Here is a 54,339-nt window from a genome sequence, read left to right as displayed (position 1 = left end):
GGCGGTGGCGGACGCGCTGGCGGCCGTCCGCCTGTCCGACCGGGCCCACGACCCGGTCCAGTCGCTGTCCGGGGGGCAGCAGCAGCGGGTGCTCATCGCCCGCGCGCTGGCCGGGGAGCCCGACACGTACGTGATGGACGAGCCCACCGCGGGCGTCGACGCCGAGACCCAGCGGTTGCTCGCCGACACGCTGGCCGGGCTGGTGCTCGGCGGCAAGACGGTGGTGCTCGTGGCGCACGAGCTGGGCCCGCTGGAGCCGATCATCACCCGCGGCGTGCTGATCCGCGAGGGCCGCGTCGCCCACGACGGCCGTCCGCCGCGTCCCGAGGGCGAATGCGCCCGGCCGGGGCACGAGCACCAGCACCCGCACGCCGCGGAACCCGTCGCGGGACCGCTCACCGGGTGGCAGGGGGAACCAAGGTGATCTTCGAACTTCTGCAGGAGCAGCTCTTCCAGCTCGCCCTCGTCGCGGCGCTGCTGGTGGGCCTCTGCGCCCCGGCCGTGGGCACGTTCATCGTGCAGCGCCGGTTGGCACTCCTGGGCGACGGCGTCGGGCACGTGGCGCTGACCGGCGTGGCGCTGGGCTTCCTGACCGGCACCGCGCCCGTACTGACCGCCGTGATCGTCTCGATCGCCGGGGCCGTGGCCATCGAGCTGGTCAGGGCGCGCGGCCGGACGAGCGGCGACGTGGCGCTCGCGCTGCTGTTCTACGGGGGCATCGCGGGCGGAGTCATGCTCATGGGCATCGCGCCCGGCGGGAGCACCGCCAAGCTCAACTCCTACCTGTTCGGCGCCATCGCCAGCGTCACGGTCGAGGACATCTGGGTCATCGCCGCGCTGGCCGCCGCCGTGCTCGCGGTCGTCGCGGTGTTCGGCAGGGAGCTGTTCGTGCTCTGCCAGGACGAGGAGATGGCCAGGGCCAGCGGCCTGCCGGTGCGCTTCCTGAGCCTGCTCATCGCGGTCACGGCCGCGCTCACCGTGGTCATCGCCATGCGGGTGGTCGGCCTGCTGCTGGTCAGCGCGCTCATGGTGATCCCGGTGGCGACCAGCCAGCAGCTCACGCGCGGGTTCCGTACGACGATGGGGCTGGCCATGGTGTTCGGGGTGCTCGCCTCCGTGGGCGGGCTGCTGGCCTCCACCTACTCGGCGAAGGTGCCTCCGGGCGCCGCGATCGTCCTTCTTGCGCTCGCCGGCTTCGTCCTGGCCCTCGGTGTCGGTAGATTCGTACGGCGAGGCCGTACCCAGGAGACGACATCGAGCGAGCGACCAACGCTGCGCGTCGAGGAGGTCGCATGACGACAAGGCGCGATGCCGTGCACGACACCCTGCGCAAGAGCGAGGGTTTCCGCAGCGCGCAGGACGTCTATGCCGAGATGCGCCTGCACGGCGCGAAGATCGGGCTGACCACCGTCTACCGGGCCTTGCAGGCGCTGGCCGACGGCGGCAAGGTCGACGTGCTGCGCACCGACGACGGCGAGTCCGTCTACCGGGCGTGCGCGACCGACACCCATCACCACCACCTGGTGTGCCGCCGCTGCGGGCGCACCGCGGAGGTCGCCGGGCCGGCCGTCGAGCGGTGGGCGGAGATGGTGGGGAGCGAGCACGGGTTCACGGAGATCACGCATACGGTCGAGGTCTTCGGGACCTGCGCGTCCTGCTCGGGCCCGGCCAAGACGCGCTGAGCCGCTCCTGTCCCGCTCCGTCTCCGGCCGGGGCGGGTCCGGGTGGCGCGGGGGCGTGGCGGGAGCCGTACAGGACACCCAGGACGATCACCGCGCACCCGGCGAGCTGCAGCGGCGACGGCCGCTCCCCCAGCGCCAGCGCGGAGATCGCCACCGTCGTCATGGGCTGCACCAGCAGCAGGAGCGCGGTCAGCGCGGCGGGCTGGCGCGGCAGCGAGTACGTGATCAGCGACCACCCCAGCACCTGCGGCCCCAGCGCGAGCAGCACCAGCCACCCGTGCCCCGGCCAGGCCGGCACGAGGTCGACGCCCCCGAACCACGGGCCGAGCAGTGCGATCACCAGCGTGGCCACGACCGTGGCGTGCGCCAACGGCCCCGCCGCCCGATCGGACCCGGCCTTCATCAGCAGCAGGAACGCGGCGTAGGAGACGGAGGTCGCCACCCCCGCGAGCACGCCCATCGGCGGATCGCTCCCGTAGGCGGCGCTGTCGAACATCCCAGAGATCAGCACGACCCCGGCGAAGACGACGGGCGTGCCGATCATCAGGCGCGAGGACGGCCGCTCCCCGAACACCCACCAGGCGGCGAACGCCACGATGAACACCTGCAGATTGCCCAGCACGGCTGCCAGCCCGGCGCCCACGTAGCCGATCGCGTGGTGCCAGAACAGCAGGTCGAGCGCGAAGACGACGCCCGCGGCCCAGGCGGCCACGAGCGCCCGGCGCGGCAGCGGGCCCAGCCTGCGCCGCTCCAGCCAGGCCAGCAGCAGCATCGGCGGGACGGCGTACGCGCAGCGGAACAACGCCGAGGTCGCCGGCGATACACCGGCAAGCCGCACCAACGGAGCGGAGGTGGAGATGACGAGCGCACCGACGATCGCGATCAGCACGAAACGGCGATGTGCACTCACGGAAACCCCTCGAACCCCCCACAGGAGATACGCTGCGACCACGCTAGAACCCGGCGCGGACAGGAGTCAACATGCCGTTTGGCCATGACATGGTGCATGCTTTGGCCACCGTTGTCGAGTTGATCAACACCTCGCCGTCCACCGGCGGCGACGAGGGTCTCGCCGACCTGGCCGAGTTGCAGGCGTTCGTGGAATCCCGGGAGATCAGCGGCATCGACCGGCTCACGGCCCGCGACCTGGGCCAGGTGCGCATGGTGCGCGAGGCCTTCCACCGCGTCTTCACCGCGTCCGACCAGCCGGCGGCTGCCGTACGCATACTCAACGCCCTGCTCGCGGAGACGCGCATCACGCCCCGCCTGACGGAGCACGACGGGCACCCGCTCCACGTGCACTACTTCGCCGCCGACGCCACGCTGGCCGAGCACGTGGCGGCCGACTGCGGGGTCGCGCTCGCCCACCTGCTCGTGGAGGGGGAGGCCGAACGCCTGCGCACCTGCTCGGCCCCCGACTGCGACCGGGTGTTCGTGGACGAGTCACGCAACCGGTCGCGCGTCTACTGCGACAGCCGCACCTGCGGCAACCGCATGCACGTCGCCGCCTACCGCGCCCGCCGCCGCGCCTGAAACCCAGCTTTCCGTCCAGCCACCGTCTTCGGCGGGCACTGGAGGACTCTCACACGAGGCGCACACGGGAAGGTCATGATTCGAACACTCCCACGAACACTCCTTGCGATTTTCGCAAGTGGGTCGTAGGCTTTCCTCATGGCCGGGGACACTGCGGCACGCGTCCGTCACCTGATTGCGGAAAGCGGCCTGACCCAAGCGGAATTCGCCGTCAAGGCTGGGCTCGACGCCCCGAAGATGTCCAAGTCGCTCTCGGGCGTCCGCAGGTTCACCTCACTCGACCTCGCGCGGATCGCCGACCTGTGCGGCGTGTCCGTCGACTGGCTGCTCGGCGTGAGCCCGCTCGCCCCCGCGACAGCGGCCCGGGCAGCCACGACCGGTCTCACTTCGGCGGACGCGGCGGTCCGCGAGGCGGAGCGTCTGGCCCAGATGCGGGCAGATCTCGTTTTTCTCGGATACCAGCAAGACGTTCCGCGCTTCAGCCTCTCCCCGACCGCTTCCTCCTCCATCAAACAAGGCCGCGACCTCGCCGCCCGTGCCACAGCGCATGCCACCGAGAAGGGGGTCGCACTGTGGCGGTGCAAAGATCTGGCCGGGGCGGTGGAGGCCGCCTTCGGGGTGGACGTCCGGGTGCTTCGCCTGCCCGACGGCTTCGACGGATTGTCCTGGTCCGACGACGACACCTCGCTGATCGTGGTGGGGACATCCGAGGTGCCCGCCCGCCAGAGGTTCACGATCGCCCACGAGTTGGGGCATCTGCTCGCCGGAGACGATCAGGGCCTCCATCTCGACGTCGACATCCACGACGCCGAGCACAGGAGAAAGCCCTCCGAGAGGCGGGCGAACTCGTTCGCCGCCGAGTTGCTCCTGCCCGGCGAGATGTTGCGCGAGCGAGCCGGCCGCACGACCTGGTCACCCGACTCGTTCGCCGAACTGGCATGCGAGCTGTGGGTCTCACCCAGCACGCTCGCGTGGCAACTGTTCAACCTGCAGCTCATCGACAAGAGCCAGTGCGACTCGTTCAGAGCGCTGACCGCCTGGGACGCGGCCTGGAAGGCGCACGCGGTCGAGTCGTTGGGCGAGTGGATCCAGCTCACGTCCCGGCCTCGGGTCCCCGGGCCGCTGGTGCGTACGACGTTCCATGCCTATGCCGAAGGAAGGGCGACGCTGCGGCCGTTCGCGAATCTGATCGGCGTTGACACCGACACGTTGCGGACGGCCATCAGCGGCATGAGAGAGGACACTCCCCTCCAGCCATGACGTGGTACTGGTTCCCCGACAACACAGTGCTGTGCAACTTCGCCTCGGTCGGCAGTCTCTCGCTCCTGCAGCAGATCCTGCGCGAGCGGGGCCGCTGGACGGAGGCGATCGCCTACGAAGCCGCCCAGTCCGCCCGCTTCTATCCCGACCTGGGCAAAGTGGCGAGTGATGGCTGGCTCGGCGAGCCGATCGAGATCGACGACCCACTTGAGGTCGATCTGGTGGAGAGGATCCGGCGGGCCGTGTTCGGCGGCTCATCTCGCGAACCGCTGAGGCACCTCGGAGAGGCCCAGACGTGCCATGTGATCCGCAACAGGCCGGCCTACGCCGGGTCTTATTGGATCACCGACGACCGTGACGCGCTCGACTACGCTCGGCGCGTGGGGATCACGGCCCGCGACACGGCCGACCTGATGAGCGAGGGCGTCAACGACGGGTGCTGCACCCGGAGCGAGGGCTACCGCCTGCTCCAGCTCATGCGGGAGCGAGGAAGGATGCTCCGCGTCCCGCCGAACCAGACGCGACTTTGACCGGGTGAGCGGGCCGCTGAGCGTTCAGGCGCCGAAGTCGCGGTGGTGCAGGGCCAGGAGGCCGGCTGCGGCGAGGAGGGCGGTGGTGGTGATCAGCCCCGCCGTGGGTCCCAGGGCGAAGGGGGTGCCGATGATCGCGTTGCCGACGTAGTGGAACGGCTCCGCCGGGCTTCCGCCCCACAGGCCGTACAGCGGGCCCACGACCTGGCCGAGGACGGCGGTCAGGGTCCAGACGAGCCACGAGAGCGCCACGCTCGCCCGGGGCAGCAGCCCGTACGCCAGCACGCACACCGCCCCGACGCACCAGGCCGCGGGCACGGTGCTCAGCGCGCCCGCCACGAAGGCGGGCAGGTCGGTGGCCAGGTCTCCGACGAGCAGCGAGTAGACCGTGCCGAACACCACCCCGGCCAGCGCCATCAGGCCGGCCGTGCCGAGCGCGGTGACCAGCAGGTGCCCGCCCGCCCAGCGCAGCCGGGTCATCGGGGTCGCCTGCAGCGTCTCCGCCCGGCCCGAGGTCTCCTCCGAACGCAGCCGCAGCGTCATGAGCACCGGGTAGAGCGCGACGGCGTAGGCGAGGATGAGGATCAGATACCACGAGTACGCGGCGAGCTGCGTCGCCCCCATGGGCACGCCGAGGAAGTGCGTGATGTTGTCCACCACGACGCTCGGCCGGGAGAGCAGGTCGCGCGTCAGCGGGCTCAGCGCGCCCCCGACGGCGGCGAAGGCCGCCACCCCCACCGCCCACCTGGCCAGCAGCGCGCGGTGCAGCCGCCAGGCCAGGCTGACCGGGCCGCGCAGTTCGAGGGCCGACGCCCGGCCGAGGCGCTCGGGGAGCAGGCCGGACCCGAGGTCGCGGCGGTCGAGCAGCGCGTACGCGACGGCGTACAGGATGGCGGCCACCAGCGCCGAGAGCCCGAGCACCCACCACCGCTCCTCCTGGTACGGCCGCACCAGATGGCTCCAGCCGATCGGCGTCAGCCACGTCAACCACGTCTGCCCGGTCGCGTCCGCGGCGAAGCGCGTGACGTAGGCGACCGCGAGGACGGTCAGGCCGATCGCCGTGGCCGTGTGCGCGTTGCGGACGAGCTGGGCCGCGACCGCGGCGACGCCGCCGAACACCCAGCCCGCCACCGCGATGGCGGCGCCGTAGGCGAGCGACCCGGTCGGCTCCAGGCCCATCCCGATCAGCACCGCGGCGGTCAGCGCACCGCCCGCGAGGCTGATGCCGCCCGCGACCAGGACGGCGGCGGTCAGCGGGGCGTGGCGGCCGACCGTGCCCGACAGCACCAGCTCGCTGCGGCCCGCGTCCTCCTCCCTGCGGGTGTGCCGGACGACGGACAGCACGGCGGCGAACGCGCTGGCCACGTACAGGAAGCCGCCGCTGCGCCACGTGGCGAGCACCTCCAGCCGCGGCTCGACGACTCCACCGCCGAGCGCGTGCAGGAACGCGCTGGCGTCGATGACCTGGAGGTAGGCGAGCTTCAGCTCGTACGTGGCCATGTTGGTCCTGATGTAGGAGACCATCACGAGGGCCAGGGCCACGATCGTCAGGATCCACCAGGGTGCGATGGCCCTCTCGCGGCGCAGCGCCAGACGGGCGAGCACGCCGGCGCCCAGGCCCTCCCCTCGGCCGAGCGGTCCGTTCACCGCCACCAGCTCCTGTTCATGGGTATAGCCGACTGTTCATCGAGACAGGAGGCTATACCCGCGTATAGCAAGCTGACAAGCGGCCTCCCCAGCACAGCTCCTGGAGCCGGGCGGGCGGCTAGACCTGGTTGGGGATCGCGCCGCCGTAGCGGCGGTCGCGCTTGGCGTAGATCTCGCACGCCTCCCACAGGTCGCGGCGGTCGAAGTCGGGCCAGAGCCGGTCGAGGAACACCATCTCGGCGTAGGCCGACTGCCACAGCAGGAAGTTCGAGATCCGCTGCTCCCCCGAGGGACGCAGGAACAGGTCGACCGACGGGATCTCGGGCTCGTCGAGATAGCGGGCGAAGACCTTCTCGGTGACCTTGGACGGCTTGACCCGCCCGGCCGCGATGTCCTCGGCCAACTTGACCGCCGCGTCGACGATCTCTGCCTGCCCGCCGTAATTGACGCAGAACTGCAACGTCAGCGTCCGGTTGGACACGGTCATCTGCTCGGCCGCCTGCAACTCGGAGATGACGCTCTTCCACAGCCGCCCCGGCCGGCCCGCCCAGCGCACGCGTACACCCATGGCATTGAGCTCGTCACGCCGCCGCCGGATGACCTCGCGGTTGAACCCCATCAGGAAGCGCACCTCGTCGGGCGAGCGCTTCCAGTTCTCCGTCGAGAACGCGTACGCGCTGAGGTAGGGGATGCCCATCTCGATGGCGCCCTCGATGACGTCGAACAGCGAGGACTCACCCGCCCTGTGCCCCTCGGTGCGGGGCAGCCCGCGAGCCTTGGCCCAGCGGCCGTTGCCGTCCATGACGACGGCGACGTGCCGGGGCACCAGCCCCTGCGGGATGGACGGCGGAGTCGCCCCCGACGGATGCGGGGACGGAGGTCGTACGTTCACGCGGGCTCCCTTTCGACGTGTCGGAGAGAGCGTATTCCGTGTTCGAGGTGCCATTGCAGATACGCCGCGACCAGGCCGCTGCACTCGCTGCGGTGGCGTGACTCCGAGGCGTCGGCGGTGGCCCAGTCGCCGCGCAGCAACGCCGTCATGAGGCCGATCGTCTCTCCGGCGGGCACGGCCGAGCCGGCCGGCCGGCACGCCCCGCACACCACTCCCCCGGCGACGATGGCGAACGCCCTGACCGCCGGGGCCTGGCACTTGGCGCACGCGTCCAGCGCGGGGGCGTAGCCGGCCACGGCCAGGGAGCGCAGGAAGTAGGCGTCGAGCACGAGCCGGGCCTCGTGGCCGCGGTCGGCCAGCGTGCGCAGCCCGCCCACCAGCAGCAGGAACTGCCGGAGCGCCGGCTCCTTCTCGCCGTGCGTCAGCCGGTCGGCGGTCTCCAGCATCGCGCTGCCGGCGGTGTAGCGGGGGTAGTCGGCCGCCAGCGCCTCGCCGTAGGGCCTGATCGTCTCCGCCTGGGTGACGACGTCGAGGGTGCGGCCGGTGTGAAGCTGCACGTCGACGTGCGTGAACGGCTCGAGCCTGGCCCCGAAGCGCGAGGTCGTGCGGCGCACGCCCTTGGCCACCGCCCGGATCTTGCCGGTGCGCTTGGCCAGGATCGTGACGATGCGGTCGGCCTCACCGAGCTTCTGAGTGCGCAGCACCACGCCTTCGTCACGGTAGAGACTCACTCGCAACATCTTACGGCCACACCGCATTCCGGCGGACTGGACGTTACGGGCATGCTCTGGTGACACGACTTTGCGTCACTCTCACTAGACTTTGACGTCTGTCCCCGCATTACCCGTTGTTCAACCCCCCGCTACCGCCTCGAAAGGGAGTCATGACCCGCGTGGTCCTGCTGGGCGCCTCGCCCGGCCCCGACATCTCTCCGACCGGCCTGAGGCTGGCCGCGCTCTCCGGCAATCCCTCCGTGTCCGAACGCCTGCGCAGCCAGCTCACCTCGATGGATCCACGTTTCGCCACGGTCAAGGCCGACGACGTGGCCGAAGCCCTGCGCGCCGTGGCCGACGTCGCCGAGTCCGCAACGGAGAGCCTGTTCATTATCCCGGAGAACTCGGTCGTCCACGACGAGCTGATCTACCAGATCACCAAGTCCAAGCGCGGCGCGCTGGCGCTCGTCGCGAAAGAGCCGCGCGTGGGGGTGACGGAGGACAACGGCCTGGAGGACAACGGCCCTGACGGGGTCGGAGCGGACGACAACGGGCCAGAAGACCGCATCCCCATCGACGAGGCCGACCCGGAGATCGGCCTCAACCGCGTCGAGGGCCTGCCCGTGCGCGCCCGCATCGGCAAGTCGCGGGTGGTCTCGGTGGGCACCGCGACGCACGCCGTGACCAGGCCCAACGCCGTGATGCTCGGCCCGCTGCACATCAGCGCGCGCAACGCGCCCGTCCTGGCCCAGACCTGCCGCGAGCTGGCCGCGATGGCCGACCGCTTCGGCGACGACGACGACCTGATTCAGCTCATCGTGTTCGGCCTGGTGCGCAACGGCGTGTCGGTCGGCATCCGGGGCCGCCGCGACCTGTTCTACCGCCGGGTCACCACCCAGGAGGAGGTCAACGAGGCCGGCGCCGAGATGGCCGGCATGGACGAAGACCGTTCCCGGCTCAACAACGCGGTCAAGGGCGCCGACGGCTTCTTCACCACCTACTTCGTCTCCACCTACTCGCGCTACATCGCCCGCTGGGCCGCCCGGCGCGGGCTGACGCCCAACCAGGTGACGCTGATCTCGATCGCGCTCGGCGTGGCCGCGGCCGCCTGCTTCGCCACCGGTGACCGCCCGTGGATGGTGCTCGGCGGCGCGCTGATCTACTTCGCCTTCGTCTTCGACTGCGTCGACGGGCAGGTCGCCCGCTACGCCCGCAAGTTCGGCGTGCTGGGGGCGTGGCTCGACGCGACGTTCGACCGGTTCAAGGAATATGTGGTCTTCGCCGGGCTGGCGGTCGGCTGGGTGGTCTCCGGCCACGGCGAGGAGATCTGGATCCTGGCCCTGGCCGCGCTGGGCCTGCAGTCCGTACGCCACCTGCTCGACTTCTCCTTCGGCGCCGCCAACCGGCGCAAGCCTCCGTCCCCGCTGCCCACGATCCCGCTCGACGCCCCCGACGACCGGGAGCTGCGCCAGGCCCTGACCCGCCGCAAGGTCGAGCGCAGCCAGGGTCTGCGCGGCCTGCTCAAGATGTGGACGAAGGCCGGCAAGTTCCGTGCGGTCCACTGGGCGCGTAAGATGATCGTCTTCCCCATCGGCGAGCGTTTCGCGGCCATCGCGATCACCGCCGCACTCTTCGACGCCCGGATCACCTTCATCACCCTCGTGATCTGGGGCTCCGTCGCCGCCGCCTACACCCTCACCGGACGCCTCATGAGGTCGCTCGTATGATCACCCACCCCCGAACCACGGCCACCCCCACGCCGGATCCCGACGAGGAGCGCCGCCGCATCCAGACCGCCCGCCTCGTCGCCTACCGCGACGACGGCCCGCTGGCCAACGCCCTGTCGAGCCGGCTCGGCGCCGGCCTGCCCCCGTTGCCCGCCACTCTCGTGGCCCTGCTCGCCGTGGTCGCCGTCACGGTCGCCGGCCTGCTGGAGCCGGGCCCCATCCTCCTCCTGCCCGTGGCGATCGTGCTGCTGCTCGTGCTGCCCACGACGCCGCGCAACCACCTGGGCCGCCTCGACTGGCTCACCCCGCCGCTGCTGCGCGCCGCGGAGTTCTTCACCGTGATCGCGGTCGGCCTGGCCGCCGACGCGCCGAAGTGGCTGCTGTTCGTGCTGGTGTACGTCGTCGGCTACCACACCTACGACACCGTCTACCGCACCCGCCAGAGCATCTGGCCGCCCGCCTGGGTGTTCCGCGCCGGGCTCGGCTGGGAGCTGCGGCTGCTGATCATCGGTGTCGGTGCGGCGTTCGGCGTGGTCACGCCGGTGCTGGCGGTGCTGACGGCGTACTTGTTCGTGCTGTTCGCGGTGGAGAGCGTGACGAGCTGGGTGCGCCTGGACAAGGCGTCCGCCCAGGCGGGCGCCGACGCCGAGCAGGACCTGGAGGCCTCCCCTGAAGACGCCCTCGAGCAGGCCACGGGCGAGGCGGAGAAGGGCTGAGCCCCGGCTTCGTCCCGTTCGCCTCACCGCGGCGCCGCACCTGTGTGCGGCGCCGCGCGTGTTCTCCGAGGTGCCCGCGCCTGGCCCAGGCCATCGCACGAGAGCGCTCTCCGTCTCCCCGATGGGCCGGTGCCCGCGTCACGCACGACATTGACAGAAGGTAAGGTCCGTGTTCACATCGCCCTAAGAGAGCGCTCTCTTCTGCCTCCACACCCCCCATGGAGCGATGATGACAACACCCATCAGGCACCGGCGCCGCCTGGCGGTGCTGGCCACGGTGCTCGCGGCACTCACCGGCCTGCTCGTCCAGGTGGCCGTCAGCGCCTCGGCCTCCGTCCCGCCCACCCCGTCGGGCTGGTCACTGGTCTGGTCGGACGACTTCAACGGCGCGGCCAACACCCTGCCGTCGTCGAACGACTGGATCATCGACACCGGGCACTCCTACCCCGGCGGCCCGGCCAACTGGGGCACCGGCGAGATCCAGAACTACACCTCCAGCACCGCCAACCTCAGCCAGGACGGCGCCGGCAACCTGCGCATCACGCCCCTGCGCAGCTCGTCCGGCGAATGGACCTCGGCGCGCATCGAGACCAGGCGGGCCGACTTCAAGCCCGCCGACGGGCGCGTCCTGCGCATCGAGAGCCGGCTCCAGATGCCGAACGTGACCGGCGCGGCCGCCCTGGGCTACTGGCCGGCGTTCTGGGCGCTGGGGGCGCCGTACCGGGGGAACTACTGGAACTGGCCGGGCATCGGCGAGTTCGACGTCATGGAGAACGTCAACGGGATCGACTCCGTCTGGGGCGTGCTGCACTGCGGCGTCAACCCGGGTGGGCCGTGCAACGAGACCAACGGCCTGGGCGCCAGCCGCGCGTGCCCCGGATCGACGTGCCAGTCGGCGTTCCACACCTACCGGTTCGAGTGGGACCGCAGCGTGAGCCCCAACCAGTTGCGCTGGTACGTGGACGGACAGCAGTTCCACAGCCTCAGCCAGGCCCAGTTCGACGCGACGACCTGGGCTAATATGACCGGTCACGCGGGCTACTTCCTGCTGCTCAACGTGGCCATGGGGGGCGCGTTCCCCAACGGGGTGAGCGGGCAGACGACGCCGACGGCGGCGACCGTGCCGGGGCGGCCGATGGTGGTCGACTACGTCGCGGTATGGCAGAGCGGCGCCGGCACCGACCCCACCACCCCTCCCGGCGGCGTCGACGCCCGATCCACCGTCCAGGCCGAGCGCTACCAGGCGCAGTCGGGCACGATCGTGGAGACCACGACGGACTCGGGCGGGGGCCAGAACGTCGGGGCGATCACCAACAGCGACTGGCTGCGCTACGACGGGGTGAACTTCGGCTCCACGGCCGCCACCCAGTTCAGGGCCAGGATCGCCTCGGGGGCGGCGGCCGGGGTGAGCGGGCTCGTCCAGGTACGCCTCGACAGCCCGACGGCCACGCCCATCGGCGACTTCGCGGTGGGCAACACGGGCGGATGGCAGAGCTGGCGTACCGTGCCGGCGAACGTCTCGGGGGTGACGGGCACGCACACGGTGTACCTGACCTTCTCCTCGGGCCAGCCGTCCGACTTCGTCAACGTCAACTGGTTCACCTTCGCGACGTCCTGACCCCTCGTACGGGCTCCCGGGCGGCCCCGCCTCCCGGGAGCCCGGGCGGAGCGATTGGCGGGTGCGGCGGGCCGTGGATTCGCGGGCGAATTCAGGAACAATGGTGCGGGTGAGCGAACTGCCGGTCATCGACGTGTCGCCGCTGATCACCGATTCCGCGGGAAAGCAGCATGTCGCGGAGGCGATCGGGACGGCCTGCCGCGACAGCGGCTTCTTCTACATCTGCGGCCACGGCGTGCCGCCCGCGCTGATCGACCGGCTCGACGCGGCGAGCAGGCGGTTCTTCGCCCTTCCCGAGCCCGTCAAGAACGAGATCGCGATGAAGCGTGGCGGCCGGGCCTGGCGCGGCTTCTTCCCGGTGGGCGGCGAGCTGACCTCCGGGCGGCCCGACCTGAAGGAGGGCGTCTACTTCGGGGCCGAGCGGCCGCCGGGCCCGCGGCCGCTGCACGGCCCGAACCTGTTCCCCGCCCAGGTGCCCGAGCTGCGGGAGGCGGTGCTGGAATACCTCCGGACGATGACGGGGGTCGCGCAGGCGGTCATGGGCGGGATCGCGCTGAGCCTGGGGCTCGGGGAGGACTACTTCCGTACGGGATACACGGCCGACCCGACCATCCTTTTCCGGATATTTCATTACCCACCCGGCCCGCCCGACGACCCCGACGCCTGGGGCGTGGGCGAGCACACCGACTACGGGCTGCTCACCCTGCTCCTCCAGGACCACAACGGAGGGCTCCAGGTGCACACCGGACGGGGTTGGGTCGAGGCGCCCCCGCTGGAGGGCACGTTCGTGTGCAACATCGGCGACATGCTCGACAAGCTCACCGGCGGCCACTACCGCTCCACACCGCACCGCGTACGCAACCGCAGCGGCAACGAGCGCCTCAGCTTCCCGTTCTTCTTCGACCCCGGCTGGGACAGCGAGGTGCCGCCCCTCCCCTACGCCCCCGGCCGCCGCTGGGACGGCCAGGTCGACTTCACCGGCACGTACGGCGAGTACCTGCTGTCCAAGGTCTCCAAGGTCTTCCCCCGCCTCTTCGAGCAGCAGCTCTGACCTCGAAGCGCGAAGACCGCGAGCCTAGGCCGACTCCCGCACGACGAGCCGGGCCGGCAGCACGACGGAGGTGGTGTGGCGGCCCTCCAGGCGTGAGAGCAGCAGCCGGGCCAGCGCCAGCGCCTGGTCGGCGACCGGGACGCGGACGGTGGTCAGACCGGGCGTGGTGGCCGAGGCGGCGTCCACGTCGTCGAAGCCCACGACCGCCAGGTCCTCCGGCACCCGCCGCCCCAGCTCCCGCGCCGCCCGCAGAACCCCGATGGCGAGCTGGTCGGTGGCGGCGAAGACGGCGTCGAGCGACGGCGAGTCCGACAGGAGCCGCAGGGTCGCCGCCGCGCCCGAGGCGCGGGTGAGGTCGCCGGCCAGGGCGAGGTGCGGCGTCAGCCCCGCCTTCTGGAGCGCGGCCCGATGCCCGGCCAGCCGGTCCTGTACGGTCACCAGGTCCATGGGCCCGCACACCATGCCGATACGGCGGCGTCCGAGCGCCAGCAGGTGCTCGGTGGCCGCCGCCGCGCCCGCGGCGTTGTCCACGTCCACGTACGGCACCAGCGACGCGATCGCCGGCTTGCCCAGCAGCACGACCGGCACCCCGGTACGCGAGAGCCGCTCGGCCAGCGTGTCGGCCCGGTCGGGCGGCAGCAGCACGACCCCGTCCACCAGGCGGGCCTCCACGTGGGCGACGATGCGCCGGTGGCTCTCGGCCGTGTCGGCGAGCATGAGCGTGATCTGCTTGCCCGCGCCCTCCAGCAGGCTCGTGACGTACTGGACGACGGCGGCGGTCAGCGCGTCGCCGCCCTGCCGGGGCACCGACAGGACCAGCGCGATCGCGTTCGTGCGCCGGGTCACCAGGCTGCGCGCGGCGGCGTTGGGCACGTAGCCCAGCTCGTTGACGGCCCGCAGCACGCCGGCGCGGACCTCGGGGCTGACCGACGACTCGCCGTTGACGACGCGCGAGACCGTGGCCCTGGACACGCCCGCGCGGGCGGCCACCGTCTCCAGCGTGGGCCGTCTGGGTCGCGTCTCGGCCAGGCCGTTGCGGCGGATGACGTCGCGGTACCACAGCGCGCTGTCCTTGGGCCGCCGCCGCTGGGTGGCGAAGTCGACGTGCACGAGGCCGAACTTGCGCCGGTAGCCGTCGGACCATTCGAGGTTGTCGAGCAGGGTCCAGACGAGGTAGCCGCGTACCCGGGCGCCCTCCTCGACGGCCGCGCGCAGGGCGCGCAGGTGCTCCTCGATGAAGCTGATGCGCTCGACGTCGTGAATGTCGTCGCCGGTCACCACGTCCACGAAGTCGGCGCCGTTCTCGGTGATCATCAGATCGAGGTCGGGATGGTCGTGGGAGAGGCGCCGCAGGAGCAGGGAGAGGCCGCCCGGCACGATCGGCCAGCCCATGGCGGTGACGGCCGTGGGAACGGTGCAGAACAGCACACCCTCGCTGCCCGGCCAGGCGGGGTCGGCGAGCTCGCTCGGCTGCGCCTGGACGACCAGCGGCGTGTAGTAGTTGACGCCGAGCAGGTCGAGGGGCTGGGCGATGGTCTGGAGGTCGCCGTCGCGCACGTGGCCGAGCCCGCCGTTGCGCTCGACGATCGGCAGCAGCTCGGCGGGGTGGGAGCCGCGCAGCATCGGCTCCAGGAACTGCCGGTTGGCCAGCGCGTCGATCCTGCGCACGGCCTCGGCGTCCTCGTCCGAGAGCGGCCGGTCGAAGTCGCTGACCTGGGCGGGCGTCATGACCGGGGAGAGGTTGAGCACCGCGCCGACCCTGGCCGCCCCGGCCGCGCGCAGGGCCTGCGTGGCCAGCCCGTGGCCGAGCAGCATGTGGTGGGCGCTCCTGAACGCCTCCGCGGCCGACGTACGGCCAGGCGCGTGACTGCCGGAGCCGTAGCCGAGGAAGGCCGCGACCCACGGCTCGTTCAGCGTGAACCAGGTGTCCACCCGGTCGCCCAGCCGCTCGTGCACGGCGGCGGCGTAGTCGGCGAAGTGCCGGGCCGTGTCGCGCGAGGGCCAGCCGCCCCGGTCTTCGAGCGCCTGCGGCAGGTCCCAGTGGTAGAGGGTGGCGTACGGCGTGATGCCCGCGTCACCCAGCTCGTCCAGCAGCCGGTCGTAGAAGTCGAGCCCGGCCGCGTTCGGCTTGCCGTCTCCCTGGGGGAAGACGCGCGCCCAGCTCACCGAGAACCGGTAGGCGGCCATCCCCAGGTCCTTCATCAGCCGCACGTCTTCGGCGTAGCGGTGGTAGTGGTCGCACGCCTCCGCCCGGTCGGCGGAGAAGGTGTCCCAGATGGACGGCAGACGGCCGTCGGCGGACGTCGCTCCCTCGATCTGGTAGGCCGAGGTCGACACTCCCCATACGAAGCCCTCGGGGAAGCCTGCGCTGCTCATTTCTGCGGATGCCCTCCGGTCACGGTCACGCCGCCCAGTCTCCCGCGTGCCGCTCGTCGCGCGCCAGCCTGGCCAGGCGGTATACAGAGCGCGTGGAACTGGACCGGCTCGATCGTGACATCATCGCAGCGCTCGTCGACGACGCCCGCCAGACCTATGCCGACATCGGCCACCAGGTGGGGCTGAGCGCGTCGGCGGTCAAGCGGCGGGTCGACCGGCTGCGCGAGGCGGGGGCGATCACCGGGTTCAGCGCGCGGGTGGCGCCGCGGGCGCTCGGCTGGACGACCGAGGCGTACGTCGAGCTGTTCTGCCAGGGCAAGACCAAGCCGTCGGACATCGCGCTGGCCGTGGCCAGATACCCCGAGGTGGTGGGCGCGGCCACGATCACCGGCGAGGCGGACGCGCTGCTGCACATCAGGGCCACGGACGTACGCCATGTCGAGCGGGTGATCGAGCGCATCGCGGCGGAGTCGTTCGTGGTGCGGACCAAGAGCTCCATCGTGCTGTCGAGGCTGGTGGACGCACCTCCCGGTGCCTCCCCGCCCGAGCCGCGCAACGGATCGGGCACCTCTGCCTGAAAGGCGCAACAGATCCGCGCGAACACGCAAGGTCAAGACCTTGGCTTGCCGAATCATGCGTTCCTAGGCTGTCCTCGTCTCCCCGAATGGGGATTTTCCCTGGTTAAGGACCCGATGGAGCGTTGCATGCCCAAACACTTCCTCATGTGCCGCCCGGACTACTTCACGGTCGAGTACGCGATCAACCCGTGGATGCATCCTGAGACCGGGGCGGACCGCGACCTGGCGGTCCGGCAGTGGGAGGGTCTGAAGTCCGCGTACGAGGAGCTCGGGCACGAGGTGAGCCTCATCGAGCCGATCGACGGGCTGCCCGACATGGTCTTCGCCGCGAACGGCGCCCTGGTCGTGGGCGGGCGCGTCTACGGCGCCCGCTTCGCCTACCCGCAGCGCGGTCCCGAGGGGCCCGCCTACCTGCGCTGGTTCGCCGAGCGCGGATACCCGGTGCTGGAGCCGTCCCACGTCAACGAGGGCGAGGGCGACTTCCTCACGCTGGACGACGTCGTCCTGGCGGGCACCGGCTTCCGCACCGACGTGGTCGCCCACCAGGAGGCGCAGGAGTACCTGGGCCGTCCGGTCGTCTCGCTGACGCTGGTCGACCCGCGCTTCTACCACCTCGACACGGCGCTGTTCCCGCTCGACGGGCACAACGTCGCCTACTACCCCGCCGCCTTCTCGCCCGGCAGCCTCGCGGTGCTGCGCCGCATGTTCCCGGACGCGGTGCTCGCCACCGCCGAGGACGCCGGGGTGCTCGGGCTCAACGCGGTCAGCGACGGCACGAACGTGGTCATCAACGCCGAGGCGTCCACGCTCCAGTTGGAGCTCAAGCGTCGTGGGTACGAGGTGATCCCGGTCGACCTGTCGGAACTGCGCAAGGCAGGCGGAGGCCCCAAGTGCTGCACACTGGAGATCAGGGGGGAGAACTGATCATGACCACCACCGCAGAGCTGATCGAAGTGAGTGAGCGCCGCAGCGCGCACAACTACCATCCGCTGCCCGTGGTGATCCACGAGGCCCACGGGGCCTGGGTCACCGACGTCGACGGCAGACGCTACCTGGACTGCCTGGCCGGCTACTCCTCGCTCAACTTCGGCCACGGCAACCCGAAGATCATCGAAGCCGCGAAGGAGCAGCTCGAACGGCTCACCCTGACCAGCCGGGCCTTCTACCACGACCAGTTCGCGCAGTTCTGCGCCGGCCTGGGCGACCTCACGGGCAAGGACCTGATCCTGCCCATGAACACCGGCGCCGAGGCCGTCGAGACCGCGATCAAGGTCGCCCGCAAGTGGGGCTACGAGGTCAAGGGCGTCGAGCCCGGCCAGGCCACGATCATCGTGATGGAGGGCAACTTCCACGGCCGTACCACGACGATCGTGAGCTTCTCCACCGACCCGGAGGCGCACGACGACTTCGGCCCGTACACGCCGGGCTTCCGGATCGTCCCGTACGGCTCCGCCGAGGCCGTCCGGCAGGCGGTCGACGCCAACACGGTCGCCGTGCTGGTCGAGCCGATCCAGGGCGAGGCCGGGGTGCTGGTGCCGCCGGACGGCTACCTGAGCGAGATCCGGGACCTGTGCTCGGCCGAGGGCATCCTGATGATCGCCGACGAGATCCAGTCGGGGCTGGGGCGCACGGGCCGGACGTTCGCCTGCGACCACGAAGGGGTCGTGCCGGACATCTACGTGCTGGGCAAGGCGCTCGGGGGCGGTGTCGTACCGGTGTCGGCCATCGCGGCCAACCGTGACGTGCTCGGCATCATCCATCCGGGGCAGCACGGCTCCACGTTCGGCGGCAACCCGCTGGCCTGCGCCGTGGCCAACGCGGTCATCGAGATCCTGAACACGGGCGAGTTCCAGGCCAGGGCCGCCAAGCTGGGCGAGGTGCTGCACGCGCGGCTGCGCGAGCTGGTCGGCAAGGGCGTGGTCGAGGTGCGCGGGCGCGGGCTGTGGGCGGGCGTGGACATCGATCCGTCGCTGGCGACCGGACGCGAGGTGTCCAAGGCGCTGATGAAGCGCGGCGTACTGGCCAAGGACACCCACGGGTCCACGATCCGGCTGGCGCCGCCCATCGTCGTCTCCGAGGACGACCTCAACTGGGCCGTCGACCAGCTCGCCGACGCGGTCTACGAGCTCAAGACCCGCTGACCCTCTTGTGCCCGCCTGGGCCCGGCCGTGGACATCCTGCCGGACCCGGGCGGCAGAAGGCGTCACCGCGTGCCGGAAGACCGCGCTTCCCCGCACCCGGCTCCGGCTACTCCGGCAGGAGCCACACGTGCATGCCCTCGGGCGCCTCGCCCGGCACGAACCCGTGCTCCTTCAGCTCGGACGAGAGCACCTCCCCCGCCGGCCAGTGGTTGACGCCCGCCACCTCGTCCTCGCTGACCACCACGTCGCCCCGCAGGACCCGATAGACGAAGCGCGAGCTGACGCTCTCCCCCGCCACGTCGAGCACCTGCCCGGCGATCTCGTACGTGTGCCGGCCCACCTGGTAGGAGTCCATGACCGCGAGGCCGCCCGGCACGGGCGTGGCCCGCTCGCGCCAGTTGAACACCAGCCGCCCGCCGGGCACGAGCAGCCCGGCCAGCACCCGCCACAGCTCGGCCCGCTCGGCGGCGGCGAAGCTCTGCAGCACCGAGATCATCACGACGGCCTCGACCGGCTCGTCCACCCGCACGTCGAGGGCCCCGCACGGCAACACGGTCACCCGGCGCAGGACGTCGGGGCCGAGCGCGGCCAGGCGGGAGACCAGCACCGAGCGCATGCCGAGCGACGGCTCGACGGCGTAGATCTCGGCCGGCGTCTCCCGGGCGATCAGCTCGGTGATCAGGCCGGTGCCCGCGCCCAGCTCGACCAGGCTCCGCCCGACGCCCGTGAGCAGCGGGGGCAGCAGCTCGCGCACCACGGGCACGTGGCCGTCCTCGTGCTGCAGGTCGTAGAAGGGCACGGCGGCGGCATAACGGTCAGATGTCATGGGCGTCAGCTTAGGTCGGCCGAGTCGATCGGCCTGACGACCTCCCCGGTGGAGCCGTACCAGGTGACGCGGCCGGGCAGGGTGAGGATGGCCAGCGCGTTCTGGAACCAGGGCCCCTTGGTGATCCGCCAGCGGAACGGCGGGCGCGGCACCCCCGCCAGCCGCGCCAGCAGGCTGCCCATCAGCGTCGCCACCGAGAACTGGGTGAAGACGTTGGCCCAGCGCAGCAGGCGGCTGAGCGGGTTGCGGATGGGCGAGCAGACGATCTGGTAGACCTGCCCTCCGTCGGCCTTGGCCAGGTAGGAGTAGTGCACGTCGCCCGAGAGGATCAGCACCGGCTTGCCCAGGCCGATCAACAGCCGGGCCAGGTCGTCGAACGAGCGCCGGAAGGCCGCCCAGTGCTCCAGGTCGATGGCCTGACGGAACGCCTCCGACCACCGCCGCACCAGTGGACCCCACCTGCCGTCGCACAGGGCCTCGTTCCAGTTCTGTACGCCGTGCACGCCCTCGGGCAGCAGGAACGGGATCGACGAGCCGATGACCAGCCGCTCGGCCGGCCGTCGGACCTGCTCCTCCAGCCAGGCCCACTCCCCCGGGTCGAGCATGCGGCGGTCGCCGGGGGTGAGCTGCCGGGCGCACCGGGTGTCCACCATGATCAGGCGGGTGGGGCCGAGGTCGCGGGCGTAGCTCCAGCGGTTGCTGCTCGGCTCGGCGTCGGCCCGCTCGGCGAACGCGTCGAGCGCCGCCCCGCCGTCGCCCGCCATCAGCTTGGCCAGCAGCGGGTCGTCGGCGCGCTCGGCCGGCGAGAGGTTGCCGAGATGCTGGTAGATCCAGTACGCCCCCAGCCCCGCCACCACCCGGCGGGGCCACCACGGGGTCTCGGCCATCTGCTCGCGCCAGGGCTGCGAGGTGTTCCAGTCGTCGCGCAGGTCGTGGTCGTCGAAGATCATCGCGGTCGGCACGGTGGACAGCAGCCAGCGGATCTCGGTCTCGGTCCACGCCTGGCGGTAGAGCTCGGCGTACTCCTCGAAGTCGGCGATCTCCCCCTGCGGCTCGCTGTTCCTGCGGGAGCGGATGTAGGCCAGCATCTCGGGCGAGGGGTTGTCGGCGTAGACCTGGTCGCCGAGGAGCAGCAGCAGGTCGGGCCACTCGTCCTCGCCCGCCGCCACGAGGTGCTCGCCGAAGGCGCGCAGGACGTCGTCGCCGTGCGTGCGTACGTGGGCGGCGTCGTGCGGGACGCTCGTCCGGCACGAGCCGAACGCCAGCCGCCTGGCCCCTTCGGCGGGCAGCAGCCGGATCCGGCTCGGCGGGCGACCCGCGAGCGGCCATACCCGCTCCCCGTCGAGCCGCACCGAATACGACGCGATATCCTGGGACAACGCAACGAGATCCACGATCGCGTAGTGGTGACCGTGCACGGTGAAGGTAGGCGACCGGTAAGTCCTGCCGTCCGCCTCGACGGCGACCGTGCAAGGGTCGGCGGTCTCCACCCAGATCGAGGCGCTGTCAGTGTCGACATGTCGCAGCATGGGCCCCACCACGAGTGCGGGCAATTTCTCCAACCTCCGATTCGACGATTCGGCACACTATCGCCGGCAAGCCTGCCAGAGTGGCACGGTCCACAGCACCCGATCACCGGCTGGGATTTCTACCAAGAACTAGGCAAGGCCAAACCTCCCGCCTTACGATGATCGTGACAACAACGCCCAAACGGGGAAGGCAATGGCGCTTTTTCCGCAAAAAGGGCGTACATACCAGGAGGAATTCCTGCCATGAGCATCATGGTGCCGTCAAAGACGCCGGCCCTGATCACCCCGGGCCGTCAGGCCCTCGACTCCGCGCTCCACCATCTCGACCAGGCCGCCGGGCAGCTCGGGCTCGACGACGGGCTCCGTACGATGCTGGCCACACCACGCCGCTCGCTGACCGTCTCGGTCCCGGTGCGGCGCGAGGACGGCACCCTGGACGTCGTCCAGGGTTTCCGGGTCCAGCACAACGTCTCACGCGGCCCGGCCAAGGGCGGGCTCCGTTTTCATCCCGCCACCGACATCCACGAGGTCACCGCGCTCGCGATGTGGATGACGTGGAAGTGCGCACTGGTCGGCATCCCGTACGGCGGCGCCAAAGGCGGCGTGGCCGTGGACCCGACCGGGCTCACCACCCGCGAGCTGGAGCGGCTGACCCGCCGCTACGTCAACGAGATCCTGCCGCTGATCGGCCCGGAGAAGGACATCCCGGCTCCCGACGTCGGCACCGACGAGCAGACCATGGCCTGGATCATGGACACCTACAGCGTCTCCGCCGGCTACTCGGTGCCCGGGGTGGTCACCGGCAAGCCGTTGACGCTGGGCGGCTCGCGCGGACGCGCGGGCGCGACCGCACGCGGCGTGCAGATCACCACGCTGGCCGCGCTCGGCCGCTCGCCCGAGGGCGTGACCGTGGCCGTGCAGGGCTTCGGCAAGGTGGGCGCGCCGACCGCGCAATACCTGTCCGACGCCGGGTGCAAGGTGGTGGCGGTGTCCGACGCCACCGGCGCCGTCCACAACTCCGGGGGCCTCGACCTCGCGCGGCTGCGCGCCTGGGTCGCCGAGTACGGGGGCGTGCTCGGCTTCCCGCAGGCCGACGCGATGTCCCACGACGACCTGTTCGAGCTGGACGTCGACGTGCTCGTGCCGGCCGCGCTGGAGGGCGCGATCACCGAGGCGAACGCGCCGAGGATCCGCGCCCGCCTGATCGTCGAGGGGGCCAACGGCCCCACCACGCCCGAGGCCGACGAGATCCTCGCCGCGGGCGGCACGACGGTCGTGCCCGACATCCTGGCCAACGCGGGCGGGGTGGTCGTGTCGTACCTGGAGTGGGTGCAGAACCTGCAGTCCTGGTCCTGGAGCGCCGGGGAGGTCGAGCTCAAGCTGCGCGACCTGATGCTCGGCGCCTTCTCCGAGGTCACCTCGGCGGCCGCCGACCGCGGCCTGACGCTCCGCCAGGCCGCGCACGTCATCGGCGTGGGCCGGGTGGCCGAGGCGCACCAGACGCGCGGCCTCTACCCGTGAACGCGGCTCAGGTAGCGCCGCGACTTTAGTAGCACAGGGCTCGCCCAAGGTTCGATGCCTGGGCGGGCCCTCTGCCGCGACCGTGGAGCCATGAGAGGTCTCATCAACTTCGTGGCCGTGATCGCCGTCATCCAGGGGCTCGCCGGTTTCGCCGGCCGCGTGTGGTTCGACAGCGAATGGGGGTTCCTGCACCGGCTCGTCGATCTGCCCGTACCCGCCTACCTGGGCGTGGCGCTGGCCGGGGTGGTGGTGCTGATCTGGGTGGACAGCGCCAAGAACCGCGGTCAGGGCTGAACCGCCGTCGGCCCGCGGTTTGGGAGCGACGGCGGTGTACGAGTCGGCGCACGCCCGGCCGCTCGCGCTGGGTTCCGCGTACACAAGTTAGGGTAAACATTGATGTCGCAGGTCAAGGCACTGATCATCTTCGCCATAGAGTGTGAGGGTGCTCAGGTTGGTGCTGTCTCTGGTCCTGCTCGATCCAGTTGCCGTCACCGAGGTGGCGCAACGCAACGTCCCCGCTCCCAGCATCCTCACCCCTGACGGCGACCGCCTGGGCTACGCGCCGGTCCCGCGTCCCTACACGGGGGCGCGGCGGCTGGCCGGGGTGCTGCTCGGCCGCGACCCGGTCGCCAAGACCGACGTCCTGTGCGGCGGCACGGTGATCGGCTCGCGTTCCCGCAGCCTCGTGCTGACGGCCGCGCACTGCCTCTACCACGACGGGCGGCTGCTCAAGCACCTCGCGTTCCTGCCGGGGTTCGACCAGGGGCGGCCCCGGCTGGGGGTCTGGCCGGTCGTCCGTACGTGGGTGCCGGCCAGGTGGCGCACCCGGCCGTACTCGCCGGACCTGCTGCCGTACGACGTGGGCCTGGTCGGCGTCGTACGCCGCAAGCGCCCGCTGGAGGCCGTGACCGGGCGCGGGCTGCGGACGCTCAGCACCACCCGGGGGACCGAGCTGCGCGGGCTCGAACTGCTCGGCTACCCGGCGGGCAAGGGCTACCCGGGCACGACGATGTACCGGTGCCTGGGCGACACGGTCGAGGGCATCGCGGAAGGGCCGGGGGTGATGGTCACCCACAACTGCCACGCCGCCGCCGGTGGCAGCGGCGGCCCCGCGCTGTACGGCGGTGCGGTGGCGGGGGTCGTGTCGTCGTCCAGCCCGCTGAGCGACGCCAAGGGGTACACCGTGCTGACCCGGCTGGGTGGCCGGAGCTTCTCGCGTCTGCTGGCCAGGGCCGACCGCGCGATGCAACTCACCCCGTCGTCCTGACGCTTCTCCTGGCCAGGCCGTTCGCTGGGCGCTTTCCGTGGTCAGGCGGTCAGGCGGTCCGCCTGACGATTTCCTCGCACAGCGCGTGGGTGGCCAGGGCGTCGGCGGCGTCGACGCGGCGGCCCTCGCGGACGGCGGCCAGGAACTCCAGGCAGATCTGCTCGATCCCGCGCTGCCTGGCCACCGGCACCCAGTCGGGCCGCCGGGCCAAGCGCTCGCCGCCCTGGTAGTCGACGACGTCGCCGAGGTTCACCACCCGCCGCTTGACGCCGTCGCCCATGACCTCGCAGGTCTCCTCGGCGGCGCCGCTCATCCGGTTCATCACCCCGATGGCGGTGAAGCCGTCGCCCGACAGCTCCAGCACGATGTGCTCGATGAGGCCGTCGCGGACGCGGGTCCTGATCGTGGTGCCGGTGACCTCGCCGGGGACGAGGAACCTGAGGGTGTCGGCCACGTGGATGAAGTCGTCGAAGACGGCCCGGCGCGGGGAGTCGGGCAGGTTGTGGCGGTTCTTCTCCATGACGACGAGGTGGCGGGGGTGCGCGGCCAGCTCCGCGTAGCCGGGGGCGTGGCGGCGGTTGAACCCCACCATCAGCGACCTGTCCACGTCTCTGGCCAGGCGTACGAGCCGCTCGGACTCGGCCAGCGTGTAGGCGATCGGCTTGTCGACGTACACGTGGATCCCGGCGCTGAGCAGCGGCTCGACCAGCTCGGGATGGGCGTCGGTGGCGGCGTGCACGAACGCGGCGTCGACCCCGGCCTTGATCACCTCGTCGAGGCTCGTGGACCGGGCGGCGATCCGGTAGGTGTCGCCGAGCCGGTCCAGCCGTGCCTCGTTGCGGGTGCACAGGTGCAGGTCGAGGGCGGGCTGGGCGGCCAGCACGGGCAGGTACGCCTTCTCCGCGATGTCGCCGAGGCCGATCATGGCTATCTTCACCCGTCGAGCGTAGCCTTGAGCGCTTCGTCGATCGGCGTGGGCGCGACACCGAACGTCCGCTGGAAGGCCGAGGAGTCGAGCACGAACGGCGCGGTGAACTGGTAGCGCGTGTGCTTCAGCTCGCCGATCATCGGCGAGAACAGCCCGGCCACCCTGATCAGCGGCCACGGCATCGCGGTCATGCGGGGCGCGGGCCGGCCCAGCAGCGCGGCCATGCGCTCCCCCACCTGGCGCAGGGTCAGCGGCTCGGCGGTGGGCACGTGCCAGGGGCGGCCCCAGGCGCGCTCGTCGCCACCGGCCGTGATCAGGGCGTCGGCCACGTCGGGCAGGTACGTCCAACTGTGCGGCACGTCGGCGGGCCAGACCAGCGGGATCGTCTTTCCCGCCTTGAGCGGCGAGAGGAACCGGTCACCCAGGTAGCCCTGGTCGGTGGCGCCGGGGCCGAAGTAGTCGGAGCCGCGGACCTCGGTGACCCTGATGCGGCCTGCCTCGTGGGCGGCCAGGGCGTCGTTCCACATCGTGGTGCGTACCCGGAACTTGGGGTCGGGGGAGGCGAGCGGCAGATCCTCGGTCATGGGGACCGAGACGGGGCCGTACGGGTAGAGGTTGCCGAGCATCGCGTACACGGCGCCGCTCGCCTCGGCGGCGGCCAGGAAGGAGGCGGCCATCGGCGGCCAGTCGGTGAGCCAGCGGTGGTATTGCGGGTTGACGCAGTTGTAGAGGACGTCGGCCCCGGCGCACAGCTCGGTCAGCCGGGCCCGGTCCGCGACGTCGGCGGCCACCTTGACCGCGCCTTCCGGGCCGCTGCCCGACCTGGTCACGACGACCACCTCATGGCCCCGCGCCAGCAGCTTGACGGCCACGTGCCGGCCGACCTGGCCGGAACCCACGACGACGTGCTTACCCATGATCAAACCTCGTTCCAGACGATGCGGAGAACCGCGTTGACGACGAACAGCACGGAGAAGACCGCGGCGGACGTGACCAGCCCCGAGGCGTAGAGCGCCAGGGCGCCGCCGCCGAACCAGAGGATCTCCAGCACGGCACGGGCCGGACCGGTCAGCGGGAAGGTGGCGTTGGCGCCGCCGCCCGCCCCGAACAGGGCCCACGCGAGCACGAGGAGCGCCGGCCCGCCGAGCCCGGCCAGCAGCTTGAGCCCCCAGTGCGGGCTGACGGTGAAGCCCCAGTATCCCGCCGAGACCAGCACGCCGAGCTCCAGGAGGAACATCAGCAGGGCGTTGGAGTTCTTGGCCAGGGCGAGCATCGGAGCCTCCGGGTCAGGCGTTCGCTTTCGAGAGCAATGCTCTCTCAAAAGAGCGGTGTTCGTCAAGAGCACTGCTCTCGTTTTTTGGCACCGCTCTGATAGTCTGCTCCCCATGACCGCCAGCCGTACCGCAAGAGAACGCGTCAGGGCCGAGCTCACCAGGGAGATCACCGACATCGCGCGGCGCCAGCTCGCCACCGAGGGAGCCGGCGGCCTGTCGCTGCGGGCCGTGGCACGCGAGATGGGCATGGTCTCCTCGGCCATCTACCGCTACTTCCCGAGCCGGGACGACCTGCTCACCGCGCTGATCATCGACGGCTACAACGCGCTCGGCGAGGCCGTCGAGCGCGCCGAGGCCGCCCAGCCCCGCGAGGGCTTCCGCCGCCGCTGGCTGGCCGTCTGCCACGCGGTGCGCGACTGGGCGGCGGCAAACCCCCACGAGTACGCGCTGATCTACGGCTCCCCCGTGCCCGGCTACCACGCGCCGGAGGACACCATCGAGGCCCGCTCACGCGACGTCATCGTGATGGGCCGCATCGTCTCCGACGCCTGGCGGGCGGGCGCGGTGATCGCCCGCGACGCCGACCTCCCGCCCGAACTGGAGTCGAAAGCGGCCAATCTGAGCGCGCTCATGCCCGAGGTGCCCGAGGCCATCGTCTGGCGAGCCCTCTCGGCGTGGACCGCGTTGTACGGATGGGTCAGCTTCGAGGTGTTCGGCCAGTTCAACAACGTCTTCGAGGACCGGCGCCCGGCGTACGAGCACGCCATGCGGCTCATGGCGGACACCATGGGGCTTGCTCAGTAAGACTTACTAAGTTTTACTGAATACATGGCACGCAGGACACAAGAGCTGGGCCGCTTCACGGACGTGGCGCTGCTGGTGCTCATCAGCCTCGCGGAGGGGCAGAAGCATGGCTACCGCATGATCGGCGACATCGAGGAGTTCTCGGGCACATCGCTGGAACCGGGCACCCTCTACGGGGCGCTGATGCGGCTGGAGGAGCGCGGCTGGATCGAGGCGGTGCGGTCGGCCGAGCGGCGCAAGCCGTACCGGATCACCGAGAGCGGGCGCGACGCGCTGCGCGAGCAGCTCGCCACACTGCGCCGGGTCGAGCAGGCGGGCAACAGGCGCGTGGTATGGGGGCAGGCATGATGCGGGCGATGGCACGGGCCGTGCTGAGGCTCTACCCGAAGCCGTGGCGGCGGCGCTACGCCGACGAGGTGGCCGATCTGGTCGCCGCCCGGCCGGTCCGCGTACGCACGGTGCTCGACCTGGTCGCCGGCGCCGCCGACGCCTGGCTGCACCGCAGGCGCATCCCCGGGGCCGAGCCTCTCAGGATCCGGATCCCGCTCGCGCTCCTGCTGCCCGTCGCCGCCTACGGGCTGCTCACCCTGTGGAACCCCGGCGTACGCGACGTGCCCAGCCTCCACGGCGTCTGGGCTCAGGCCGCCGGTCTGGGGACGACCGCCGAACACGTGGCCAGGACGGCGACGTCACTGTTTGTCGCGGCGGCCGCGACAGGCGTGCTGTCGGTGATGTCGCTGCTGATCAGCTCGTTCGGCGCCCTGGGACGGCCGTCCGCCGGCGCCGTCACGCGCCGCACCGCGCGAGGGGTGGTCATGAGCGCCCCGGTCCTCGCCCTGCCGGTGTGGCTGGTCTGCGACCTGTTCTACCGGATGGCCTTCGCCGACAGCGGAGCCCCCGTCGGGCCGCTGGGCCACGCGATGCTCGGCGGCTTCATGGCGCCGCTCGTGCTGGCGCTGGTGCTGCCGCTGCCCTCGATCGCGGCCCGCGCCCCCACGCTCGGGCCCGACGTACGCGGGAGCGGCAGCACGCTCGCGGTGGCCGCCATCCTGAACGCGCTCGGCTGGCTGGCCGTGGCCGCGCTGCTGGCCATGGGCCTGGCGCAGGCGTCACTTGGGTTCCTGGTGGCGATGGCGGCCAGCGCGCTGGTCAGCATCGGGATGGCGACACTGGTCGCGAGGAGCGCGCTCAGGCAGGGCCGCACCGCGCTGGGCCAGCTCAGCCTCGCGTAAGGGGCCGCGCTGGACCGGCTCAGCCTCGCGTAACGGGCCGCCCTGGGCCGGCTCAACCTCGCGTAAGGGGCCGCCCTGGACCGGCTCAGCCTCGCGTAAGGGGCACGGCCTGTGGCAGGCCGCGCCCCCTCTCGCCCTCACCTGTGGTCAGCGCGGTCAGTCCGTCACCGCGTCACCGCGTCACTGCGTCACCGCGTCAGCGTGAGGCGCGGTTGACCGCGGAGATGATGGCCTTGAGTGAGGCCGTGGTGGTGTTGGCGTCGACGCCCACGCCCCACAGCACCTGCCCGTTGGCCTCGCACTCCAGGTAGGAGGCGGCCTTGGCGTCGGTGCCCGCGCTCATCGCGTGCTCCACGTAGTCGAGCACCCGCACCTGGATGCCGACCCCCGCGATGGCGTCGATGAAGGCCGAGATCGGGCCGTTGCCGGTGCCGGAGATCTCCCGGATCTCACCGTCGAGGCGTACGTCGGCGCTGATGCGGTCTTTGTCGTCGACGGTCGACTCGTGGCGGTGGGCCATCAGGCTGAGACGGCCCCAGCGCCTGGCCGGGTTGGGCAGGTATTCGTCGCGGAAGATCTCGAACATCGCCGCGGGGCTGATCTCGCCGCCCTCGCTGTCGGTACGCGCCTGCACGACCTTGGAGAACTCGATCTGCAGCCGCCGCGGCAGGTCGAGCTGGTGGTCGGCCTTCATGATGTAGGCCACCCCGCCCTTGCCGGACTGGCTGTTGACCCGGATGACGGCCTCGTACGAGCGCCCGATGTCCTTCGGGTCGATGGGCAGGTAGGGCACCGCCCAGGAGAACTCGTCGACCGGCACGCCCGCGGCGGCCGCGTCGCGGTCGAGGTGCTCGAAGCCCTTCTTGATCGCGTCTTGGTGGGAGCCGGAGAAGGCGGTGTAGACCAGCTCGCCGCCCCACGGGTGGCGCGGGTGCACGGGCAACTGGTTGCAGTATTCGGTGATCCGGCGGATCTCGTCGATGTCGCTGAAGTCGATCTCGGGGTCGACGCCCTGCGAGAACAGGTTCATGCCCAGGGTGACCAGGCAGACGTTGCCGGTGCGCTCGCCGTTGCCGAACAGGCAGCCCTCGATGCGGTCGGCGCCGGCCAGGTAGCCCAGCTCGGCGGCGGCCACGGCGGTGCCCCGGTCGTTGTGCGGGTGCAGCGACAGCACGATCGAGTCGCGGCGGCTGAGGTGGCGGTGCATCCACTCGATCTGGTCGGCGTAGACGTTGGGGGTGGCCATCTCGACCGTGGCGGGCAGGTTGATGATGACCTTGCGGTCGGGGGTGGGCTGCCACACGTCGTTGACGGCGTCGCAGATCTCGACGGCGTATTCCAGCTCGGTGCCGGTGAACGACTCGGGTGAGTATTGGAAGTACACGTCGACGTCGGTGGCGTCGGCCAGCTTCTTGACCAGTTTGGCACCCTCGACCGCGATGGCGGTGATGCCCTCTTTGTCCTGGCCGAAGACGACGCGGCGCTGCAGGGTGGAGGTCGAGTTGTACAGGTGGACGATGGCCCGCCCGGCGCCCTCGATGGCCTCGAAGGTACGCTCGATCAGCTCGGGCCTGGCCTGCGTCAGCACCTGGATGACCACGTCGCCGGGGATGCGGTCTTCCTCGATGATCTGCCGAACGAAGTCGAAGTCGGTCTGCGAGGCGGCCGGGAAGCCCACCTCGATCTCCTTGTAGCCCATGCGTACCAGCAGCTCGAACATCTGGAGCTTGCGGTGGGAGTCCATCGGGTCGATCAGGGCCTGGTTGCCGTCGCGCAGGTCGACCGCGCACCAGCGCGGCGCCTTGGTGATGACCTTGTCGGGCCAGGTGCGGTCGGTCAGCCGGACGGGCTCGAACGGCTGGTAGCGATGGATCGGCATGGGGCTGGGCTGCTGGGCGGTCATGGCTGGTGCTCCTCGTCGGTCTCAGAAAGGAAGCGGCCGACGCGCATGGCTCGCTCCGCGGCGAGGGAGCCGGCCTTAAAGGCCCCCGCCGCGGCAGCTAAGAAGCAGCCCGCGCAGCATGCCATGAACGCTACCAGACGTCTCGGAGTGAACCGTGCAACATCTCGAATCTTGAGAAACCGCTGCTCATCGCGGAGGCACCGGCGGAGATCGCCGGGTGCTTCCTGGCGGTGATTAGAGTCGAGGGCATGCGAGACGACGAGATTCTCACCACGATCAGCGCTCTGGTCACCGAGGAGCGCGAGCTGCGTGACCGGCTCTCCGCGGGCCAGGTCACCACCGACGAGGAGCACGCGCGCGTCAAGGAGCTGGAGTCTGCGCTCGACCAGTGCTGGGATCTGCTGCGGCAGCGCAGGGCCAGGCGCGGCGCGGGCGAGGACCCCGACGGCGCCGCCGCCCGCCCGGCCACCGAGGTGGCGAACTACCGGCAGTGAGCGCGCGCCCGTGCCGATGAGCCGGGGCTGATGAGCCGGAGCCGCCGAGTTGGGGCCGATGAGCCGGGGCTGCCGGGCTGGGGCCGATGAGGTGGGTCGATATTCGGTGGCGGAGGCGGGCGCGCCTGCGTTTTGCTGGCCCCATGCGGATCCTGCCGATCGACCTCGACGACCCCGGTGACCTGGTCACGGGCCTGCACGACGCGTTCGTGACGGGCAGCGCCGAGGACGCGGGCCCCATGGTCTCCCTGCCCTGGTTCTCCTACCTGGTCACGACGGGCGGGCCGGGCGAGCGCGCGGAGGCGTGGGTGGCGACCGAGGGCGGCAAGGTCATGGGCGGCTACGCGCTGGCGCTGTCCCAGCACGACAACACGCACATGGGCTGGCTGTTCCCCCTCGTGGTGCGGCCCGAGCGGCGGGGCCGGGGCCTCGGTAAGGCGTTGTTCGGCCACGCGGTCGAGCGCCTGCGCGCGCACGGCCGTACGCTGCTGCTGGGTGAGGCGCTCGCGGGCAGTTCGGCCGCGCGCTTCGCCGCCGCGCGCGGGATGACGGTCGCGCTCGCACAGGCCCGCCGCACGCTCGACCTGCGTACGGCCGACTGGGCCGCGCTCGAACGCCTGCGCCCCGAGGTGGACGGCTACCACCTGGAGCGCTGGATCGGCCCGGCGGGCCCCGAGGAGCTGCTGGGCGACCTGGCCACACTCATGGACGGCATGAACGACGCCCCGCGCGACGCCGACATCGAGGACATGCGGTTCTCCGTCGACCGCCTGCGGGCCCGCGAAGAGTCCCTCCCGCTCACCCGCCTCACCTGCTACACCATGATCGCCAGGCGCTCGTCCGACGGGGCCCCCGCCGGCTACACGCGCATCCTCCTCGACGCCGACCGTTCCGACGGCTGGGGTCACCAGGCCGACACGGCCGTGCTGCGCGAGCACCGCGGCCACCGCCTGGGGCTGCTCCTCAAGGTCGCCAACCTGCTGTGGCTGCGCGAGCACGAGCCCCACCTCGAACGCGTCATCACCTGGAACGCCACCTCCAACGCCCACATGCTGGCCATCAACGAGGCGATGGGCTTCGAGCTCTTCGACGAGTGGAGCGAGTGGCGGCTGGCGCTCTGACTCCCCGCCGGGCCCCCACGGGCTCGTAAGGGCCGCAGGATGGCAGCCTGCCGTTGCGGTGGCGTTAAGCGTGCGTAAGAAATCATGTTAAGCGGACGTTAGATCTGACACCGCCTCCCTTGCCCGAACATCCTTCTGACACGAGGCTCTGACCAGCAACTACCCCCCAGGAGCCCTCCAGGAGGTTCTTCGTGAGCAAGGCACGCGTGCCGTGGAAGGCCGTGCTCGGCGGTTCCGTCGGCAATCTGGTCGAGTGGTACGACTGGTTCGTCTACAGCAGCTTCGCCGTCTACTTCGCCGCCTCCTTCTTCCCCGAGGGCAACGACACGGCCAAGCTGCTCAACACGGCCGCCATCTTCGCCGTCGGCTTCTTCATGCGCCCGCTCGGCGGCTGGCTGCTCGGCCGCTACGCCGACAGGAAGGGCCGCAAGGCGGCGCTCACGCTCACCGTCACGCTCATGTCGGCCAGCGCCCTGCTGATCGCCATCGCGCCGACCTATGAGGCCGTCGGCTACTTCGGCGTCCTGGTGCTGGTGGTGGCCCGCCTGCTGCAGGGTCTGTCGGTGGGCGGCGAGTACGCGGCCAGCGCCACGTACCTCACCGAGGCCACACCGCGCGGCCGACGCGGCTTCGCCTCCAGCTTCCAGTACGTCTCCATGACCGCCGGCCAACTCGTCGGCCTCGGCCTGCAGATCGTCCTGCAGAACACGATGACCCAGGAGGCCCTGAACTCCTACGGCTGGCGCATCCCGTTCGTGGTCGGCGCCGCGGCCGCCGCGGTCGTGTTCTACCTGCGCCGCAGCCTCCTGGAGACGGAGGCGTACGACGAGGAGGAGCGCGAGGTCAAGCAGGCCGACCGCGGCACGATCGCGCAGTTGCTCACCCACAAGAGGGAGGCGCTGCTGGTCATCGCGCTGACGATGGGCGGCACGGTCGCGTACTACACCTACACGACCTACCTCACGAAATACCTGTCGAACACGGCCGGCCTGCCCAAGGAGACGGCCACGCTGGTGAGCTTCTGTGCGTTGTTCGTCTTCATGTGCCTGCAACCGGCGGCGGGGGCGCTGTCGGACCGGATCGGGCGCAGGCCGTTGCTGATCACGTTCGGGATCGGGTCGATGGTGGGCACGGTGCCGCTCATGACCGCGCTCGGCGGGGTCGGCGGCTTCGGCGGCGCGCTGGTGCTCTCGCTCGCCGGGCTGCTCATCGTCACCGGCTACACCTCGATCAACGCCGTGGTGAAGGCCGAGTTGTTCCCGACCAACGTACGCGCGCTCGGCGTGGCCCTCCCCTACGCGATCGCGAACGCCCTGTTCGGCGGCACCGCCGAGTACGTGGCGCTGTGGTTCAAGGACAACGGCATCGAGTCGGGCTTCTTCTGGTACGTCTCCGGTCTCGCCGCCGTGTCCCTCGTCGTCTACCTCACCATGCGCGAGACCAGGGACGCCGCGCTCTCCCGGGCCGAGCAGGCCACGGAGGCATCGCTGCCGTCGCGCGTCTAACCTGGCGACATGCGCGTTCTCCTGGTCGAGGACGACGATCGGCTCGCCTCGGCGCTCACCACGGCCCTCGCCCGGCACGGCCACCAGGTCGCCAGGACGGGCCTGGCCGTCGACGTCCTCCGCCTGGCGGGGGGCGTCGACTTCGTCCTGCTGGACCTGGGGCTGCCCGACATGGACGGGCTCGACGTGCTGCGCCGCCTGCGGCGGGTGTCGGCGGTGCCGCTGATCGTGGTCACGGCCCGTACCGAGGAGCGCGAGGTGCTGCGCGGCCTGCGGTCGGGGGCCGACGACTTCCTGGTCAAGCCGTTCCGCACGGTCGAGCTGATGGCCCGCATGGAGGCGGTCGTACGGCGCGGCACGCGTCCGCGCCCGCCCCGCGACGACGTGGTGAGCGTCGGCGACGTGCGCATCGACCTGGAGTCCCGGCAGGTCACGGTGGCCGGGGAGCCGGTGACGCTGACCCGGCGCGAGTTCGACCTGCTGGCGCTGCTGGCGCGCGAGCCGGGCGTGGTGCGCGGCAGGGAGGAGATCCTCGACGAGGTCTGGGGCGACCCGCTGCTGTCGGCCTCGCGCTCGCTGGACGTGCACGTGGCCAACCTGCGCTCCAAGACCGGCCGGCCCGGCCTGGTGGAGACGCTGCGCGGGACCGGCTACCGGCTGGGCTCGACGGCGTGAACTCGCGGCTGGTGATCACGTTCACGACGCTGATCGTGTTCCTGGTCGCGGCGCTGGCGGTGCCGCTGGGGCTGGCGTACGCCTCGCACCGGACGAACCGGCTGCTGCTCGACCGCCGCGCCGACGCCACCCGCTTCGCGGAGCTGGCCGACCAGGCGGCCCGCGACGACGACCACGCGGGCCTGGTCTCCGAGGTCGACCGCTACGCCGACCTGTACGGCGCGGCCGTGCGCGTCCGCGACCGCGACGGCTCCGTCGTGCTCACCGCGGGGCGCTTCGAGGCCGACGACCGCGAGGCGGTGCGGCTGGCGCTGTCCGGCCGCACGACCGAGGACCTGCCCACGGTCAGCCCGTTCGGCCCGGCCACGGTGCTGCTGGCCGAGCCGGCCGGACGCGACGCGCAGGTGTCCGGGGTGGTGCTGCTGCAGGCCCCGACCGACCGGGCCCGGCTGGACGTCTCGCTGGTGTGGGGCGGGCTGGCGCTCGGCGCGATGGTCGCGCTGGCCTACTCCGTGCTGGCGGCCCGCGGGCTGGCCCGCTGGATCCTGCGGCCGGTCACCGAGCTCGACCGCACCACGCGGGCCATCGCGCAGGGCAGGCTGGACGCGCGGGCGCACCCCGGCGTCGGCCCCTCGGAGCTGCGGCGACTGGAGGAACGCTTCAACGCGATGGCCGACGCGGTCGCCGGCGCGATGGAGCGGCAGCGGGCGTTCGTGGCCGACGCCTCCCACGAGCTGCGTACCCCGCTGACCGTGCTCGGGCTGCGGCTGGAGAACCTGGAGCCGCATCTGCGGCGCGAGGGGACGGCCGAGTTCGAGGAGGCGATGGCCGAACTGGACCGGCTGGCGCTGCTGGTGGAGGACCTGCTGACGCTGGCCAGGGTGGAGGTGGGCGCGGGCGTCGAGGGCAGGGAGGCCGAGCTGGGGACGCGGCTGGCGGCCTGGCGGGAGGTGTACGCGGCCAAGGGCGTACGCCTGGTGGCCGACCTGCCCGAACCCGCCCTCGTGCCGGAGGCGGCGGCCAGGATCGCGGACATCGCCCTGGACAACGCCCAGAAGTTCGTCCCCGAGGGCGGCACGGTGACCGTCACGCTGGCGGACGGCGTGCTGCGCGTGGCGGACGACGGGCCCGGCCTGAGCGAGGAGGAGCGGGCGCAGGCGCCGGGCCGGTTCTGGCGCTCCGGCGCCCACGCGAACGTGCCGGGCAGCGGCCTGGGCCTGGCCATCGCCGCCGAGCTCGCCGACGCGTCCGGCGCCGCGCTCCGCCTGCTCCCGGCCGCGCCGCACGGCCTGACGGTCGAGCTGCGCCTCCCCGGCCACGACCCGGCGCACCCGCCGAAGCAGCCTCAGCCGTAGACGGACCGGTAGTAGTGGGCGGCTCCCGGGTGCAGGGGCACGACCCCGGTGCCGATGGCGTACCGCCTGTCGAGCCGCCCGCCGGGGGCCGACGGCGCCTGGAGCCGGTCGCGGGCCAGGAACAGCGTCTCGGTGATCGTGTACGCCAGGTCGGCCGGCAGGGACGTCCGGCACATCAGGTAGCTGGGCGTTCCGACGGTGGGGACGGGCTTCGCGCCGCCGTACGCGCCCGCCGGGACGGAGGCGTGCTCGTACACGGGGCCGTACCCCCGGCGCAACACCGGCACCAGCGGCTCCAGCGGCAACAGCCGGATGCCGCCGAGCGCCGCCAGCGCGGGCGTGGGCACGCCGCCCGACCAGAAGAACGCCTCGACCCGCCCGCTCCGCAACGCCTGGATGGACGGGTCCAGCCCCAGCCGGGAGATCTCGGGCGGCCGCTCCAGCCCGGCGGCGGCCAGCACGCGGGTGGCGGTCACCGCGGTGCCCGACCCCTCCAGGCCGACGGAGACGGCCCGCCCGGCCAGCTCCCCCACCCCGATGATCGCCGAGTCGGCGGCGACGACGAGGTGCACGTAGTTCATGTACATGCGGGCCAGGGCGGAGACGGGCTGGTGGCGTACGCGGACCGCGTCGTCGGCGCTGTCGGCCAGCGCGAACCCCACGTCGGCCCGCCCGTCGGTCATCATGGTCAGGTTCTGGACGCTGGCGGCGGTGCCCAGCACGCGCACGCCCAGCCCGTCGCGCCGCAGCTCCCCGGCCAGCCGGTCGCCGAGCTGCCCGTACGGGCCGCCCGCCAGACCGGTCGCCAGCCGCAGCTCCGGCCAGGCCGCGCCGCCGCCCGAGCAACCGGCCGCGAACACGGCCAGCCCCAGGAACGCGCGGCGGGATATCGACATGAACTCACGCTATCCCGTGGAGCAGAATGGACAATGTGCCGACCATCGCCCGCCTGCGCATCTCCCCAGAGCTGAGGATGTTCCTGCCCGTGGCCCGCCGCCAGGAGTGGCAGGAGGTGACCCCCGACGGCACCTCCACGCTCGGGCACCACGTCGAGTCGCTCGGCGTGCCGCTCACGGAGGTGGGTCCCATGGTGGTCAACGGCCGGGGCGTGCCGCCCGCGCACCAGCTCGTACCGGGCGACGTGGTCGACGTGCACCCGGTGCCGCGTCCGCAGCAACTGCCCGAGGAGCCGCGTTTCCTGCTGGACGTGCACCTGGGCACGCTGGCGCGGCGGCTGCGCCTGCTGGGCATCGACGCCGCCTACCACAACGACATGGACGACCCGGCGCTGGTGGTGCAGGCCAACGAGGAGCGGCGTGTGCTGCTCACGCAGGACCGCGGCCTGCTGCGCCGCCGCGCGCTGTGGCTGGGCGCCTACGTCCGCGGCTCCGCCCCCACCGACCAGCTCCGCGACCTGCTCGAACGCTTCGCCCCGCCGCTGCGCCCGTGGACCCGGTGCACGGCCTGCAACGGCGAGCTGCTGGCGGTGCGGAAGGGCGAGGTCGAGCCGTTGCTGGCGGCGGGCACCCGGCGCAGCTACGACGTCTACGGCCGCTGCGCCGTCTGCGGCCAGGTCTACTGGCACGGCGCCCACAGCGGCCACCTGGAGGAGATCGTCAGGACGGCCAGGGCCTGGACCGCGTGACCCCCGCCATCGGCCCGGCCGGAGCGCGGCGGGGGCGGCTCACACGGCCAGCAGCCGCTGGACGTCCTCCCGGTGCAGGTCCTCGGCCGTCCCCGAGCGCACGACGTGCCCGCCGTCGAGGATCACGAACGTGTCGGCCAGCCGCAGCGCGAGGTCCAGGTACTGCTCCACCAGCAGCACGGCCAGCCCCGAGGCGTGCAGCCGCTCGATGGCCGCCTCGATCTCCAGGATGATCGACGGCTGGATGCCCTCGGTGGGCTCGTCGAGTATGAGCATCCTGGGCCGGGTCACCAGGGCGCGCGCCATGGCGAGCTGCTGCTGCTGGCCGCCCGACAGGTGCCCGGCACTGCGCTTGAGCAGCGGCTTGAGCGCGGGGAAAAGCTCCAGGGCCTCGTCTATGACGTCTCTGGGCTGCTTGGCGGCCTCGGCGGTCACCAGCAGGTTGCCCAGGACCGAGAGCTGCGGGAAACACTGGTGGCCCTGGGGCACGTAGCCCATGCCGAGGCGTACGCGCTCGTGCGGCTTGAGCCGGGTGACGTCGCGGCCGTCGAACGTCACCGTGCCCGCGGTGGCGGGCAGCACCCCCATGACCGTGTTGAGCAGCGTGGTCTTGCCGACGCCGTTGCGTCCCATGACGCACACGAGCTGCCCGTGCCCCACCTCCACCGAGACCCCGAACAGGACGCGCGCCCTCCCGTACCCCGACTCAAGGCCGGTTACCGACAGCATCGCCGGTCCTCCTCCCCAGATAGACCTCCTGCACCCGGGGGTCGGCGCTGATCTGGTCGACCGACCCCTCCACGAGCACCCTGCCCTCGTGCAACACGGTGACCGCGGAGGCGTGCCGCCGCAGGAACTCCATGTCGTGCTCGACCACGACCACCGTGTGATCGTCGGCGATCCGCGTGAGCAGCTCGCCCGTGCGCTCGCGTTCGTCCTTGGACATGCCCGCCACCGGCTCGTCCAGGAGCAGCAGTCTCGGCCGCTGCGCCAGCAGCATCCCGATCTCGAGCCACTGGCGCTGGCCGTGCGAGAGAACGCCGGCCGAACGCTCGGCGAGTTCTTCCAGCCCCGTCCTGGCCAGGGCCTCCTCGACGGCCTCCGAGACGCCCCTGCGCCGCCTGGCCAGCGACCACAGCGGCTTGCGGAAGCTCGCGGCCAGGTCGAGGTTCTCGATCACGGTGAGCGCCTCGAACACCACGGACGTCTGGAACGTGCGGCCGACGCCCATCCGGACGATCTGGTGCTCCTTCCGCCCGACCAGGTCCTGGCCGCCGAACCGCACGCTGCCCGCCGCCGGCCGGGTCAGCCCGGTGATCACGTCGATGAGCGTGGTCTTACCGGCGCCGTTGGGCCCGATGAGGAAGCGCAGCTCCCCCTCGGGGACGGTCAGGTCGACGCCGTCGAGCGCGCGGAAGCCGTCGAACACGACCTGGACGTCACGGAGTTCGAGCATGGCGCAACCTCCCCAGGATGCCCGCGACGCCCTTCGGGGCAAGCGTCATGACCAGGATGAACAGGGCTCCTTGCAGGTAGAGCCAGCCGTCGGCGAACTGCTCGCTGAAGGCCGTCTTGGCGTAGGCCATGACGACGGCCCCCAGCACGGCCCCGGCCAGTACGTGCCGCCCGCCCACCGCCACCGCGACGACCAGCTCCAGCGAGGGCACGACGCCGAGCAACGCGGGCGAGATGATGCCGACGACGGGGACGAACAGCGCCCCCGCCAGCCCGGCCATGCCCGCGGAGGCGGCGAAGGTGACGGTCTTGACCAAGGCCGGGTCGTAGCCGAGGAAGCGCACCCGGTCCTCGCCGTCGCGTACGGCGGCCAGCAGGCGACCGTACCGGCTGTTCACGAGCTGCCGGGTGGCCAGGTAGAGCACCCCGAGGACGACGGCCACCACCAGGTAGAGGCCGCGCTGCGTGGAGTCCTCGGCCAGGTCCTGCCCGAACAGCTCGAAGAAGTTGGTCATGCCGTTGGTGCCGCCGGTGAGCCCCTGCTGCCCGACCAGCAGGATGACCATCGCGGCGGCCAGCGCCTGGGTGAGGATCGCGAAGTACGCCCCGCGTACGCGCTGCCTGAACACCAGCGTGCCCAGGATCAGCGCCAGCAGCACGGGCCCGATGACCGCCATGCTCAGCGCGAAGACGGGGTTGGCGAACGGCGCCCACAGCGCGGGCAGGCTCTCCACCCCGCTCCAGACCATGAAGTCGGGCAGCCCGCCGCCGGCCTCGGTGAGCTTGAGGTACATGGCCATGGAGTAGCCGCCGAGCCCGAAGAAGACCCCCTGGCCGAGCGTGAGCATGCCGCCCTGGCCCCAGGCCAGGCCGATCCCGAGCGCGACGATCGCGTAGCACAGGTACTTGGCCAGCAGCCCCAGCCGGAACGGCTCCAGCAGCAGCGGCGCGGCCACCAGCGCGATCACCGCCACGGTCGCGAACGGCAGATGCCGCCTGATCGCCGCTCTCGTCATGTGAGCACCCGCGATCTCAACACGACCAACCCCTGCGGCCTGACCTGCAAGAACCCGATGACGACGGCGAACACGAGCACCTTGGCCAGCGAGGCGTCCGACCAGAACTCGGCGTAGGAGTTCAGCAGCCCCAGCCCGGCCGCCGCGAACACCGCCCCGCGCAGTTGCCCGAGCCCGCCCGCCACGACCACCAGGAACGCGTCCACGATGTAGTACGTGCCGAGCGCCGGCCCGACGGGCCCGATGAGGGTGAGCGCGACCCCGGCCACGCCCGCCAGCCCCGACCCGATGAAGAACGTCAGCATGTCCACCCGGCCGGTGTCGATCCCGCTGGTGGCGGCGAGCTGCCGGTTCTGCACCACGGCCTGCGTCCTGCGCCCCAGCCCGGTCCGCGTGAGGTACGCCCAGACCGCCACCACGCCCGCCACCGCGAGCGCCATGATGAACAGCCGGTTGTAGGGCAGGATGCCCACCCCGCCCGACAGCCACGACGGGGCGGGCACCTGCACGTTCGGGGCGCCGAACACGTCGCGGGCGAGCTGCTGCAGCACCAGGCTGACGCCCCAGGTGAGCAGCAGCGTGTCCATCGGCCTGCCGTAGAAGTGCCTGATCGCGGCCCGCTCCAGGATCAGCCCCATGATCCCGGCGACCAGGAACGCCGCGGGCAGGGCCAGGACGAGGTCCTGCAGCAGGAACGCGGTGTAGGCCCCGGCCATGATGAACTCGCCGTGCGCCATGTTGATCACACCCATCTGCCCGAACGTGAACGTCAGGCCGAGCGCGATCAGCAGCAGCACCGCCCCGATCGACAGCCCGATGGGGACCTGGTTGACGAAGGCCGACATCACTTGCCCGCCGCCAGGCCGCTCGCCCACGGGTAGCCCTTGAGGTAGGGGTCCGGCTTGATCGGCTCGCCGGAGTCCCACACCTGTTTGATCAGGCCGTCGGGCTGGATGATGCCGATGCGGGCGGTCTTGTACATGTGCTGGTTCTCGCCGTCGATGGTGACCAGCCCCTCGGGACGTTCGAGCGCGATGCCGGGCGCGGCCTTCCTGACCGCCTCGACCTCGGTGCTGCCGGCCTTCTTGACGGCCTCGGCCCACAGGTAGACGGCGTTGTAGCCGGCCTCCATGGGGTCGGAGGTGACCTTGTCCGGCCCGTACGCGGCCTTGTACGCCTTGACGAACGCCTCGTTGGCCGGGGTCTCGGTGGTCTGGTAGTAGTTCCAGGCGACGGGGTGCCCGGCGATGTTGTCCACGCCGATGCCGGTGACCTCCTCCTCGGCCACGCTCACCGAGAGCACGGGCATGGCCTCGGCCGTGGCTCCCGCGCTCTTGAGCTGTTTGAAGAAGGCGACGTTGCTGTCGCCGTTCAGGGTGTTGAAGACGGCGTCCGGCTTGGCCTGCACGACCTTGTTGACCAGCGTGGAGTATTCGGTGTGGCCGAGGGGCGTGTACTCCTCGCCGAGCACCCGCATCCCGTTCGCCGCCGCGTACGCTTTGATGATCTTGTTGGCCGTCCGTGGGAAGACGTAGTCGCTGCCCACCAGGAACAACGTCTTCTTGCCCTGCTCCTTCAGGTAGTCGAGGCCGGGGATGATCTGCTGGTTGGTGGTGGCGCCGGTGTAGAAGATGTACGGCGAGCTCTCCAGCCCCTCGTACTGCACGGGGTACCACAGCAGCGCCTTGTACCGTTCGAAGACCGGCAGCATCGCCTTTCTGCTGGCCGAGGTCCAGCCGCCGAAGACGGTGGCGACCTTGTCCTGCCTGATCAGCTTCGTGGCCTTCTCGGCGAACGTGGGCCAGTCGGAGGCGCCGTCCTCGACGACCGGCACGAGCTTCTTGCCGAGCACGCCGCCCGCCTTGTTGATCTCGTCGATGGCGAGCAGTTCGGCGTCGCGCACGGTGACCTCGCTGATGGCCATCGTGCCGCTGAGGGAGTGCAGGAGGCCGACCTTGATCTCGTTCGACGGGGCGGCGGGTCCTGCCCCGGATCCGCACGCCGCCAGAGCTGACACGAGGAGCGCGGAGACTATCGGGCGGGAGATGCGCAAAGCCGTTCCTTCCTGCCGACCACTACTGCGAGAAAGGTGACTCCGCGGCATTTCGCCGAAAGATCTCGATGGTTAATTGGCTATTGCCAAAGTTTCACAATCGCACATAATCGGACACATCGGCGTTCGCCCGAGGGTGAAACCGACACGACACGCTGCGGCAACAGCGAGGTAACGGCCGGTTCCTATGGTCCGGCCATGCGGCTTACCTCACACGAGCAGGAGCGGCTGCTCATCCACGTCGCCGCCGGGGTGGCGCGCGAGCGCCGGTCACGGGGCCTGCGGCTCAACCATCCGGAGGCCACCGCCCTCATCGCCTCGTTCCTCATGGAGGGCGCCAGAGACGGGCGCAGCGTGGCCGACCTGATGGAGGCGGGCCGGTCGGTGCTCGGCCGGGCCGACGTCATGGAGGGCGTGCCGGAGATGCTGCAGAGCGTGCAGATCGAGGCCACGTTCCCCGACGGCACGAAGCTGGTCACCGTGCACAGGCCCATCCCGTGATCCCGGGCGGCTACACGCACCCCGACGGGCCCATCACGCTCAACCCGGGGCGCGAGCGGGTCACGGTACGCGTGGTCAACACGGCCGACCGGCCCGTACAGGTGGGCTCGCACTACCACTTCGCCGCGGCCAACCCCGGCCTGGAGTTCGACAGGAAGGCGGCCTGGGGCAGGCGGCTCGACGTGCCCGCCGGGACCGCGGTCAGGTTCGAGCCGGGCGTCGAACGTGACGTGAGACTGGTCCCGCTGGCCGGGAACCGGGTGGTGCCGGGCCTGCGTCCGGAGTGGGCGGGGCCGCTCGATGGCTGACGGCCCCGGGGCCCGGATCTCGCGCGCCCGCTACGCGGCCCTGTACGGCCCCACGACCGGCGACCGGATCCGGCTGGCCGACACCGACCTGTTCATCGAGGTCACCGACGACCTGTCCATCGGACCGGCCGGTCCCGGCGACGAGGCCGTCTTCGGCGGCGGCAAGGTCATCCGCGAGTCCATGGGCCAGGCCCGCACGACCCGCGCCGAGGGCGCGGCCGACCTGGTCGTCACCGGGGCGGTCATCCTCGACCACTGGGGGGTGATCAAGGCCGACATCGGCGTTCGCGACGGCCGGATCCTCGCCATCGGCAAGGCGGGCAACCCCGACACGATGGACGGCGTCGACATCGTCATCGGGCCCTCCACGGAGGTGCTGGCGGGCAACGGCAAGATCCTCACCGCCGGGGCCGTCGACTCGCACGTCCACCTGATCTGCCCGCAGCTCCTCGACGAGGCCATCGCGTCGGGCGTCACCACGATCGTCGGCGGCGGCACCGGGCCCGTCGAGGGCACCAAGGCCACCACGGTCACCGGCGCCTGGTACCTCGGCAGGATGCTGGAGTCGCTCGACGCCTACCCACTGAACTTCGCCCTGCTCGGCAAGGGCAACACCGTCAGCGAGGAGGGCCTGCTCGAACAGCTCGAAGCGGGGGCCTCCGGGTTCAAGCTGCACGAAGACTGGGGCACCACACCCGCCGCCATCGACGCCTGCCTGCGCGTCGCCGACGCCACGGGCGTGCAGGTCACCATCCACACCGACACGCTGAACGAGGCCGGCTTCGTCGAGTCGACGCTCAAGGCCATCGACGACCGGATGATCCACGCGTACCACACAGAAGGGGCCGGCGGCGGGCACGCGCCCGACATCATCCGCGTGGCCGGCTGCCCCAACATCCTGCCCTCCTCCACCAACCCCACCAGGCCGCACACCGTCAACACGCTCGACGAGCACCTCGACATGCTGATGGTCTGCCACCACCTCAACCCGTCCATCCCGGAGGACCTGGCCTTCGCCGAGTCGCGCATCCGGCCCGGCACCATGGCCGCGGAAGACGTGCTGCACGATCTGGGGGCGATCTCGATGATCGGCTCCGACTCGCAGGCCATGGGCCGGATCGGCGAGACGATCATCCGCACCTGGCAGACCGCGCACGTCATGAAGGCCCGCCGCGGCCCGCTCGGCGACGCGGCGGCGGGCCCGGCCGACAACCTGCGCGCCCGCCGCTACATCGCCAAGTACACGATCTGCCCCGCCGTCGCCCACGGCCTGGACGCCGAGCTGGGTTCCGTCGAACGCGGCAAGCTCGCCGACCTCGTCCTGTGGGACCCGGCCTTCTTCGGGGTCAAGCCCGACCTGGTGCTCAAGGGCGGGGTGGTCGCCTGGGCGCAGATGGGCGACGCCAACGCCTCGATCCCGACGCCGCAGCCGGTGCTGCCCCGTCCCATGTTCGGCGCCTCCCCGGTCACGGCGGCGGCCACCTCGCTGCACTTCGTCTCGCCACTGGCGCTGGAGTCGGGGCTGGCCGACCGGCTGTCCGTACGGCGCCGCCTGGCCCCGGTGGCGGACGTACGGCGGCGGGGGAAGGCGTCGATGCCGCTCAACGACGCGATGCCGGCGATCGAGGTGGCACCCGACACCTTCGAGGTCCGCATCGACGGCGAACTCGTCGAGCCCGACCCCGTCACCACCCTGCCCATGGCCCAGCGGTACTTCCTGTTCTGATGAACACTCCGATGACACCTGCCCTGCTGCTGCTCACCGACTCCCGGCTCCCGGCGGGCGGGCACGCCCACTCGGGCGGCGCCGAGCGTGCCGTCGCGTCCGGGGCCGTGCACGACGTGCCGACGCTGCGGTCGTTCCTCCGGGGGCGGCTGCACACCGCGGGCCTCGTCGCCACCGCGCTGACCGCCGCCGCCTGCGCCGAGGCAGCCGCCACACCGACCGTCCCGGCACCGGACAGCGCGTCTGACCTGGCGATGCCGAACGCCGTACCGGACCGGACGGCGCCAGACCGGACAGCGCCAGATCGGACAGGGCCAGACCGGACAGGGCCGGACTGGGCGCTGCTGGACGCGGAGGCGGATGCGCGCACCGCCGCGCCCGCCCAGCGGGAGGCGTCCAGGACGCAGGGCAGGCTGCTGCTCCGCGTCGCCCGCCGCGTCTGGCCGTCACCCGTGCTGGACCGGCTGGCGCTGGACGTGCCGAACCCGCACCACCCGATCGCGCTCGGCGCGGCGGCGCACGCCGCGGGCGCCACACCCGAGGAGGCGGCGCTGGCGGCGGCCTACCAGGCGATCAGCGGCCCGGCCACGGCGGCGGTCCGGCTGCTGGGCCTCGACCCGGTGGCCGTGCACGCCCTGCTGGCCGAGCTGACCCCCGACCTCACCGCCGTCGCCGCCCAAGCCTGCCTGTCCACCGCCGCCTGCGGACTCGACCCCGCCTCCGGCCCCGACCCCACCTCCCACTGGGCCTCCCGTTGGGGGGCGCTGCCCGCGCACTCGGCACCCGGCCTCGACCTGCTCGCCGAGCAGCACGCACGGGCCGAGGTCAGGCTGTTCGTCTCCTAGAAAGGACTTTGACATGGGCGCCTACCACGACGATCATCACCACGCCCCCGACGGCCGCGGCCGGGCCCTGCGCCTCGGCGTGGGCGGCCCGGTGGGCAGCGGCAAGACGGCCCTCGTGGCCGCGCTGTGCCGGACGCTCGGCCCGCGGCTCTCCCTGGGCGTGGTGACGAACGACATCTACACCACCGAGGACGCCGACTTCCTGCGCCGCACGGGCGTCCTCGACGAGGAGCGCATCCTCGCCGTCGAGACCGGCTGCTGCCCCCACACCGCCATCCGCGACGACATCGCCGCGAACCTCGACGCCGTCGAGACCCTGGAATACCGCTTCGGCCCGCTCGACCTGGTGATCGTGGAGAGCGGGGGCGACAACCTGACGGCCACGTTCAGCCGCGGGCTGGCCGACCGGCAGATCTTCGTCCTCGACGTGTCGGGCGGTGACAAGGTGCCGCGAAAGGGCGGCCCCGGCGTCACGTCGGCCGACCTGCTGGTGGTCAACAAGACCGACCTGGCCCCGATGGTGGGCGCCGACCTGGACGTGATGGCCCGCGACGCGGCGGCCGTACGCGGTGCGCGGCCGGTGCTGTTCACCTCGATCAGGCATGACCCGTCCGCCGAGACGGTCGCCGACTGGGTGTCCGAGCAGGTGCTGGCGTGGTCCCACAGCCACGCGGCCCCGGTCTCGTGACGCCTCCCGCCACGACCTGCACGCTTCGAGGGACGCACCGCGGGCGGCGCGCCATGCGGGCGAGCGCCGCGGTGGCGACCGCGCGGGCGGACGACGGCCGTACGGTGATCGGCCGCCTGGCCTCCGCGCCCCCGCTGACGCTGCGCCAGACGGGCCCGGTCACCGTCCACCTCGTCTCCACCGCGGCGGGCCCGCTCGGCGGCGACCGGCTCCGGCTCGACCTGAGCCTCGCCCCGCGCACCACGCTGGAGCTGGGCTCGGTCGCCGCCACGCTGGTCCTGCCCGGCGAGGGCGCGTCCGAGCTGCTGGTCACCGCCCACGTCGGGGCGGGCGCCACGCTGCGGTTCACGCCCGAGCCGACCGTGCTGGCCGCCGGCTGCGAACACCGCCTCCTGGTACGGCTCGCGCTGGAGCCCGGCGCGAGCGTGCTCTGGCGCGAGGAGATCGTCCTCGGCCGTCACGGCGAGGCGGCGGGCCGCTGCCACGCCCGCTTCGACGTCACCCGCGACGGCCTGCCGCTGCTCAGGCAGGAGTTCACGGTCGGCGACCCGGAGCTCGACGCCTCCCCCGCCGTGTACGGTTCCGCGCGCTGCGTCGGCACCACGTTTCTGACCGCGACCGCCAAGGAGCCTGCCGTGGCCGCGGGCGTGGCGGTGCTGCCGCTGGCCGGCCCCGCGGCGGCGGGCACGCTGGTGTCCGCCCTGGCCGACGACGCCGTACTGTTGCGTTCCCGCCTGGAGTGGGGCGAGCGCACGACCCTGGAACCGGGGGCGGAGCCTGCCGCGCCACGGTGACGACTGCGTTGCGTACGGTGGTGGGCGGGCCGCCCCCGGCATACAGTGATCGGGTGGCCGATGACCTCATCCCCACGCCCGCCAGGCCGAGACTCCACCGTGGCTACGCGCTGGCCGTGCTGGCCGGCGGCGTCCTGCTCGTGTGCTGCGCGGTGCTGCCGTGGGCCGGGCTCCAGGCGACCAGCAACCTCATCGGCATCGGCGTGACCGGTGACGTACGCGGGATCGACGACGCGTTCGGCGTCTACACGCTGGTGGCCGGGCTAGCGGCGGTGGGCTGCGGGCTGGCCGGCGTGCTCGCCCACCCGAGGCTCGCCGCCCTGGCCGCGGTGCCGGGCGGGGTGGCGGTGCTGTCGCTGGTGATGTTCGTGGCCGGGGGCAGCGGGCTGCGCGACCGCGTCTCCGTCGACCTCGGCGACCTGCTGTCGATCGAGCCGGTGGTCAGGGCCGGCTGGTTCGGCGCGCTGGCCTGCGCCCTGGCGATCGTCCTGCTGTCGGTCGCGGCACTGGTCCGCCGCGCTTGAGGGATCGGTCGCGGCGCTGGTCCGCCACGCCATGACGGGTCAGTCATGGTGCTCGTCCGACGCGTCTGTCGCGGCGCTCGTCCGACGCGCATGAAAGGTCGCGCGGCTCAGTCGTAGAAGCCCAGCCGGCGCAGTTGCTTGGGATCGCGCTGCCAGTCCTTGGCGACACTGATGCGCAGATCGAGGTAGACCCGCGTGCCGAGCAGCGCCTCGATCTGCGCGCGGGCCTTGGTGCCCACCTCGCGCAGCCGCTCACCCTTGTGCCCGATGACGATCGCCTTCTGCGAGGGCCGCTCCACGAACATGTGGGCGTAGATGTCCAGCAGGTCGTCACGCCCCTCGCGGGGCAGCATCTCGTCGACGACCACGGCGATCGAGTGCGGCAGCTCGTCGCGTACGCCCTCCAGCGCCGCCTCCCTGATCAGCTCTCCCACCAGCACCTGCTCCGGCTCGTCGGTGAGCCGGCCGTCCTCGTAGAGCGGCGGCGACTCCGGCATGTGCTCGATCAGCACGTCGGCCAGCACGTCGAGCTGGTCGCCCGACTGCGCCGACACCGGCACGATCGCGGCGAACTCCGCCACCTGCGACACCGCCAGCAACTGCTCGGCGACCTGCTCCTTGCCGACCAGGTCGCACTTGGTCACCACGGCGACGACCGGCGTCTTGCGCACCGCCGACAGCTTGTCGGCGATGAACCGGTCGCCCTTGCCGATGGGCTCGTTGGCTGGCACGCAGAAGCCGATCGCGTCGACCTCGGTCAGCGTGGACAGCACCAGGCTGTCGAGCCGCTCGCCGAGCAGCGTGCGCGGCCGGTGCAGGCCGGGCGTGTCGACGATGACGAGCTGGGCGTCGGGACGGTGCACGATGCCCCTGATGACGCGCCGGGTCGTCTGCGGCTTGGACGAGGTGATCGCCACCTTCGTGCCGACCAGGGCGTTCATCAGCGTGGACTTGCCGACGTTCGGCCTCCCCACGAAACAGGCGAATCCGGCGCGATGGCTGTCTGGCGAAGTCACATAGTGCATTGTGGCCCATCAACGGTGGTGTTCACGCCACCACGCGTAGGCCAGGGGCGCCACGCCGGGCATCCACGTGGTGGTGTCGAGCGCGGGCAGCTCCGCCTCGGACGTCCACCGGACGTCGTTGATCTCCACCCCGTCGGGCTCCGGCCGCGGCGAGCCGGGGGCCAGCACGCAGCCGTAGGCCGTGATGACGTAGGCGACCTGGTGCCCGTTGGGGTAGAGCGTGCGGAACTCGGGGCCGCCGTACACGCCGATCAGGCCGCGTATCTCGATCTCGACGCCGAGCTCCTCCCGCAGCTCTCTGGCCACGGCCTCCTCGGGACGCTCGTCGGGGTCGACGCCGCCGCCGGGCGCGGCCCACAGGCCCACGTCGCCGTGCCGGGCCAGCAGCAACCGGCCGTCGTCGTCGAACACGAACGCGGACACCGACGGCAGCATGAGCAGCTCGGAGCCGATCAGCTCCCGCAACCTCGCCAGGAAGGGGGACATCGGCATGTCAGCCCCGCAGCGTGCCGTCGGGACCGGCCACGAGCAGCTTGCCCACGCCCAGCTCGGCGGCCACGGCCTCGTCGGCGGGGCTCGGGTCGCCCTCGCTCACCAGCGCCACCGCCTCCAGCGAGCGGGCGCCACCGGAGATCGCCATGGCCACCGCCACCTGCACCGCCGACAGCGTCAGCGCGGACAGGCCCACGTTCGTCGCGGAGTAGGTGCGGCCGGTCTCGTCGCGCACGGCCGCCCCTTCGGCGGAGCCGTTGCGCGCCCTGGCGGCCCGGGCCAGCGTGATGATCTTGCTGTCTTCAGGGTTCACGCAACCAGGTTAGGTGCTGACCATGGAAATGGCCGCCTCGACCACCTTCCTGGTACGAGCGGCGTCCACGTCGTTCATGCCCGTGTGCACGACCGACACCAGCGTGTCGCCGACCCGCGAGAGCACGACGTCCATCGCGTACGGGTAGCCGTTCAGCCGTCCGCGCATCCGCGCCCCCACGGCCTCGTCCCCGGCGTCGTCGACCTCGAACGGCTCCAGCCGCAGGTCCGTGCCGTTGGAGGTGTGGACGTGGCGGCAGTCGTCCATCGCCCCGGCGAGGTCGTCGAGGTGCCCGGCGGCCTCGTGGCCTGCGTACCTGGCCAGCCCCACCCCGGCCTGCTCCCCCAGCCCGTAGCCCTGGTAGCTGACGGCGGCCTGCGCGGTCAGCGACTGCCCTGGGGGCCGTCCGCCCGCGGGCTCCAGCATGGCCACGCAGTTCCGGTCCGCCTGCGCGAACGGCATCCGCCACGCCTGCTCCGGCCGTACGGTGAAGCCGTCGGGCAAGGGCGGCTCCTTGCTGAGCACCTCGCGCAACTGCGCCATGGCCTGCGCGTCGAGGAAGCTTCCCGCTCCCCCGCCGCCGCATCCCGCCAGGAGGCCGGTCAGCAGCGCGCAGGCGACGATCCCTGGTTTGCGGTTCATGATCCCCCCTGGACGGCAACCTCCCCCACCGACGAATGTGGCAATCCAGAGGAGTGTCCACCAATACGCAAAAAGGGTGCTCCCATCCGGATTTCCGGACGAGAACACCCTTTACGCCGACCAGCGTCACGACCTGCCAGGCCGGGACGCCGTCGTCCCCCCGGGGAACATCCTCGGGCCGCGAACCCCACCCGGCCCTCGGATGCCTCCCCCTATGACACCCACCGCACTGGATGTCGTGGTTAGAGAGTGCCGGAGGCGGCTTGCAGATGACTTGTAGAACGCTTGCGGCATCTACCCTCTTTGTCGGCAAGCGGCACCGCCCGGCCGTGGGTACCCGGGGTGACCTGGCTAGTCGTGTTCGGCGGCGGCCGGGACGGCCTCGTCCTCCGGCGGGATGACCCGTCTGACCACCACCGTGCTGATCCGGTTGCGGCGCCCCGCCAGGCTCTCCGCCGTCAGCGACAGACCGGCCACCTCCGCCTGCGACCCCGCGATCGGCACCCGGCCGAGCGCGTGCGCCAGCAGCCCGCCCACCGTCTCGACGTCGTCGACCTCGATCTCGGCGTCGAACAGCTCGGCCAGCTCGTCCACCGGCATGCGGGCCGTCACCCGCATCGCGCCGTCGGACATGGCCTCCACCCGGGGCGCCTCCTGGTCGTACTCGTCGGTGATCTCGCCGACGATCTCCTCCAGGACGTCCTCGATGGTGACGAGCCCGGCGGTGCCGCCGTACTCGTCGATGACGATGGCGATGTGGATCTGCCGGGCCTGCATCTCCCGCATGAGCTGGTCGATGGGCTTGCTCTCCGGCACGTACGCGGCCGAGCGCATGATCGACTCGACCGTCTCCTTGCCCCCGCCCTCGCCCGACTCGTGGATCTTGCGGGCGATGTCCTTGAGGTAGGCGATGCCGACGACGTCGTCCTCGTTCTCGCCCACGACCGGGATGCGGGAGAAGCCGCTGCGCAGCGCGAGCGACAGCGCCTGGCTGATCGTCTTGCCGCGCTCGATGTAGACCATGTCGGTACGCGGCACCATGACCTCGCGCACCAGCGTGTCGCCCAGCTCGAAGACCGAGTGGATCATCTCGCGCTCGTCGGGCTCGATCACCCTGCGCTCCTCGGCCAGGTCGACCAGGTCGCGCAGCTCGGCCTCGGAGGTGAACGGGCCGTCGCGGAAGCCCTTGCCGGGCGTCAGCGCGTTGCCGAGCAGGATGAGCAGCTTGGGCAGGGGGCCGAAGATGCGGGTCAGGCCGTACACGATGGGGGCGCCGGCCAGCGCGACCGGCTCCGCATGCTGGCGGCCCAGCGTACGGGGCATGACCCCGACCACCACGTAGCTGGTCAGGATCATCACGACCGCGGCCCAGACGTAGGCCCAGCCCTGGTCGTGCAAGAGGTCGATGAACAGCAGCGTCGCGATGACGGTGGCCACCAGCTCGCAGCTCAGCCGCAGCAGCAGGAGCAGGTTGAGGTAGCGGGGCGGATCGGTGACGATCGCCTGCAGCCGCGCCGAACCCCGCCGCGACTCACGTACGAACTCCTCGGCACGCACCCTGGAGATGCGCGTCAGTGCCGTTTCCGCGCTGGCGATCAGGCCACCGACGATCACGAGGGCGATGGCCAGCAACAACCAGGCGTTCACCGCGGGTTGCGCACCCCCTGCCACGACTCGAGGAGCCGGGACTGCAGTCCGAACATCTCCTTGTGCTCCTCCGGCTCGGCGTGGTCGTAGCCGAGCAGGTGGAGGATGCCGTGGGTGCACAGCAGGTCGAGCTCGTCGGCGGTGCTGTGCCCGGCCTCCTCCGCCTGCCTGGCGGCGACCTGCGGGCAGAGCACGACGTCGCCGAGCAGCGCGGGGTCGGCGGGGCCGTCGCCCTCACCGCGGGCGCCGCCGCCGGGACGCAGCTCGTCCATCGGGAACGCGAGCACGTCGGTCGGGCCCGGCTCCCCCATCCACTTCTCGTGCAGTTCGGCCATGGCGTCTTCGTCGACCACCACGACGGACAGCTCGGCGAGCGGGTTGATGCCCAGCTCGCCGAGCACGTGAGCGGCCAGGGCGGCGAGGTTCTCCTCGTCGACCCCCACGCCGGACTCGTTGTTGATCTCGATGCTCACGGTCGCCGCTTCCCCCGATGCTGGATCGACTTCGGCTCCAGGGCCGCCTGCGTGGCGTCGTAGCGCCCGTAGGCGTCGACGATCTCGCTGACCAGCTTGTGGCGGACCACGTCGGCGCTGGACAGGCGGGCGAAGTGGATGTCGGGGATGCCGTCGAGGATCTCCTGCACCACCCGCAGGCCGCTGACCGTGCCCGCGGGCAGGTCGACCTGCGTCACGTCGCCGGTCACCACGATCTTGGAGTTGAAGCCGAGCCGGGTGAGGAACATCTTCATCTGCTCGGCCGAGGAGTTCTGGGCCTCGTCGAGGATGATGAAGGCGTCGTTGAGCGTGCGCCCGCGCATGTACGCGAGCGGCGCGACCTCGATCGTGCCCGCGGCCATCAGCTTGGGGATCGAGTCGGGGTCGACCATGTCGTGCAGCGCGTCGTAGAGCGGTCGCAGGTAGGGGTCGATCTTCTCGTAGAGCGTGCCGGGCAGGAAGCCGAGCCGCTCGCCGGCCTCGACCGCCGGGCGGGTCAGGATGATGCGGTTGACCCGCTTTTCCTGCAGCGCGCGCACGGCCTTGGCCATCGCCAGATAGGTCTTGCCGGTGCCGGCCGGGCCGATGCCGAACACGACCGTGTGCTGGTCGATCGCGTCGACGTAGCGCTTCTGGTTGACGGTCTTGGGGCGGATCGTCCGGCCCCGCGAGGAGAGGATGTCGAGGGACAGCACCTCGGCGGGCCGGTCGGAGGTCATGCGGAGCATGGCGATGCTGCGCTCGACCGCGTCGGGGGTCAGCTCGCCACCACTGCGCAGGACCTCGACCAGCTCCTCGAAGAGCCGGACCACGGTGCCGCTCTCGTCGGGGCTGCCGGTGACGGTGATCTCGTTGCCACGTACGTGGATGTCGGCCCGGAAGGCACCCTCGATGACGCGTAGCAGCTCGTCGCGGGAGCCCAGGAGGCTGACCATCGGGTATTCGTCCGGTATCAGCACCTTCGCTTGAGTCCGCGAGGGAGGTGCTGTACGTCGGGATTCATGTAGTTCGGACATGGGCAGGCCAGCGGCCTGATGCCTCCCGGTCTCTTGCTGAGTTCTTCTCCGCCCATCGTATCCGGGAGCAGGCCGATTGCTCGCGCCAATATCACCGTGCCCGGTCGCCGGGACGGTTGTCAGGGGAGGCCGCCGAGCAGTGGTCAGGGCGGGTGTCAGGATGGCCGCCTGGCGGCTATCCGGGCGGCCACGTCAGATTGCGCCCACCGAGAACGTGGGCGTGCACGTGGAAGACCGTCTGGCCGGCGCCGGAGCCGGTGTTGAGGACGATCCGGTAACCGCCCTCGGCCACGCCGTCGAGCACGGCCACCTCGTGAGCGGTCTTGAGCACCTCGTCGGCGAGCCCGTCGTCGGCCGCCGCCAGCGCGGCCGCGTCGGTGTAGTGCGACTTCGGGACGACCAGCACGTGCGTGGGCGCCTGCGGGTTGGTGTCGCGGAACGCCAGAGCCCGGCCGGTTTCGTAAACGATCTCGGCGGGAATCTCCTTGGCGACGATTTTACAGAAGAGGCAATCGCTCACCTGATCACCCTACCGAGAGTCGGCCGCTGGGAAGTCCGTTGCGAATCGGTAATCACCTGTGTCGTGCGGAGGAAGATCCACACGGTTAGGGTGAGTGTGCGACACTTCAGCTAAAAAGACGATTCAGGGTCGGGCGAGCGCCACCTGGCGAGGACACGACTGGGTAATGCACCCTAACGAACCGGGGAAACCTCAAGAACCGGAAGAGCGTAAACCCTCTGGGAAGGCCGCGCGTCCCACTGATGTGACCACCGAAACCCTTCTGGCCGACAGGTCGATGGGGGCGGTGCCGGTCGGGTGGGATGCCGACATGGCCGTAACCGCGCTGTACAGCGCGCACTTCCGGTCGTTGGTGCGTCTCGCCGTGTTGCTGGTGCGCGACATGGCAACGGCTGAGGAAGTCGTGCAGGATGCGTTCGTCGCCATCCACGGCGCCTGGCGTAGACTGCGTGATCCCGACAAAGCACTCGCCTACCTGCGTCAATCTGTCGTCAACCGGTCCAGGTCCGTGCTGCGTCACCGCGCGGTCGTCGAGAAGTATGCTCCCAAGGGCCTGCCCGACGCCCCGAGCGCCGAGAACGGCGCGATCGGCGAGTTGGAACGCTCTGCCGTCATCGAGGCGTTACGCGCCCTGCCCACCCGCCAGAGAGAAGCACTCGTCCTTCGCTACTACGGTGATCTGTCCGAAGCTGAGATCGCCCACGCCATGGGCATCAGCAAGGGCGCGGTCAAGAGCCACACGGCACGTGGCATGGCCGCCCTGCGATCGGTCCTGGAGAAAATGTCATGACCCAGCCCCCCGACGAGCACGGCGAACGCCTGCGCCGTGCGCTCCGCGCGGAGGCGGACGCGGTCGTGCCCTCGCCGGACGGACTGGAGATCATCCGTGCCCGCATCGAGCGGCGTGGCGTGCGCAACCTGTTCTGGTGGCGTGCGGGGGCGGCCGCCGCCAGCGCGCTCCTGGTGGCGGGGGCGGTCGTGATGGCCGTTCCCGAGCTGCGCTCCCAGATCATCGACCGCATGTCCGTCCAGCCCGTGGACGACGAGTCCTCCAAGGCTCCGACCAACTCCTCGACCACCCGCTCCCTGCCGCCGCCGTCGGAGGAGCCCGCCCCGGTGCCGTCGCATCCGGTCGTGATCCCCGAGACCTCGGCGCCCGCCTCCCAGAAGCCCTCGCACAAGGCCGACTCGACCAGCAGGCCGTCACCGTCGCCCACCCCGACCCCGACCCCCACCACGACCGAGTGCCCCACGCCGCTCGCCGAGCCGCAGCCCGAGCCGCCGTCCGACTGCCCCTCGCTCTCGCCCTCTCCGACGCCCACGGCCGTGGAGACGACCGTGCAGCCGTCGCCGTGCCCGCCGGAGGAGTGCCCACCGGCCGACGAGGTGACCGAGCCACCGGTCGCCGACGGCGGGGTCACCCCGTTGCTCGACACCGACCAGACGACGCCCTAGCGGCTCACCAGCGTCCCGTACGGCTCAGCAGCACGGCCGCCGCCGCCACCCCCGCCGTGGACGTCCGCAGGACCGTCGACCCCAGCAGCACCGGCGCCGCCTTGGCCGCCATGAACCGGGCCAGTTCCTCCTCCGAGACCCCGCCCTCAGGACCCACCACCACCACGATGTCGCCGCCCGCGGGAAGCGCCACCCCGGACAGCGGCTCGGCCGACTCCTCGTGCAGCACCAGCCCCAGCGCCGCCTCCGACAGCAGCCGCTCCACCTGCCCGGTCGAGGCCG

Annotated in this window: 60 protein-coding genes (2 of these 60 cut by a window edge); 34 read left to right on the top strand and 26 right to left on the bottom strand. The window is 71.4% G+C overall.

The features are described 5' to 3' along the window. The 3 genes in view from ABD844_RS42785 to ABD844_RS42775 are tightly spaced (each overlapping or abutting the next) and all read left to right on the top strand, a layout consistent with a single transcriptional unit that may run on beyond the window. Positions 1 to 424 carry the 3' portion of a metal ABC transporter ATP-binding protein gene (locus tag ABD844_RS42785; protein WP_344892062.1) on the top strand. The gene continues 356 nt to the left of window position 1, outside the view, so 424 of the gene's 780 nt are visible here — the last part of the coding sequence; the start codon falls outside the window, past its left edge; its stop codon occupies positions 422 to 424. Beyond that, positions 424 to 1,296: a metal ABC transporter permease gene (locus tag ABD844_RS42780; RefSeq protein ID WP_344892193.1), complete on the top strand. Its 873-nt coding sequence runs from the start codon at positions 424 to 426 to the stop codon at positions 1,294 to 1,296. The genes ABD844_RS42785 and ABD844_RS42780 overlap by 1 nt, the downstream gene beginning before the upstream one ends. After that, a complete protein-coding gene (locus ABD844_RS42775; RefSeq protein WP_344892059.1) occupies positions 1,293 to 1,682 on the top strand; it encodes a Fur family transcriptional regulator in 390 nt (129 codons plus the stop codon). The genes ABD844_RS42780 and ABD844_RS42775 overlap by 4 nt, the downstream gene beginning before the upstream one ends. Here the strand turns inward: ABD844_RS42775 and ABD844_RS42770 are convergent. Then, positions 1,618 to 2,592 (bottom strand): DMT family transporter, encoded by a 975-nt coding sequence (locus ABD844_RS42770; protein WP_344892056.1) that lies wholly within the window; start codon positions 2,590 to 2,592, stop codon positions 1,618 to 1,620. The two genes, ABD844_RS42775 and ABD844_RS42770, sit on opposite strands and share 65 nt — an antisense overlap. A 92-nt stretch (positions 2,593 to 2,684) precedes the next feature. Here ABD844_RS42770 and ABD844_RS42765 point away from each other — a divergent pair, with 92 nt between their 5' ends. The 3 genes from ABD844_RS42765 to ABD844_RS42755 all read left to right on the top strand — a co-directional run bounded on the left by ABD844_RS42765 (position 2,685) and on the right by ABD844_RS42755 (position 5,005). Then, positions 2,685 to 3,215 (top strand): CGNR zinc finger domain-containing protein, encoded by a 531-nt coding sequence (locus ABD844_RS42765; protein WP_344892190.1) that lies wholly within the window; start codon positions 2,685 to 2,687, stop codon positions 3,213 to 3,215. A 138-nt stretch (positions 3,216 to 3,353) separates the two neighbouring features. After that, positions 3,354 to 4,475, top strand: a complete 1,122-nt coding sequence (locus tag ABD844_RS42760; protein ID WP_344892053.1) for a helix-turn-helix domain-containing protein — start codon at positions 3,354 to 3,356, stop codon at positions 4,473 to 4,475. Then, positions 4,472 to 5,005 (top strand): hypothetical protein, encoded by a 534-nt coding sequence (locus ABD844_RS42755; protein WP_344892050.1) that lies wholly within the window; start codon positions 4,472 to 4,474, stop codon positions 5,003 to 5,005. Before ABD844_RS42760 ends, ABD844_RS42755 begins: the two co-directional genes overlap by 4 nt. 24 nt (positions 5,006 to 5,029) lie before the next feature. Here ABD844_RS42755 and ABD844_RS42750 read toward each other — a convergent pair whose 3' ends face one another. The 3 genes from ABD844_RS42750 to recO all read right to left on the bottom strand — a co-directional run bounded on the left by ABD844_RS42750 (position 5,030) and on the right by recO (position 8,275). Then, on the bottom strand, positions 5,030 to 6,652 hold the full coding sequence (locus ABD844_RS42750; RefSeq protein WP_344892047.1) for an ABC transporter permease: 1,623 nt from the start codon (positions 6,650 to 6,652) through the stop codon (positions 5,030 to 5,032). Positions 6,653 to 6,770: 118 nt separating this feature from the next. Then, on the bottom strand, positions 6,771 to 7,598 hold the full coding sequence (locus ABD844_RS42745) for an isoprenyl transferase (RefSeq protein ID WP_425568748.1): 828 nt from the start codon (positions 7,596 to 7,598) through the stop codon (positions 6,771 to 6,773). Further along, positions 7,541 to 8,275, bottom strand: a complete 735-nt coding sequence (gene recO, locus ABD844_RS42740; protein ID WP_344892041.1) for a DNA repair protein RecO — start codon at positions 8,273 to 8,275, stop codon at positions 7,541 to 7,543. Before recO ends, ABD844_RS42745 begins: the two co-directional genes overlap by 58 nt. A 152-nt stretch (positions 8,276 to 8,427) precedes the next feature. Here recO and ABD844_RS42735 point away from each other — a divergent pair, with 152 nt between their 5' ends. The 4 genes from ABD844_RS42735 (at position 8,428) to ABD844_RS42720 (ending at position 13,369) form a co-directional block, all read left to right on the top strand. Next, positions 8,428 to 9,984 (top strand): CDP-alcohol phosphatidyltransferase family protein, encoded by a 1,557-nt coding sequence (locus tag ABD844_RS42735; protein ID WP_344892038.1) that lies wholly within the window; start codon positions 8,428 to 8,430, stop codon positions 9,982 to 9,984. After that, positions 9,981 to 10,700 (top strand): DUF5941 domain-containing protein, encoded by a 720-nt coding sequence (locus ABD844_RS42730; protein WP_344892035.1) that lies wholly within the window; start codon positions 9,981 to 9,983, stop codon positions 10,698 to 10,700. Before ABD844_RS42735 ends, ABD844_RS42730 begins: the two co-directional genes overlap by 4 nt. Positions 10,701 to 10,926: 226 nt before the next feature. Beyond that, complete coding sequence (locus ABD844_RS42725) at positions 10,927 to 12,318, top strand: glycoside hydrolase family 16 protein (RefSeq protein WP_344892032.1); 1,392 nt, start codon at positions 10,927 to 10,929, stop codon at positions 12,316 to 12,318. 109 nt (positions 12,319 to 12,427) lie between these two features. Beyond that, a complete protein-coding gene (locus ABD844_RS42720) occupies positions 12,428 to 13,369 on the top strand; it encodes an isopenicillin N synthase family dioxygenase (protein ID WP_344892029.1) in 942 nt (313 codons plus the stop codon). A gap of 24 nt (positions 13,370 to 13,393) precedes the next feature. Here ABD844_RS42720 and ABD844_RS42715 read toward each other — a convergent pair whose 3' ends face one another. After that, a complete protein-coding gene (locus tag ABD844_RS42715) occupies positions 13,394 to 15,745 on the bottom strand; it encodes a GH1 family beta-glucosidase (RefSeq protein ID WP_344892026.1) in 2,352 nt (783 codons plus the stop codon). Positions 15,746 to 15,837: 92 nt separating this feature from the next. Between ABD844_RS42715 and ABD844_RS42710 the strand changes: the two genes are divergently transcribed. The 3 genes from ABD844_RS42710 to rocD all read left to right on the top strand — a co-directional run bounded on the left by ABD844_RS42710 (position 15,838) and on the right by rocD (position 18,464). Continuing rightward, positions 15,838 to 16,323 carry an Lrp/AsnC family transcriptional regulator gene (locus ABD844_RS42710; RefSeq protein WP_344892022.1) on the top strand — a complete coding sequence of 162 codons (486 nt, stop codon included), beginning with the start codon at positions 15,838 to 15,840 and terminating at the stop codon, positions 16,321 to 16,323. A 126-nt stretch (positions 16,324 to 16,449) separates the two neighbouring features. Next, a complete protein-coding gene (gene ddaH / locus ABD844_RS42705) occupies positions 16,450 to 17,247 on the top strand; it encodes a dimethylargininase (protein WP_344892019.1) in 798 nt (265 codons plus the stop codon). A gap of 2 nt (positions 17,248 to 17,249) precedes the next feature. Beyond that, a complete protein-coding gene (rocD, locus tag ABD844_RS42700; protein ID WP_344892016.1) occupies positions 17,250 to 18,464 on the top strand; it encodes an ornithine--oxo-acid transaminase in 1,215 nt (404 codons plus the stop codon). Positions 18,465 to 18,570: 106 nt separating this feature from the next. Here the strand turns inward: rocD and ABD844_RS42695 are convergent, their stop codons facing one another. Continuing rightward, complete coding sequence (locus ABD844_RS42695) at positions 18,571 to 19,290, bottom strand: class I SAM-dependent methyltransferase (RefSeq protein WP_344892013.1); 720 nt, start codon at positions 19,288 to 19,290, stop codon at positions 18,571 to 18,573. Positions 19,291 to 19,295: 5 nt separating this feature from the next. Continuing rightward, positions 19,296 to 20,831 (bottom strand): alkaline phosphatase D family protein, encoded by a 1,536-nt coding sequence (locus tag ABD844_RS42690; protein WP_486348550.1) that lies wholly within the window; start codon positions 20,829 to 20,831, stop codon positions 19,296 to 19,298. 231 nt (positions 20,832 to 21,062) lie between these two features. On the opposite strand from ABD844_RS42690, the gene ABD844_RS42685 reads away from it, so the two are divergent. From ABD844_RS42685 to ABD844_RS42675, 3 genes are all read left to right on the top strand, one after another. Beyond that, the gene (locus ABD844_RS42685) at positions 21,063 to 22,340 is read left to right on the top strand and encodes a Glu/Leu/Phe/Val family dehydrogenase (protein ID WP_344892007.1); all 1,278 of its coding nucleotides are present in this window, start codon (positions 21,063 to 21,065) and stop codon (positions 22,338 to 22,340) included. A gap of 90 nt (positions 22,341 to 22,430) precedes the next feature. Further along, on the top strand, positions 22,431 to 22,634 hold the full coding sequence (locus ABD844_RS42680; RefSeq protein ID WP_344892004.1) for a hypothetical protein: 204 nt from the start codon (positions 22,431 to 22,433) through the stop codon (positions 22,632 to 22,634). A 148-nt stretch (positions 22,635 to 22,782) separates the two neighbouring features. Further along, the gene (locus tag ABD844_RS42675) at positions 22,783 to 23,607 is read left to right on the top strand and encodes a trypsin-like serine peptidase (protein WP_344892001.1); all 825 of its coding nucleotides are present in this window, start codon (positions 22,783 to 22,785) and stop codon (positions 23,605 to 23,607) included. Between the two features lie 49 nt (positions 23,608 to 23,656). Here ABD844_RS42675 and ABD844_RS42670 read toward each other — a convergent pair whose 3' ends face one another. Genes ABD844_RS42670 through ABD844_RS42660 form a run of 3 tightly spaced genes read right to left on the bottom strand, consistent with a single transcriptional unit; the run spans position 23,657 to position 25,808 of the window. Continuing rightward, entirely contained in the window at positions 23,657 to 24,544 is an 888-nt protein-coding gene (locus tag ABD844_RS42670) for a Gfo/Idh/MocA family protein (RefSeq protein WP_344891998.1), read from the bottom strand. Then, the gene (locus ABD844_RS42665; RefSeq protein WP_344891995.1) at positions 24,541 to 25,452 is read right to left on the bottom strand and encodes an NAD-dependent epimerase/dehydratase family protein; all 912 of its coding nucleotides are present in this window, start codon (positions 25,450 to 25,452) and stop codon (positions 24,541 to 24,543) included. The genes ABD844_RS42670 and ABD844_RS42665 overlap by 4 nt, the downstream gene beginning before the upstream one ends. Before the next feature lie 2 nt (positions 25,453 to 25,454). Beyond that, the gene (locus ABD844_RS42660) at positions 25,455 to 25,808 is read right to left on the bottom strand and encodes a YrdB family protein (RefSeq protein ID WP_344891992.1); all 354 of its coding nucleotides are present in this window, start codon (positions 25,806 to 25,808) and stop codon (positions 25,455 to 25,457) included. A 112-nt stretch (positions 25,809 to 25,920) separates the two neighbouring features. Here ABD844_RS42660 and ABD844_RS42655 point away from each other — a divergent pair, with 112 nt between their 5' ends. Genes ABD844_RS42655 through ABD844_RS42645 form a run of 3 tightly spaced genes read left to right on the top strand, consistent with a single transcriptional unit; the run spans position 25,921 to position 27,845 of the window. Further along, positions 25,921 to 26,613, top strand: coding sequence for a TetR/AcrR family transcriptional regulator (locus tag ABD844_RS42655; protein WP_344891989.1), 693 nt, complete (start codon positions 25,921 to 25,923; stop codon positions 26,611 to 26,613). Between the two features lie 24 nt (positions 26,614 to 26,637). Next, complete coding sequence (locus ABD844_RS42650; protein ID WP_344891986.1) at positions 26,638 to 26,961, top strand: PadR family transcriptional regulator; 324 nt, start codon at positions 26,638 to 26,640, stop codon at positions 26,959 to 26,961. 8 nt (positions 26,962 to 26,969) lie between these two features. Next, complete coding sequence (locus ABD844_RS42645; protein ID WP_344891983.1) at positions 26,970 to 27,845, top strand: hypothetical protein; 876 nt, start codon at positions 26,970 to 26,972, stop codon at positions 27,843 to 27,845. Positions 27,846 to 28,041: 196 nt separating this feature from the next. Here the strand turns inward: ABD844_RS42645 and leuA are convergent, their stop codons facing one another. Next, positions 28,042 to 29,748 carry a 2-isopropylmalate synthase gene (gene leuA / locus ABD844_RS42640; RefSeq protein ID WP_344891980.1) on the bottom strand — a complete coding sequence of 569 codons (1,707 nt, stop codon included), beginning with the start codon at positions 29,746 to 29,748 and terminating at the stop codon, positions 28,042 to 28,044. Positions 29,749 to 29,996: 248 nt separating this feature from the next. Here leuA and ABD844_RS42635 point away from each other — a divergent pair, with 248 nt between their 5' ends. The 5 genes from ABD844_RS42635 to ABD844_RS42615 all read left to right on the top strand — a co-directional run bounded on the left by ABD844_RS42635 (position 29,997) and on the right by ABD844_RS42615 (position 34,898). Next, on the top strand, positions 29,997 to 30,242 hold the full coding sequence (locus tag ABD844_RS42635) for a DUF2630 family protein (protein WP_344891977.1): 246 nt from the start codon (positions 29,997 to 29,999) through the stop codon (positions 30,240 to 30,242). 143 nt (positions 30,243 to 30,385) lie between these two features. Further along, a complete protein-coding gene (locus tag ABD844_RS42630) occupies positions 30,386 to 31,363 on the top strand; it encodes a GNAT family N-acetyltransferase (protein ID WP_344891974.1) in 978 nt (325 codons plus the stop codon). 191 nt (positions 31,364 to 31,554) lie between these two features. Further along, positions 31,555 to 32,868: an MFS transporter gene (locus ABD844_RS42625; protein WP_344891971.1), complete on the top strand. Its 1,314-nt coding sequence runs from the start codon at positions 31,555 to 31,557 to the stop codon at positions 32,866 to 32,868. 9 nt (positions 32,869 to 32,877) lie between these two features. Next, positions 32,878 to 33,543, top strand: coding sequence for a response regulator transcription factor (locus ABD844_RS42620; RefSeq protein ID WP_344891968.1), 666 nt, complete (start codon positions 32,878 to 32,880; stop codon positions 33,541 to 33,543). Continuing rightward, positions 33,540 to 34,898: a sensor histidine kinase gene (locus ABD844_RS42615; RefSeq protein WP_344891966.1), complete on the top strand. Its 1,359-nt coding sequence runs from the start codon at positions 33,540 to 33,542 to the stop codon at positions 34,896 to 34,898. Before ABD844_RS42620 ends, ABD844_RS42615 begins: the two co-directional genes overlap by 4 nt. On the opposite strand, the gene ABD844_RS42610 is transcribed toward ABD844_RS42615, so the two are convergent. Then, positions 34,889 to 35,794 carry a TAXI family TRAP transporter solute-binding subunit gene (locus ABD844_RS42610; protein ID WP_344891963.1) on the bottom strand — a complete coding sequence of 302 codons (906 nt, stop codon included), beginning with the start codon at positions 35,792 to 35,794 and terminating at the stop codon, positions 34,889 to 34,891. The two genes, ABD844_RS42615 and ABD844_RS42610, sit on opposite strands and share 10 nt — an antisense overlap. A 26-nt stretch (positions 35,795 to 35,820) precedes the next feature. Here ABD844_RS42610 and ABD844_RS42605 point away from each other — a divergent pair, with 26 nt between their 5' ends. Then, positions 35,821 to 36,543 carry a Mut7-C RNAse domain-containing protein gene (locus ABD844_RS42605; protein WP_425568747.1) on the top strand — a complete coding sequence of 241 codons (723 nt, stop codon included), beginning with the start codon at positions 35,821 to 35,823 and terminating at the stop codon, positions 36,541 to 36,543. Positions 36,544 to 36,582: 39 nt separating this feature from the next. On the opposite strand, the gene urtE is transcribed toward ABD844_RS42605, so the two are convergent. From urtE to urtA, 5 genes are read right to left on the bottom strand one after another with little or no spacing between them, the layout of a single operon-like run. After that, complete coding sequence (gene urtE / locus ABD844_RS42600; RefSeq protein ID WP_344891957.1) at positions 36,583 to 37,272, bottom strand: urea ABC transporter ATP-binding subunit UrtE; 690 nt, start codon at positions 37,270 to 37,272, stop codon at positions 36,583 to 36,585. Next, entirely contained in the window at positions 37,250 to 37,999 is a 750-nt protein-coding gene (gene urtD, locus ABD844_RS42595; protein WP_344891954.1) for an urea ABC transporter ATP-binding protein UrtD, read from the bottom strand. The genes urtE and urtD overlap by 23 nt, the downstream gene beginning before the upstream one ends. After that, positions 37,983 to 39,014, bottom strand: a complete 1,032-nt coding sequence (gene urtC / locus ABD844_RS42590) for an urea ABC transporter permease subunit UrtC (RefSeq protein ID WP_344891951.1) — start codon at positions 39,012 to 39,014, stop codon at positions 37,983 to 37,985. Before urtC ends, urtD begins: the two co-directional genes overlap by 17 nt. Next, positions 39,011 to 39,859 carry an urea ABC transporter permease subunit UrtB gene (urtB, locus tag ABD844_RS42585; protein WP_344892187.1) on the bottom strand — a complete coding sequence of 283 codons (849 nt, stop codon included), beginning with the start codon at positions 39,857 to 39,859 and terminating at the stop codon, positions 39,011 to 39,013. The genes urtC and urtB overlap by 4 nt, the downstream gene beginning before the upstream one ends. Beyond that, the gene (gene urtA / locus ABD844_RS42580; RefSeq protein WP_344891948.1) at positions 39,859 to 41,067 is read right to left on the bottom strand and encodes an urea ABC transporter substrate-binding protein; all 1,209 of its coding nucleotides are present in this window, start codon (positions 41,065 to 41,067) and stop codon (positions 39,859 to 39,861) included. Before urtA ends, urtB begins: the two co-directional genes overlap by 1 nt. Positions 41,068 to 41,265: 198 nt before the next feature. On the opposite strand from urtA, the gene ABD844_RS42575 reads away from it, so the two are divergent. The 7 genes from ABD844_RS42575 to ABD844_RS42545 are packed head-to-tail and all read left to right on the top strand — an operon-like array spanning position 41,266 to position 46,453. Next, complete coding sequence (locus ABD844_RS42575) at positions 41,266 to 41,568, top strand: urease subunit gamma (protein WP_344891945.1); 303 nt, start codon at positions 41,266 to 41,268, stop codon at positions 41,566 to 41,568. Further along, positions 41,565 to 41,876, top strand: a complete 312-nt coding sequence (locus ABD844_RS42570) for an urease subunit beta (protein ID WP_344891942.1) — start codon at positions 41,565 to 41,567, stop codon at positions 41,874 to 41,876. Before ABD844_RS42575 ends, ABD844_RS42570 begins: the two co-directional genes overlap by 4 nt. Continuing rightward, positions 41,869 to 43,602 (top strand): urease subunit alpha, encoded by a 1,734-nt coding sequence (locus ABD844_RS42565; RefSeq protein ID WP_344891939.1) that lies wholly within the window; start codon positions 41,869 to 41,871, stop codon positions 43,600 to 43,602. The genes ABD844_RS42570 and ABD844_RS42565 overlap by 8 nt, the downstream gene beginning before the upstream one ends. Then, positions 43,602 to 44,447: an urease accessory protein UreF gene (locus ABD844_RS42560; protein ID WP_344891936.1), complete on the top strand. Its 846-nt coding sequence runs from the start codon at positions 43,602 to 43,604 to the stop codon at positions 44,445 to 44,447. The genes ABD844_RS42565 and ABD844_RS42560 overlap by 1 nt, the downstream gene beginning before the upstream one ends. Positions 44,448 to 44,460: 13 nt before the next feature. Continuing rightward, the gene (gene ureG / locus ABD844_RS42555; protein WP_344891933.1) at positions 44,461 to 45,135 is read left to right on the top strand and encodes an urease accessory protein UreG; all 675 of its coding nucleotides are present in this window, start codon (positions 44,461 to 44,463) and stop codon (positions 45,133 to 45,135) included. Then, on the top strand, positions 45,102 to 45,929 hold the full coding sequence (locus ABD844_RS42550) for an urease accessory protein UreD (protein WP_344891930.1): 828 nt from the start codon (positions 45,102 to 45,104) through the stop codon (positions 45,927 to 45,929). Before ureG ends, ABD844_RS42550 begins: the two co-directional genes overlap by 34 nt. A 53-nt stretch (positions 45,930 to 45,982) precedes the next feature. Further along, positions 45,983 to 46,453, top strand: a complete 471-nt coding sequence (locus ABD844_RS42545; RefSeq protein ID WP_344891927.1) for a hypothetical protein — start codon at positions 45,983 to 45,985, stop codon at positions 46,451 to 46,453. Positions 46,454 to 46,560: 107 nt separating this feature from the next. Here the strand turns inward: ABD844_RS42545 and era are convergent, their stop codons facing one another. The 8 genes from era to ABD844_RS42505 all read right to left on the bottom strand — a co-directional run bounded on the left by era (position 46,561) and on the right by ABD844_RS42505 (position 52,602). Continuing rightward, positions 46,561 to 47,469 (bottom strand): GTPase Era, encoded by a 909-nt coding sequence (gene era, locus ABD844_RS42540; protein ID WP_425568746.1) that lies wholly within the window; start codon positions 47,467 to 47,469, stop codon positions 46,561 to 46,563. 18 nt (positions 47,470 to 47,487) lie between these two features. Then, entirely contained in the window at positions 47,488 to 47,970 is a 483-nt protein-coding gene (locus ABD844_RS42535) for an NUDIX domain-containing protein (protein ID WP_344891921.1), read from the bottom strand. Position 47,971: 1 nt separating this feature from the next. Beyond that, complete coding sequence (locus tag ABD844_RS42530; protein WP_344891918.1) at positions 47,972 to 48,283, bottom strand: cytidine deaminase; 312 nt, start codon at positions 48,281 to 48,283, stop codon at positions 47,972 to 47,974. A 9-nt stretch (positions 48,284 to 48,292) separates the two neighbouring features. Continuing rightward, complete coding sequence (locus ABD844_RS42525; RefSeq protein WP_344891915.1) at positions 48,293 to 48,925, bottom strand: hypothetical protein; 633 nt, start codon at positions 48,923 to 48,925, stop codon at positions 48,293 to 48,295. 351 nt (positions 48,926 to 49,276) lie between these two features. After that, complete coding sequence (locus tag ABD844_RS42520; RefSeq protein WP_344891912.1) at positions 49,277 to 50,572, bottom strand: hemolysin family protein; 1,296 nt, start codon at positions 50,570 to 50,572, stop codon at positions 49,277 to 49,279. Beyond that, positions 50,569 to 51,045 carry an rRNA maturation RNase YbeY gene (ybeY, locus tag ABD844_RS42515; protein WP_344891909.1) on the bottom strand — a complete coding sequence of 159 codons (477 nt, stop codon included), beginning with the start codon at positions 51,043 to 51,045 and terminating at the stop codon, positions 50,569 to 50,571. The genes ABD844_RS42520 and ybeY overlap by 4 nt, the downstream gene beginning before the upstream one ends. Continuing rightward, positions 51,042 to 52,082: a PhoH family protein gene (locus ABD844_RS42510; protein ID WP_344891906.1), complete on the bottom strand. Its 1,041-nt coding sequence runs from the start codon at positions 52,080 to 52,082 to the stop codon at positions 51,042 to 51,044. The genes ybeY and ABD844_RS42510 overlap by 4 nt, the downstream gene beginning before the upstream one ends. Positions 52,083 to 52,257: 175 nt before the next feature. Then, positions 52,258 to 52,602, bottom strand: coding sequence for a histidine triad nucleotide-binding protein (locus ABD844_RS42505; RefSeq protein ID WP_344891903.1), 345 nt, complete (start codon positions 52,600 to 52,602; stop codon positions 52,258 to 52,260). A 277-nt stretch (positions 52,603 to 52,879) separates the two neighbouring features. On the opposite strand from ABD844_RS42505, the gene ABD844_RS42500 reads away from it, so the two are divergent. Both ABD844_RS42500 and ABD844_RS42495 read left to right on the top strand, forming a co-directional pair. Then, positions 52,880 to 53,392, top strand: coding sequence for a SigE family RNA polymerase sigma factor (locus tag ABD844_RS42500; protein ID WP_049573205.1), 513 nt, complete (start codon positions 52,880 to 52,882; stop codon positions 53,390 to 53,392). Then, positions 53,389 to 54,057: a hypothetical protein gene (locus tag ABD844_RS42495; RefSeq protein WP_344891900.1), complete on the top strand. Its 669-nt coding sequence runs from the start codon at positions 53,389 to 53,391 to the stop codon at positions 54,055 to 54,057. Before ABD844_RS42500 ends, ABD844_RS42495 begins: the two co-directional genes overlap by 4 nt. Positions 54,058 to 54,061: 4 nt before the next feature. Here the strand turns inward: ABD844_RS42495 and ABD844_RS42490 are convergent, their stop codons facing one another. Next, positions 54,062 to 54,339 carry the 3' end of a 16S rRNA (uracil(1498)-N(3))-methyltransferase gene (locus ABD844_RS42490; protein ID WP_344891897.1) on the bottom strand. Its footprint extends 448 nt past the window's final position, so only the last 278 of its 726 coding nucleotides appear in the window; its start codon lies beyond the right edge, outside the window; the stop codon is at positions 54,062 to 54,064.

This window comes from Nonomuraea antimicrobica, assembly GCF_039536965.1.
Taxonomy (GTDB): domain Bacteria; phylum Actinomycetota; class Actinomycetes; order Streptosporangiales; family Streptosporangiaceae; genus Nonomuraea; species Nonomuraea antimicrobica.
Note: the sequence above shows the minus strand (reverse complement) of the source record. Positions and strands in the feature narration are given on the sequence as shown.

What these genes read in the sequence shown, in the direction of transcription:
- ABD844_RS42635 (WP_344891977.1), top strand. Translation starts at nt 29,997, where the DNA reads ATGCGAGACGACGAGATTCTCACCACGATCAGCGCTCTGGTCACCGAG.
- urtC (WP_344891951.1), bottom strand. Translation starts at nt 39,014, where the DNA reads ATGACGAGAGCGGCGATCAGGCGGCATCTGCCGTTCGCGACCGTGGCG.
- rocD (WP_344892016.1), top strand. Translation starts at nt 17,250, where the DNA reads ATGACCACCACCGCAGAGCTGATCGAAGTGAGTGAGCGCCGCAGCGCG.
- ABD844_RS42650 (WP_344891986.1), top strand. Translation starts at nt 26,638, where the DNA reads ATGGCACGCAGGACACAAGAGCTGGGCCGCTTCACGGACGTGGCGCTG.
- ABD844_RS42500 (WP_049573205.1), top strand. Translation starts at nt 52,880, where the DNA reads ATGGGGGCGGTGCCGGTCGGGTGGGATGCCGACATGGCCGTAACCGCG.
- ABD844_RS42605 (WP_425568747.1), top strand. Translation starts at nt 35,821, where the DNA reads ATGGACAATGTGCCGACCATCGCCCGCCTGCGCATCTCCCCAGAGCTG.
- ABD844_RS42735 (WP_344892038.1), top strand. Translation starts at nt 8,428, where the DNA reads ATGACCCGCGTGGTCCTGCTGGGCGCCTCGCCCGGCCCCGACATCTCT.
- ABD844_RS42685 (WP_344892007.1), top strand. Translation starts at nt 21,063, where the DNA reads ATGAGCATCATGGTGCCGTCAAAGACGCCGGCCCTGATCACCCCGGGC.
- leuA (WP_344891980.1), bottom strand. Translation starts at nt 29,748, where the DNA reads ATGACCGCCCAGCAGCCCAGCCCCATGCCGATCCATCGCTACCAGCCG.
- ABD844_RS42495 (WP_344891900.1), top strand. Translation starts at nt 53,389, where the DNA reads ATGACCCAGCCCCCCGACGAGCACGGCGAACGCCTGCGCCGTGCGCTC.
- ABD844_RS42645 (WP_344891983.1), top strand. Translation starts at nt 26,970, where the DNA reads ATGGCACGGGCCGTGCTGAGGCTCTACCCGAAGCCGTGGCGGCGGCGC.
- ABD844_RS42510 (WP_344891906.1), bottom strand. Translation starts at nt 52,082, where the DNA reads ATGTCCGAACTACATGAATCCCGACGTACAGCACCTCCCTCGCGGACT.
- ddaH (WP_344892019.1), top strand. Translation starts at nt 16,450, where the DNA reads ATGCCCAAACACTTCCTCATGTGCCGCCCGGACTACTTCACGGTCGAG.
- ABD844_RS42525 (WP_344891915.1), bottom strand. Translation starts at nt 48,925, where the DNA reads ATGAACCGCAAACCAGGGATCGTCGCCTGCGCGCTGCTGACCGGCCTC.
- ABD844_RS42610 (WP_344891963.1), bottom strand. Translation starts at nt 35,794, where the DNA reads ATGTCGATATCCCGCCGCGCGTTCCTGGGGCTGGCCGTGTTCGCGGCC.
- urtD (WP_344891954.1), bottom strand. Translation starts at nt 37,999, where the DNA reads ATGCTCGAACTCCGTGACGTCCAGGTCGTGTTCGACGGCTTCCGCGCG.
- ABD844_RS42680 (WP_344892004.1), top strand. Translation starts at nt 22,431, where the DNA reads ATGAGAGGTCTCATCAACTTCGTGGCCGTGATCGCCGTCATCCAGGGG.
- ABD844_RS42655 (WP_344891989.1), top strand. Translation starts at nt 25,921, where the DNA reads ATGACCGCCAGCCGTACCGCAAGAGAACGCGTCAGGGCCGAGCTCACC.
- ABD844_RS42535 (WP_344891921.1), bottom strand. Translation starts at nt 47,970, where the DNA reads ATGCCGATGTCCCCCTTCCTGGCGAGGTTGCGGGAGCTGATCGGCTCC.
- ureG (WP_344891933.1), top strand. Translation starts at nt 44,461, where the DNA reads ATGGGCGCCTACCACGACGATCATCACCACGCCCCCGACGGCCGCGGC.
- ABD844_RS42760 (WP_344892053.1), top strand. Translation starts at nt 3,354, where the DNA reads ATGGCCGGGGACACTGCGGCACGCGTCCGTCACCTGATTGCGGAAAGC.
- urtB (WP_344892187.1), bottom strand. Translation starts at nt 39,859, where the DNA reads ATGTCGGCCTTCGTCAACCAGGTCCCCATCGGGCTGTCGATCGGGGCG.
- ABD844_RS42745 (WP_425568748.1), bottom strand. Translation starts at nt 7,598, where the DNA reads ATGGCACCTCGAACACGGAATACGCTCTCTCCGACACGTCGAAAGGGA.
- ABD844_RS42620 (WP_344891968.1), top strand. Translation starts at nt 32,878, where the DNA reads ATGCGCGTTCTCCTGGTCGAGGACGACGATCGGCTCGCCTCGGCGCTC.
- ABD844_RS42665 (WP_344891995.1), bottom strand. Translation starts at nt 25,452, where the DNA reads ATGGGTAAGCACGTCGTCGTGGGTTCCGGCCAGGTCGGCCGGCACGTG.
- ABD844_RS42565 (WP_344891939.1), top strand. Translation starts at nt 41,869, where the DNA reads ATGGCTGACGGCCCCGGGGCCCGGATCTCGCGCGCCCGCTACGCGGCC.
- ABD844_RS42695 (WP_344892013.1), bottom strand. Translation starts at nt 19,290, where the DNA reads ATGACATCTGACCGTTATGCCGCCGCCGTGCCCTTCTACGACCTGCAG.
- ABD844_RS42560 (WP_344891936.1), top strand. Translation starts at nt 43,602, where the DNA reads ATGAACACTCCGATGACACCTGCCCTGCTGCTGCTCACCGACTCCCGG.
- urtE (WP_344891957.1), bottom strand. Translation starts at nt 37,272, where the DNA reads ATGCTGTCGGTAACCGGCCTTGAGTCGGGGTACGGGAGGGCGCGCGTC.
- ABD844_RS42730 (WP_344892035.1), top strand. Translation starts at nt 9,981, where the DNA reads ATGATCACCCACCCCCGAACCACGGCCACCCCCACGCCGGATCCCGAC.
- ABD844_RS42630 (WP_344891974.1), top strand. Translation starts at nt 30,386, where the DNA reads ATGCGGATCCTGCCGATCGACCTCGACGACCCCGGTGACCTGGTCACG.
- ABD844_RS42725 (WP_344892032.1), top strand. Translation starts at nt 10,927, where the DNA reads ATGATGACAACACCCATCAGGCACCGGCGCCGCCTGGCGGTGCTGGCC.
- ABD844_RS42715 (WP_344892026.1), bottom strand. Translation starts at nt 15,745, where the DNA reads ATGAGCAGCGCAGGCTTCCCCGAGGGCTTCGTATGGGGAGTGTCGACC.
- ABD844_RS42575 (WP_344891945.1), top strand. Translation starts at nt 41,266, where the DNA reads ATGCGGCTTACCTCACACGAGCAGGAGCGGCTGCTCATCCACGTCGCC.
- ABD844_RS42755 (WP_344892050.1), top strand. Translation starts at nt 4,472, where the DNA reads ATGACGTGGTACTGGTTCCCCGACAACACAGTGCTGTGCAACTTCGCC.
- ABD844_RS42660 (WP_344891992.1), bottom strand. Translation starts at nt 25,808, where the DNA reads ATGCTCGCCCTGGCCAAGAACTCCAACGCCCTGCTGATGTTCCTCCTG.
- ABD844_RS42775 (WP_344892059.1), top strand. Translation starts at nt 1,293, where the DNA reads ATGACGACAAGGCGCGATGCCGTGCACGACACCCTGCGCAAGAGCGAG.